At 52.0% G+C, this 57,671-nt stretch carries 36 protein-coding genes (2 of these 36 cut by a window edge); 18 read left to right on the forward strand and 18 right to left on the reverse strand.

Annotated features, from left to right (window positions below; translation table 11 throughout):
* Positions 1-2,473: the 3' portion of an AsmA family protein gene (locus tag A0W33_RS00970; RefSeq protein WP_068836427.1), read on the forward strand. Its footprint begins 1,472 nt before the window's first position; the window shows 2,473 of its 3,945 coding nt (coding positions 1,473-3,945); its start codon lies beyond the left edge, outside the window; it ends in the stop codon at positions 2,471-2,473.
* Between the two features lie 102 nt (positions 2,474-2,575).
* On the opposite strand, the gene A0W33_RS00975 is transcribed toward A0W33_RS00970, so the two are convergent.
* The gene (locus A0W33_RS00975; RefSeq protein ID WP_068836428.1) at positions 2,576-2,830 is read right to left on the reverse strand and encodes a SemiSWEET family sugar transporter; all 255 of its coding nucleotides are present in this window, start codon (positions 2,828-2,830) and stop codon (positions 2,576-2,578) included.
* Positions 2,831-3,053: 223 nt separating this feature from the next.
* Between A0W33_RS00975 and A0W33_RS00980 the strand changes: the two genes are divergently transcribed.
* Complete coding sequence (locus tag A0W33_RS00980) at positions 3,054-3,968, forward strand: pirin family protein (protein ID WP_068836429.1); 915 nt, start codon at positions 3,054-3,056, stop codon at positions 3,966-3,968.
* Between the two features lie 46 nt (positions 3,969-4,014).
* Here A0W33_RS00980 and A0W33_RS00985 read toward each other — a convergent pair whose 3' ends face one another.
* Positions 4,015-5,265 carry an MFS transporter gene (locus A0W33_RS00985; protein WP_068836430.1) on the reverse strand — a complete coding sequence of 417 codons (1,251 nt, stop codon included), beginning with the start codon at positions 5,263-5,265 and terminating at the stop codon, positions 4,015-4,017.
* A gap of 297 nt (positions 5,266-5,562) precedes the next feature.
* Between A0W33_RS00985 and nhaA the strand changes: the two genes are divergently transcribed.
* From nhaA to A0W33_RS01000, 3 genes are all read left to right on the forward strand, one after another.
* Complete coding sequence (nhaA, locus tag A0W33_RS00990) at positions 5,563-6,915, forward strand: Na+/H+ antiporter NhaA (RefSeq protein WP_068836431.1); 1,353 nt, start codon at positions 5,563-5,565, stop codon at positions 6,913-6,915.
* 299 nt (positions 6,916-7,214) lie between these two features.
* Positions 7,215-8,318, forward strand: coding sequence for an MBL fold metallo-hydrolase (locus A0W33_RS00995; RefSeq protein WP_071890008.1), 1,104 nt, complete (start codon positions 7,215-7,217; stop codon positions 8,316-8,318).
* Between the two features lie 10 nt (positions 8,319-8,328).
* On the forward strand, positions 8,329-8,898 hold the full coding sequence (locus A0W33_RS01000; protein WP_068836433.1) for a TetR/AcrR family transcriptional regulator: 570 nt from the start codon (positions 8,329-8,331) through the stop codon (positions 8,896-8,898).
* 76 nt (positions 8,899-8,974) lie between these two features.
* On the opposite strand, the gene A0W33_RS01005 is transcribed toward A0W33_RS01000, so the two are convergent.
* The gene (locus A0W33_RS01005; RefSeq protein ID WP_068836434.1) at positions 8,975-11,644 is read right to left on the reverse strand and encodes a cation-translocating P-type ATPase; all 2,670 of its coding nucleotides are present in this window, start codon (positions 11,642-11,644) and stop codon (positions 8,975-8,977) included.
* A gap of 370 nt (positions 11,645-12,014) precedes the next feature.
* Here A0W33_RS01005 and A0W33_RS01010 point away from each other — a divergent pair, with 370 nt between their 5' ends.
* Complete coding sequence (locus tag A0W33_RS01010) at positions 12,015-12,785, forward strand: glucose 1-dehydrogenase (RefSeq protein WP_068836435.1); 771 nt, start codon at positions 12,015-12,017, stop codon at positions 12,783-12,785.
* An 81-nt stretch (positions 12,786-12,866) separates the two neighbouring features.
* Here the strand turns inward: A0W33_RS01010 and A0W33_RS01015 are convergent, their stop codons facing one another.
* The 5 genes from A0W33_RS01015 to A0W33_RS01035 form a co-directional block, all read right to left on the reverse strand.
* Positions 12,867-13,703: a hypothetical protein gene (locus A0W33_RS01015; RefSeq protein WP_068836436.1), complete on the reverse strand. Its 837-nt coding sequence runs from the start codon at positions 13,701-13,703 to the stop codon at positions 12,867-12,869.
* Positions 13,704-13,998: 295 nt separating this feature from the next.
* A complete protein-coding gene (locus tag A0W33_RS01020; RefSeq protein WP_068836437.1) occupies positions 13,999-14,670 on the reverse strand; it encodes a LytR/AlgR family response regulator transcription factor in 672 nt (223 codons plus the stop codon).
* A 48-nt stretch (positions 14,671-14,718) separates the two neighbouring features.
* On the reverse strand, positions 14,719-16,227 hold the full coding sequence (locus tag A0W33_RS01025; protein ID WP_229802010.1) for a sensor histidine kinase: 1,509 nt from the start codon (positions 16,225-16,227) through the stop codon (positions 14,719-14,721).
* A 190-nt stretch (positions 16,228-16,417) separates the two neighbouring features.
* A complete protein-coding gene (locus A0W33_RS01030; protein WP_074937161.1) occupies positions 16,418-17,002 on the reverse strand; it encodes a hypothetical protein in 585 nt (194 codons plus the stop codon).
* A gap of 162 nt (positions 17,003-17,164) precedes the next feature.
* A complete protein-coding gene (locus tag A0W33_RS01035) occupies positions 17,165-17,800 on the reverse strand; it encodes a dioxygenase family protein (protein WP_068836440.1) in 636 nt (211 codons plus the stop codon).
* Between the two features lie 1,149 nt (positions 17,801-18,949).
* Between A0W33_RS01035 and A0W33_RS01040 the strand changes: the two genes are divergently transcribed.
* The gene (locus A0W33_RS01040; RefSeq protein ID WP_082815091.1) at positions 18,950-20,269 is read left to right on the forward strand and encodes an erythromycin esterase family protein; all 1,320 of its coding nucleotides are present in this window, start codon (positions 18,950-18,952) and stop codon (positions 20,267-20,269) included.
* A gap of 116 nt (positions 20,270-20,385) precedes the next feature.
* Here the strand turns inward: A0W33_RS01040 and A0W33_RS01045 are convergent, their stop codons facing one another.
* The 3 genes from A0W33_RS01045 to A0W33_RS01055 form a co-directional block, all read right to left on the reverse strand.
* On the reverse strand, positions 20,386-21,507 hold the full coding sequence (locus A0W33_RS01045; RefSeq protein WP_068836441.1) for a trans-sulfuration enzyme family protein: 1,122 nt from the start codon (positions 21,505-21,507) through the stop codon (positions 20,386-20,388).
* A 113-nt stretch (positions 21,508-21,620) separates the two neighbouring features.
* Positions 21,621-22,085, reverse strand: coding sequence for a RidA family protein (locus A0W33_RS01050; RefSeq protein ID WP_068836442.1), 465 nt, complete (start codon positions 22,083-22,085; stop codon positions 21,621-21,623).
* A 47-nt stretch (positions 22,086-22,132) separates the two neighbouring features.
* Complete coding sequence (locus A0W33_RS01055) at positions 22,133-22,921, reverse strand: SDR family NAD(P)-dependent oxidoreductase (RefSeq protein ID WP_068836443.1); 789 nt, start codon at positions 22,919-22,921, stop codon at positions 22,133-22,135.
* Between the two features lie 567 nt (positions 22,922-23,488).
* Here A0W33_RS01055 and A0W33_RS01060 point away from each other — a divergent pair.
* Both A0W33_RS01060 and A0W33_RS01065 read left to right on the forward strand, forming a co-directional pair.
* On the forward strand, positions 23,489-24,298 hold the full coding sequence (locus tag A0W33_RS01060; protein WP_216637169.1) for an alpha/beta fold hydrolase: 810 nt from the start codon (positions 23,489-23,491) through the stop codon (positions 24,296-24,298).
* Between the two features lie 138 nt (positions 24,299-24,436).
* Entirely contained in the window at positions 24,437-25,147 is a 711-nt protein-coding gene (locus tag A0W33_RS01065) for a DsbA family oxidoreductase (protein ID WP_068836445.1), read from the forward strand.
* A gap of 112 nt (positions 25,148-25,259) precedes the next feature.
* Here A0W33_RS01065 and A0W33_RS01070 read toward each other — a convergent pair whose 3' ends face one another.
* The 3 genes from A0W33_RS01070 to A0W33_RS01080 form a co-directional block, all read right to left on the reverse strand.
* Entirely contained in the window at positions 25,260-27,746 is a 2,487-nt protein-coding gene (locus tag A0W33_RS01070) for a TonB-dependent receptor domain-containing protein (protein ID WP_068836446.1), read from the reverse strand.
* Positions 27,747-28,048: 302 nt separating this feature from the next.
* Positions 28,049-30,478 (reverse strand): M56 family metallopeptidase, encoded by a 2,430-nt coding sequence (locus A0W33_RS01075; RefSeq protein ID WP_068836447.1) that lies wholly within the window; start codon positions 30,476-30,478, stop codon positions 28,049-28,051.
* 20 nt (positions 30,479-30,498) lie between these two features.
* Positions 30,499-30,864: a BlaI/MecI/CopY family transcriptional regulator gene (locus tag A0W33_RS01080; protein ID WP_068836448.1), complete on the reverse strand. Its 366-nt coding sequence runs from the start codon at positions 30,862-30,864 to the stop codon at positions 30,499-30,501.
* Positions 30,865-31,457: 593 nt separating this feature from the next.
* Here A0W33_RS01080 and A0W33_RS01085 point away from each other — a divergent pair.
* On the forward strand, positions 31,458-31,838 hold the full coding sequence (locus A0W33_RS01085) for an STAS domain-containing protein (RefSeq protein WP_068836449.1): 381 nt from the start codon (positions 31,458-31,460) through the stop codon (positions 31,836-31,838).
* 100 nt (positions 31,839-31,938) lie between these two features.
* On the opposite strand, the gene A0W33_RS21035 is transcribed toward A0W33_RS01085, so the two are convergent.
* Complete coding sequence (locus tag A0W33_RS21035; RefSeq protein WP_172798072.1) at positions 31,939-32,115, reverse strand: hypothetical protein; 177 nt, start codon at positions 32,113-32,115, stop codon at positions 31,939-31,941.
* Between the two features lie 195 nt (positions 32,116-32,310).
* Positions 32,311-32,637, reverse strand: a complete 327-nt coding sequence (locus A0W33_RS01090; protein WP_068836450.1) for a hypothetical protein — start codon at positions 32,635-32,637, stop codon at positions 32,311-32,313.
* A 349-nt stretch (positions 32,638-32,986) separates the two neighbouring features.
* On the opposite strand from A0W33_RS01090, the gene A0W33_RS01095 reads away from it, so the two are divergent.
* On the forward strand, positions 32,987-33,274 hold the full coding sequence (locus A0W33_RS01095) for a hypothetical protein (protein WP_068836451.1): 288 nt from the start codon (positions 32,987-32,989) through the stop codon (positions 33,272-33,274).
* A gap of 757 nt (positions 33,275-34,031) precedes the next feature.
* On the opposite strand, the gene A0W33_RS01105 is transcribed toward A0W33_RS01095, so the two are convergent.
* Positions 34,032-35,072, reverse strand: coding sequence for a chemotaxis protein CheB (locus A0W33_RS01105; RefSeq protein ID WP_068836453.1), 1,041 nt, complete (start codon positions 35,070-35,072; stop codon positions 34,032-34,034).
* A gap of 232 nt (positions 35,073-35,304) precedes the next feature.
* On the opposite strand from A0W33_RS01105, the gene A0W33_RS01110 reads away from it, so the two are divergent.
* Positions 35,305-39,279, forward strand: coding sequence for a CheR family methyltransferase (locus tag A0W33_RS01110; RefSeq protein ID WP_068836454.1), 3,975 nt, complete (start codon positions 35,305-35,307; stop codon positions 39,277-39,279).
* Positions 39,280-39,904: 625 nt separating this feature from the next.
* Entirely contained in the window at positions 39,905-40,192 is a 288-nt protein-coding gene (locus tag A0W33_RS01115; RefSeq protein ID WP_068836455.1) for a hypothetical protein, read from the forward strand.
* Between the two features lie 85 nt (positions 40,193-40,277).
* Here the strand turns inward: A0W33_RS01115 and A0W33_RS01120 are convergent, their stop codons facing one another.
* Positions 40,278-40,955 carry a response regulator gene (locus tag A0W33_RS01120; RefSeq protein ID WP_068836456.1) on the reverse strand — a complete coding sequence of 226 codons (678 nt, stop codon included), beginning with the start codon at positions 40,953-40,955 and terminating at the stop codon, positions 40,278-40,280.
* A 542-nt stretch (positions 40,956-41,497) separates the two neighbouring features.
* Here A0W33_RS01120 and A0W33_RS01125 point away from each other — a divergent pair.
* The 5 genes from A0W33_RS01125 to A0W33_RS01145 all read left to right on the forward strand — a co-directional run.
* Complete coding sequence (locus A0W33_RS01125) at positions 41,498-42,412, forward strand: isoaspartyl peptidase/L-asparaginase family protein (RefSeq protein WP_068836457.1); 915 nt, start codon at positions 41,498-41,500, stop codon at positions 42,410-42,412.
* A gap of 46 nt (positions 42,413-42,458) precedes the next feature.
* Positions 42,459-43,796, forward strand: a complete 1,338-nt coding sequence (locus A0W33_RS01130) for a DUF2254 domain-containing protein (protein ID WP_068836458.1) — start codon at positions 42,459-42,461, stop codon at positions 43,794-43,796.
* A 314-nt stretch (positions 43,797-44,110) separates the two neighbouring features.
* Positions 44,111-45,919, forward strand: a complete 1,809-nt coding sequence (locus A0W33_RS01135; protein WP_229802008.1) for an AMP-dependent synthetase/ligase — start codon at positions 44,111-44,113, stop codon at positions 45,917-45,919.
* A gap of 605 nt (positions 45,920-46,524) precedes the next feature.
* Positions 46,525-57,258 carry a gliding motility-associated C-terminal domain-containing protein gene (locus A0W33_RS20810; RefSeq protein ID WP_068836460.1) on the forward strand — a complete coding sequence of 3,578 codons (10,734 nt, stop codon included), beginning with the start codon at positions 46,525-46,527 and terminating at the stop codon, positions 57,256-57,258.
* Between the two features lie 27 nt (positions 57,259-57,285).
* A protein-coding gene (locus A0W33_RS01145) for a PorP/SprF family type IX secretion system membrane protein (RefSeq protein WP_068836461.1) crosses the window boundary here: on the forward strand, positions 57,286-57,671 show its 5' end (the start). 565 nt of this gene lie beyond the right edge of the window; only the first 386 of its 951 coding nucleotides appear in the window; the start codon lies at positions 57,286-57,288; the stop codon falls past the right edge of the window.

Raw genomic sequence — 57,671 nt, forward strand, 5'->3', positions numbered from 1 at the left:
CAACATTTCCATTATTTCCCCGGCAATAAGTATGACCTACTACCCCAAAGTCCCCATTCCTGATTGGAAAGTGATTGCAAGAAAAGCGTATGAACCGTTAACTGCTTTTGTTTCGGATTTGAAGGTGGGGCAGCTAAACGTGCAACACGCATCCTTTACCCGGCAAATAAGCAAAGAAGAAGTACGGCTTAGTCAGAAATTGGAAGATGGCTCCCTCTCCCTCACCGGCATTCATATCGATTCAGCATTCATCTATCAGCAGGAACCCTTAGTTCCATTGCAGTCATTTACCTTTTCTGGTCGCGGCTACAAACACGTGATGCCCGCGCAGGCGCAATCGTTGGCCATCGGCAGGTTCCGGTATTCCACCAGCCATGGGGAGCTTACAGCCAGATCCATTAGCCTGACTTCTGACTCTGATCAAAACGAGCAAATGCAGCAATCGGATGAGGCCAGTAGAACCCTTTTCGACCTCTCTGCGCCACTTCTGAAAGTTACGGGGCTGCAGGTAATCGAAGCGCTGAACAAGGGCAGGTTAGCCCTGAAGGAAATCTCCTTGCGGCACCCTAACCTTAGCATCATCACAGACAGGGATATCTCACCTGCTCCCGCACCAGGAATAGAGCAGGCGGCGGCAGCACTATTAAAATTTATAAGCCCTGTAACAGTGCAGGCTGTTCGGTTGGAGGACGGCACCTTCACTTACCGGGAGAACCGCGAAAAGATCATCCGAACACAAAGGCTGGAACAAGTCTCCACTCTTATCACGGGCTTAAAGCTGAGTCCTGAGAGCCTGTCGAAGTTAGACGAGGCCCTGCCCCTGGATGAAATGCGCGTGACGGCGAGCAACTATACGTACCAGTCGCCGGATAGTGTGTACACCATTTCGCTAGACAGCCTGAGCTACTCCAGCATGCGGCAGGAGCTGTTTGCCCGCTACTTTTCCCTAACTTCAGACAAAGAAGCCCACGTAGAATTAAAAGCCACAAATCCTGCTGCCGCCAGCGGACACCTCTTTGATGTGTCGACTACAAAATTCGTTGTTACGGGATTGGATCTGGTCCGCTCTTACGAAACAGGCCGTTTTGCCATGGCCGGAATTTTACTTCATGCGCCGGAGGTGGCCATACTTCGGGACCAGGAAGTTGTGAACCGTCAAGCTGCTTCGGCAGCACCGAATCAGGCTGGGAGCACCCGAAAAAAAGACCAGCCGCAGGGCCAGGCTTTAAAGCAGGTAAAGGATGTAGTGCACAACTTTAGCGTGGACAGGCTACGCCTTACGGATGGAAAATTTAAACTAAGCGTGTTGAAGGACACTGTAACGAAAAGCCAGACGCTGGAGCAGGTATCGGTGGTACTGGAGGAGTTACGGCTTGTTTCGCTGCAGGCCCCCGATCCGCTCGAAATGTTTGATGTGGACAATGTTGGCTTTCTGGTGCAGGATTATACGTACCTGACGCCCGACAGCCTGTATGAGTTTCACATCGGAGAAGCGCGAACGAGCCTTAGAGATCAGACGCTGGTGGTAGACAGCCTGCGGCTGAAGCCCCTCTTCGAATTTGAGGAGTACACCGATAAGCTGGAGTATGCCACCGACCGGGTTGCCCTTACCATACCAAGTATAAAAATGCAGGGCTTCAGGCTGGATGCCTTGTTTAATGAGCAGGAGATAATTGCCTCCAACATCAAGCTGACGAAACCGGAACTTAACCTTTACAGGAACAGAAAGGTGCCGGAAAACCCGGAGCGGCAGCCGCCTACCCTCCAGCAAATGCTGCGCAACGTACCGTACCCGGTGCAGATTGACTCGGTGCACATTGTGGGTGGGAAGATCGTATATTCGGAGGTAGCCGCAAACGGGGTAGCTCCCGGCGTGCTCACCCTGGATCATACCATGCTACAGATCGCCAACATCACGAACGACTCACTGCTGCTCCGGGAGAACAGCATCATCTGGGCCAGTGGCACTACCATGTTTATGGGCGAGAGCACCCTCAAAGCAAACTTTGCCTTTCATATGAACCACCCCGAGGACCTTTATACTTATAAGGGAACGCTGGAGCCAATGAAGTTCGCCGCCTTCAACCCACTGCTGACGCAGCTCATGTTTTTCCGTATGAAAAGCGGCTCTATCAACCAGGCTGATTTTACTGTGCGGGCAACCGAACATATGGCAGAGGGACAAGTAGACCTTTTGTACGATGATCTGTACATTCAACTGATCGATAAAGAGGACCCTGGAAATCCGGGCCTGCTGCTAAACACGGGAAGCTTTCTTCTCAACAACCTGGTCATCAAGGACAACAACCCCTCCCGACTGGGAAACTTTCGCAAGGGGGAAATAAAGGTGGAGCGGGACCTTACCAAATCTGTTTTCAACCACATGAGCGGCGCCTTGATGAGCGGGGTAGCCTCCAGCATGATGCCCGGCTGGATAGAGAAAGTACTAAGTGCCCTGGTGGGGCTGCCCTAAAGACTCTATCGTATAATAAAGGCCTGAAACCAGTTAACTTATACTTGCACGGGCAAAAGCGCATTTCAACGCACCTCTTAGCAGTCGCACCTGCGAGCGATGTTACTTGTAACGTAATTTGTAGAAAAGTATAACACTGGCCAGCGCAGAGGTGACCGCATTGGCAAGTATAACCGGCAGGTTGTCGGTCATCATGCCATAAGCAAGCCACAGCAGGGTTCCTGATGTGAAGATGGTGTACATGGCTACCGAAATGGCCGAAGTATCCCTCGTCTTGATGATCTTGAAAGCCTGTGGGAGAAAAGAAAAAGTGGTACAACAAGCTGCAACCATCCCTATCGCCTCAATCCAATCCATAGTTAGTCGTATTGATTCTTTTTGACTGCTAACACTGCATCAGGTAATAGAGCAGGTAAAGCGTTGGCAATTTAATTAAAACTTCCCGTGTTTAAATGCTCCTGTATACCCTATAGTCCTTCCGTATTCAAGTTGGTTCGCTTGATCGGCAGAAATCAATTCAACGCAAGTATAAAATCAATTCTGCCAACTTTGTCGTTTAGAAAGTAAAAACAAATCTGCCATGCTGGATATCGTCATAGAAGCCCGTAAGGCTGCACTTGCCCCGGGGATGGATGTTAAAAGAATTCTTCCGTTCCGCCTGCGCAGAATGGTGGGCCCGTTCATTTTCATGGATCACGCAGGCCCTGTTTCGGTGCAGCCGCCGCTCTCGCAATCGATGGACGTGCTGCCGCACCCGCACATCGGGTTGTCTACAGTCAGCTACCTGTTTGGCGGGCAGGTAACGCACCGTGATAGCCTGGGAGTGCAGCAGGTGATCCGTCCGGGCGAGGTAAACTGGATGACTGCAGGCAGCGGCATCGCTCACTCCGAGCGTTTCGAGGATCCGGCCGCCTTAGCCGGTGGTTCCCTGGAGATGATACAAACGTGGGTGGCCCTCCCGGAAAAAGACGAAGAGGCAGCTCCCTCGTTTGACAATTACAAGCCGGAGCAGCTGCCCATTTTCACGGATACCGGCGTGTGGATGCGGCTGATTGCGGGCGATGCCTTTGGCCTGAAAAACAACGTCAGAACGCACTCCCCGCTGTTCTACCTGCACGTGGTGCTGGAGAAAGGGGCGCGTTTCGGGCTTCCCACCGGACACACCGAGCGAGGCATTTATGTGGCCAAGGGAAGTATAGAAGTTCTCGGGAATACGTACACGGCGGGTCAGATGCTCGTATTCACAAAGGGAGTTGACCCTGTGCTCTCTGCCAGGGAAGCTTCTACGCTCATGCTGCTGGGAGGCGAGCCGCTGGGCGAGCGCTTTATCTGGTGGAACTTTGTTTCCTCCAAAAAAGAGCGGATCGAGCAGGCCAAGGCAGACTGGAAAGAAGGCCGCATCCTGTTACCTCCCTCCGACAACCAGGAGTTTGTGCCCCTTCCGGAGAACCGCTCCCGCCCTGCCGGAAGCCCTCCGCCACAGGCGCTGTCCTGAAAAATCTACTGTATCTAAACTACGCCCGGTAGCTGGCAATGCGCTATCAAGCATTCCTGGACTGGTGCTGTGCAACATCGGTAACCGGGTGCTGGCACATACGGACTGCAGAAAAAACACATGCGCCTATCGTTACCAATCCCGAACCGAGTAGCACCACCTCTGCCCCAAAGTTATCGCTGAAATAACCTGCTGCCAGAGCTCCGGCCACATAGCCGAAGTCACGCCAGAAGCGGAAGATGCCCAGGCTCTGCGAGCGCTGCACAGGATGCGTATTGTCGGCCACCAGCGTCAGGAAAGTTGGGTAAACCAGAGCCGTTCCAATGCCAACCGTAGCCAGGGAGAGTAGCATCAGGGTGAACAAGCTTGTAAAAAAGAGGGCCGCAATGCCCACTCCCTGCAACAGCATGCCTAGGCACAGCAACAGTTTCCGGGAGTAGCTGTCTCCCATCTTACCTGTAAAAAGCTGCCCAATGCCCCACACCGCCGGATATATGCCAGCCAATAACCCTATCTCCACCATCGAATATCCCTTTGCAGCCAGCACCAGCGGCAGCAGGCCCCACAGCGCACCGTCATTTATTTTCGTCACAAAGCCATTCAAGGTAACCGGGCCCAGGTTAATATGCCGCCAGGTGGTGTCCTTCCAGACACTTGCCAGAAAAGGCACCTTGCTGATGGCTGCCTCCGCCTGCACATGCGCCTTGGTGTCGCGCACCACAAATTTTGCAAGCAGGATGCCTGCCAACGAGAAGATGAGGCCCGGCACGAAAGCAAAAGTGATTTCGCCTGTGGTGGAGGCAATGTAACCGGCCAGAAAGGAAGCCAACCCAACGGCAAGGTAACCGGCAAACTCATTGATGCCCATCGCCATGCCCCGGTTCTTTTCGCCCACCAGATCAATCGTCATCACGATGCTGGATGTCCAGGCAAGGCCCTGGTTGACACCTAGTAGAAGGTTCGCCCCGATTACCCACCACCAATTCTGTGCGTAGATCAGCAGCCAGGGCACCGGCAAAGCGAATAGCCAGCCGGCCAGCAACAGCTGCTTGCGCGTGAAACGCACCGACAGCTGCCCCATCACTAAATTAGCCAATGACTTCGCCAGCCCAAAAGCTACAATAAAGGAAAGTATGGCGGAGTGCGTATTGAGGCCGAATGTTGTTTCTGCGAACTTAGGCAGCACTGCGCGCTCCAGCCCCACCATAGAGCCAATAAAACCGGTCATCAACATCAAAAGCCAAAACTGAGCTGCATTCTCCCTCAAACCCGTCTTTGCACGCGGTGTATGCCTCATAAAATCAAATAAGTCTGGTGTGGTCTATAATGGATTCAGCTGCAAAATTACCATAATATTTCTGCCGCTACAGGGTTTTGAGGTGAAGAGATTTGTTTTGCCTGTAAAAGGCGCAAGTGTAGCGATATAATAGCGGAGCGCTTCATTTGTAAAGGTACCACATTCAAATCCGCTCACGGGCAGGCGGCAGCAGCCCTTCCTGCTCCTGCAGCACCTGAGGCCTAAAAATAACCTTTATCAAACTATCCCGTCTTCTCCTATTAGCAATAAAACGTTCCACCCATCATCTAAGAAACTATGCCTCTAAAGTCAGTGCTCCTTCGCCGTATCATGTACCCTATGCAGCAGTTTATCAAGGCTGAGTCCTTTAGCGGTATATTGCTGATTCTGGTGACGGTGGTAGCGCTTGCATGGGCGAACTCCCCCTGGGCAGCGTCTTACGAAGAAACCTGGAATACGCCCCTCACACTTGCTTTTGGTGATTTCGGGTTAACCAAGGCCGCCATACTTTGGATTAACGACGGGCTGATGGCGATCTTCTTTTTTGTGGTTGGCCTGGAGATAAAGCGCGAGATGCTCATGGGTGAACTGGCTTCCCTTAAAAAAGCGGCCTTTCCGGTGGTGGCTGCCGTGGGGGGCATGCTGGTACCGGCGCTCATCTATGCTTTCCTGAACAGCAACACCCCAGGAATTGATGGCTGGGGAATACCGATGGCAACAGACATTGCCTTTGCCCTTGGCATCCTGACCCTGCTCGGAAACAGGGTGCCTCTGTCCCTGAAGCTTTTCCTGGTGGCCTTTGCCATTGTGGATGATATTGGCGCGGTGCTCGTAATCGCTATTTTCTATACGGCAGAGCTGAACGTAACACTGCTGCTGAGCGCGCTGGGGGTGTTTGGGGTTCTAATGGTGATGGGTACAGTACTTAAATCACACCGTATGTGGCTATACATACTGCTGGGCATAGTGATGTGGGTGCTTTTCCTAAAGTCCGGGGTGCATGCCACTGTGGCGGGCATTCTCCTGGCTATCACCATTCCGGCGCGTTCTAAAATATCGGAGAAGGAGTTTGTGCTGTCCACCAATCAGATTATGGAGGAAATGCAGTCTGTTTACGCCCCACTACCCGGGGAAGACCAGAACCTGGAAAATTTGGAAGAGTCGCAATACCAGTCGGCGGTTTATTCGATCGAGGAGAACTGCGAGGAAGCCCTTCCTCCCCTGCACCGGCTGGAGCACACGCTGCACCCATGGGTGGCCTATGCCATCATGCCCATTTTTGCGCTGGCTAACGCTGGCATTTTCATCGATTCCAGTTTAACCAGCGGCTTCTCCAATCCTGTTACGTGGGGCATCGTGCTGGGGCTTGTGCTTGGCAAGCCAGTTGGCATCATGCTCTTTACCTGGTTGGCATCCGCCACGGGACTGGTGTCTAAGCCTGACTCTTTTACCTGGGTGCAGGTAGCCGGAGCCGGGCTTCTGGGCGGCATTGGGTTTACCATGTCTATCTTCATCGCCAACCTGGCCTTTACCGGCTCCCCGCTGCTGGCACAGGCGAAGTTTGCCATTCTATGCGCCTCCCTGGTGGCGGGGGTAGTAGCGTATCTCCTGCTCAGGTCTACCTCTAAGGTGATCGCCACGGAAGTATAGCAACTTCTGCAACACATCACATACTTCCCCATTGCCTTGAAGTTAAGCGTTCGTGCAGCTCTTTTGGTAAGAGCTGCTGTATTCCAATTCTGCTAATCCAGCATACGAACTCTATGCTTACACAAGGTCGCATACTTATACTTACCCGCTAAGTATAAGTATGCGTGAGAAAAGGGGCCGGGACACACGGTAAAAGGAAGGTTGGAAAGATAACTTCCCGGAACTTGCTGCAGTAGAAATTAGTTTATACTTTTACTGACTGATTAGTCATATCAGTTGATTGTTTTGTTTACAGCCCCATGAGATTTCTAAAAAAGTTTATGCTAACTGTTTTTTTAATTGCCACTGTTCTGTCCGTCTCCGGCTTCATGTTCATGCAGCAAGGTACCTTCGGGAGCGCTCCAAACGGAAAACGCCTGGAGCGCATCCAGAACTCTCCGAACTTCAGGAACGGCTCCTTTCAGAATCTAACCGAGACACCCATGCAGGCAGAGGATGCCTCGATGGTAGGTATGCTGTTTTCCTTTTTCAACAAGCCTAAAAACACCTCACCCTCCACTCCTATTCCCTTTGTAACATCAGACCTGAAAGCAGCCGGAACGGAAAGCCCCAGCATTTACTGGTTTGGGCATTCATCTTACCTGATTAAAACCAAGGCCTACAACGTTTTGGTAGATCCGGTTTTCAGTGGCTACGCCTCTCCTGTTTCGTTTATGGTGAAGGCGTTTGAGGGTGCTAACACGTATGCCGCTTCGGATATGCCGCAAATCGACGTGCTGGTTCTGACGCACGATCATTACGATCACCTCGACTATAATACAATATCCGCGCTGAAAGACAGTGTGGCGCATTTTGTTGTTCCGCTTGGTGTAGGGGCGCACCTCGAAGACTGGGGCGTAGCGGAGAGCAAAATAACTGAGCTGGACTGGTGGGAAACAGCCAACTATAAAGAGCTCACGTTTACAGCCACGCCTGCCCGCCACTTCTCCGGCCGTGGACTTGCCCGTGGCAAATCACTTTGGACATCTTATGTGCTACAAATGCCAAAGCATAAAATCTACATTGGCGGCGACTCCGGCTATGAGGAACACTTCAAAGAGATTGGCAGCAAGTTTGGTTCCTTTGACCTGGCGATACTGGAGAACGGGCAGTACAACAAAAATTGGCCGTACATCCACATGATGCCTGAGCAAGTGGTGCAGGCGGCCAAAGATCTGCAGGCAGAAGTGCTTTTCCCGGTGCATTCTGGTAAGTTTGCCCTTGCCCTCCACGCCTGGAATGAGCCGTTGCAGCGTGTGGTGAAAAGCGCTTCTGAAAGCCAGCTAAAGGTAACAACACCGATGATCGGTGAACCAATTGTCATTGGGGAAAGGTATCCGGCAACGCAGTGGTGGACAAACTAAAGCAGGAGCCATGTCTGAAAAAAGAGACCAGATTGTTGCAGCTGCCCTGAAGTTATTCTGCCAGAAAGGCTTCCAGAACACATCCACCGCAGCCATATCGAAAGAAGCAGGGGTGGCTACCGGCACGCTGTTTTTATACTTCAAAAGTAAAGAGGAGCTGATCAACGCGCTTTACAGCGAAACAAAGAACGCTATGGCAGCATACGTGCAGGAGGATCTGCCTGCAGCCGCGGCGGCTTTAGAAACTCAGCTCCTGCACTGCTGGCGGCGCGCGGCGGAGTGGGCGCTGGAACACCCGTTCCACTACCGTTTTTCCGCCATGTTCAGCAACTCACCCTTCATCACAAAACTTACCCGTGATGAGGCCGCCTCCTCCTTTCTGTTTATGCAGGACATCATTGAAAAGGGCATCAAGCAAGGCAATTTAGCTGGAATGGACAAGAACCTTTTCATTTCGCTGTTCAGCGGCCAGTTGCACGCCACCATCACTTTTGTGGAAAATCAGCAAAGCTCCTCTAACCATAAAGAAGTGCTGGAGCAAACGTTTCATTTCTTTATGAAAGGGGTGGCAGCTGCTTAAAAAGTAGCCACACTTATACTTATACTCATAGCCAAACCCGGTCTGCTTTCCAAGTATAGAGCTGCATTCCCTTTTATCAACGCCTGAAGAATTTGCGTTCCAGTTTGATCACCACGAAAATAAGGCTGCCTGCCGCCACCGAGAGAAGCAGGTCCTTTAACGGCAAGGGCTCCAGGTGGAAAAAATCCTCCATAAAGGGCAGGTAGATCACAGCAAGTTGCAGCAGGACAGATGCCACCACTACCACCGCCATTAAAGGGTTAGTGGTAAGGGCAAACGGAGAATGGGCAGAGGAGCGCAGGGCCAGCGCCTGAAAAACCTGGGCAAAGCCAATTGTGGCAAAGATCATCGTCTGCCACGTGAGGTCTTCCTGAGCAGCGGGGTTGTAGTAGTACAAAGCAAGACCCAGGGAAACAGCGGCAATGGTGGTTCCGACCAGAAACAACGGGAAAGCATCCTTCTTTTCCAGGGCTCCTTTTTCTGGGTTTCTTGGTGGGCGCCGCATCGTGTCTTCCTCGGCGGGCTCCGTTCCCAGGCCCAGGCCCAGCAAGCCATCGGTGAGCAGGTTTAGCCACAGCAGTTGCAGCGGCTGCAGCGCAATGGTCAACCCGAAAAAAGGGCCCACCAGCATCACCAGCACTTTACCGATGTTGCCCGCAAGCGAGAACCTTATAAAGCGGAGCAGGTTATCCAATATCACCCTTCCCTCCTCCACGGCAGCCACAATGGTCGCAAAGTTATCATCCAGCAGCACCATGTCTGCGGCTTCCTTGGCTACATCTGTTCCCGTTATGCCCATGGCAATGCCGATGTCAGCCTTGCGCAGCGCAGGTGAGTCGTTCACGCCATCTCCCGTCATGGCCACGATCTCTCCTCTTGTCTGCAGCGCCCCCACAATCTTGAGTTTGTCCTCCGGCGACACCCGGGCATACACCGACGTCACCTCCGACAGCTTCAGAAGCTCGGCTTCGTCGGCTCGTTGCAGCCTGTCTCCGGCTACGGCTTCGGCATCCTGCCCAAAATGCAGTTCCTTTCCGATAGCTGCGGCTGTGAGCGGATGGTCGCCTGTGATCATGACGGGGCGTATACCAGCCAGTTTGCACTTTTCGACCGCTGCTTTCACTTCTTCCCGGGGAGGGTCGATCATGCCTGCCAAACCGATGTAGGTGAGCCCCTGCTCCAGGTCCGCGCCACCATCGGCTGAAGCCAGCTTTCGGAAGGCTAGCCCCAGTACCCGCACACCGTTCTGCGCCAGTTTGGTGTTTGCACGTTGTATTCTATCCCGCCACGCCGCATCAAGCGGTAGCTCTTCCCCATTCACCCACACTTTATTTGCAATGCTTAACAGCATATCCGGAGCCCCCTTGGCGCAAAGTATAAAAGGCGTGTCCTGCAGCGGCTGAAAGTATTCCGGCAAGGTAGCCTGTACCTGATGAATGGTTGACATTCTTTTCCTGTCGCTGTCGAAAGGCAGTTCGTTTACCCGGGGCAATAACTTGTGCAGGTTGTCCTGGTGAATGTCGCGCTGGGATGCTGCCACGAGAAGGGCTGTCTCGGTCGGGTCCCCAAGCACCTGCTCTTCGCCGGCATCAGCCGCTTTTTTCAACGTGCCATCGTTGCACAAAACGGAAACGGCCAGGGCAAAATCCAGGGCAGTGGCGGCTGGTGGTGCTACATCCACGGTGGCAGACGGTGCAAAGGAAATTTCCTCATCGGGCAGGTCTACCACCGTAACGGTCATCTTGTTTTGGGTGAGGGTTCCGGTTTTGTCAGAGCAGATAACGGTAACGGAGCCAAGCGTCTCCACGGCAGGCAGTTTCCGGATCAGGGCATTCCGCTTCAGCATCCGTTGGCCCCCCAGGGCCAGCGTAATCGTCACGACCGCGGGCAAGCCCTCCGGCACCACCGCCACCGCCACACTCACAGCGGTCAGGAACATATCGGCGGCAGTTTCCCCCATCAACACCCCGATGCCAAAGATCACGGCGGCGGCAATCACGCCAAACAGTGCCAGCAGTTTACCCAGCCTATCCAACTTATCCTGCAGCGGCGTTTTTGTGGTTTCGACGGTATCGATCATGTTGGCGATTTTGCCAAGCTCTGTCTCCATTCCTATGGCCACAACGATGCCTACCCCTCTGCCGGCGGTCACCACTGTGCCCATGAAGGCCATGTTCTTCCTGTCACCAACAGGTACTTCTCCCCCTTCGATCGGGGCTGTTTCTTTCTCCACTGGCTCAGATTCCCCCGTCAGGGCTGCCTCCTGTGCTTTCAGGTTGAAGCCCTCCAACACCCGTAGGTCGGCAGGCACTACGTTTCCCGCCTCCAGCTCTACCACATCGCCCGGCACAAGCTGCCTGGCCGGAATCTCTTTTGCCGTGCCGTTGCGTCGCACCCGCACCTTGGGTACCACCATGCGGTTTAAGGCAGCCATGGCACGTTCTGCACGATACTCCTGAAAGAACCCGAGCAGGCCAAAGAGCAGCACAATTGCCAGAATGGCCACCGCTTCGGTTGTCTTGCCCAGGAACAGCGAAATAAGCGCCGCCGCAATCAGGATAAGCACCATCGTTTCAGTGAACTGCTGAAACAGCAGCTTGAGCGGACTCCGCTGCTTTTTTTCAGCCAGGCTGTTTGTCCCGTACTTCTCCTGCCGTGCCTCTGCTTCCTCGTCTGATATTCCTTTGGCGGAGGTGCTTAGCTCTGCTATAACCTCCTCGTTCGAACGTGTGTACCAATTCTCCATCCCAGTTGATGCTTGTGAGAGACAAAATGTTTGTTACTGTAACTTAATGAATATGTTCAGTTTAACTTATACTACGCAAAGGTACAGGCAGGTTCTGCAACAAGGCCCTAGAAAATGCTGCTGGTTAATATCATTTGTTCTTCTGCCTATCCGGGGCGATGGAAACTTCCATCCTGCTCCTTACCGGCTATAGTTAGCTCTAGCGGCTAGCAGTGGTGTTTAGGCTTTTCGGCTCCCGAAAGTTACGAGACGCTATCATTCAGAATAGAAACAGGAATCATTTTGTAAGATGACGGAGGTCATGGAACAGAAGCCGGCTCCTGCTTTTCTTTGCTATAGTCAAAAAATCAATAAATTATACTTGAGAACGATGGAAGAAACAGCACAGCAGCAGTTTGCAGGAAAAGTGGCACTGGTAACCGGCGCCTCCTCGGGCATAGGCAAAGCCACCGCCTTACAGTATGCGCGCGAAGGCGCAAAGGTGGTAGTTTCGGACATAAATGAAGCCGCCGGTGCGGAGGTGGTAGCTGAGATAAAGCAGCTGGGCGGAGATGCCTTTTTCGTTAAAGCAGATGTGTCCCTACCTGAAGACTGTGAGCACCTTGCCGTCCGAACGGTGGCAACGTATGGCAGACTCGACATTGCCTTCAACAATGCCGGTATTGGCGGCGAAGCCAATGCCGTGGGCGACATGAGCATCGGAAACTGGAACAAAGTGATTGCCGTGAACCTAAGCAGCGTGTTCTACTGCATGAAGTACCAGATACAAGAGATGCTGCAGCACGGCGGCGGTGCTATCGTGAACAACTCCTCTATACTTGGCCAGGTGGGTTTTGCCAATTCAGCTGCCTATGTGGCGGCGAAACATGGTGTAGTGGGACTTACCAAAAACGCAGCGTTGGAATACAGTGTTAAAGGCATACGCGTAAATGCCGTTGGTCCCGCTTTCATCAAAACTCCGCTTCTGACAGCGGCAGGAATGACTGAGGAAACCTTCGAGATGCTCGCGCGCCTCCACCCCATCGGCCGATTGGGTGCTTCGGAGGAAGTATCAGAACTGGTGGTGTGGCTTAGTTCAGAGAAGGCGTCTTTTGTGACGGGTGCCTACTATGCCGTGGACGGTGGTTATCTGGCGCAATAAACGTTAGCAAGTCTTTTAAAGTATGCGGTTGCGCCATACGTACAGGCAACGGTACTGCTCAGCAGTAAGGAAAGCCGTAGGTTACTGCGTATCGCCTCCTGTTTGGCTGCTGTAAGTATTTTCCTTCTTCTGTTTTTTTGCATTGCTGTAAACCTGAAATATGACTGTGAGCGCCACCACAACCAGACCAATCCAGGCTGCGGTGCTGATGGCGCCACTGGAGGAAAACGCCAGTTCCTGGTGCTTCAGCACAATTCCGTAGAAAGCCCAAACCGTAACAAGCCCCACAAAGGGGTTGCGTCGGCTTAGCACCACGAAAACAGTCAACAAGGTGGCTACGGCAATCAGAAGCATAGCCCATGAGCCCGGCGCCAGGCCGAAACTATCCCAACCGAAGCCAACCAGGCAAGCGCTAATATTGGCAATGGTGGCGATGCAGATCCAGCCAAAGTAAATGCTAAGCGGAAACTGTGTGAACCATCTGGAGGCGGAAGTGCGGGCAGGGTCGTATATGTTTAACCGTAGCTGAATGGCCAGCAGCGTGAACAGTTGAAGCAACATGAGCACCACCGAAACCAGCAGCCACTCATATACCCAAGCAATGGTCCAGGCGCCGGTAGCCAGGTTGTTCAGCATAAACAGGTACCCGGTCCGGCGCAGGTCCTCGTTTGCTTCATGCGCGGCATCAGCCTTGTAGGCTTTTACCAAGTGGTACACGCAAAAAGCTGCCAGCGCTAAATAGATAAGGCCCCAGATGGAAAAGGTGATACCCGCCGGTGTAAAAAGCGTTGGGTATTTGTCCGACACTTTGCCAATCGTCTGCGAATTGAGCAGCTCCAGCTGCGTTAACTGCGACAGTACCAGGTGCACCAGGAAAAATACCGCATTCAGAACGGCGAGTAACTTTATACTTCTCATAGGCTGCCAGGGCGGATCAAATCTCCGATTTATACTTTCGTTTTCACTATCTACGGGAAAATTAAAGTATAACTGGCGGCTATATGAAAAGTTTGACGTGCGGTAAATTTCACGTATGTGGCACAGACGCTCGCGGGTCTAAAGACACCGCGAGGTCTTTGACCAAACGCATTACAGGCGCAATTGCAAAACTTAGCAACAACGGTAAGACCTCGCAGCGTCCGCAGGTCCTGCGAGCGTCTGGTTTAAATAATCGGCGTACAAGGTCTTTCCAAAATGGTAGGCTTAAAAGAATTCAAAGCTGCAACTGCTGCATATAAGATGCTCCCACCGGCACATCATGCCCCTTTATTCCAACCTGGTGCCGTTCAATTTTATCAATCCTATCTTTTGCCACTACATAGGAGCGGTGCACGCGGGTAAAACGCTCAGCTGGCAGCTGCTCCAGCAATTCCCCCATGGTCATGCGTGTCAGCAGCTTTTTTCCTTCCAGCACAAACGTAACATAGTTGCCGGCCGCCTCCATATACAGGATTTCATCAAACTGCACCTTTACCTGCTCGTACCCAGTTTTCAGGAAAATATAATCTTTGGGAGGCACGGCCCCAGACCTAAGCTGCAGCAGCTCCTGCGCCTTGTTGCAGGCTTTTATAAAACGGGGAAGCGAGAAAGGCTTTAGCAGGTAATCCACGGCGTCCAGCTCAAAACTAGTGACGGCATGCTCGGAATAAGCCGTGGTGAAAATTACCATTGGCTTTTTCTGCAGGCTGGCCACAAACTCAAGCCCGGTAATATCCGGCATCTTTATGTCCAGGAAAAGTAAATCAACAGACTCCTGCTGCAGGTATTCCAGCGTCTTGAAGGCATCAGTGAAACTCGCTTTCAGCTCCAGGAAGGGCACCTTGGTGGCATGGGAACGCACCACCTCCAGGGCCATCGGTTCATCGTCTATCGCTATTGCCTTCATGTATACTTGCTGCTGATATCCACTCAATTTACCACCAGTTGCGCTTAATTACAACTGCAGGGTCAGGTGCACGAAGTACTCTTCCAGCGTTTCGCGTATCACCAACTCGTGCTTGCCGGGATAAAGCAGCGCCAGGCGCTGCTTCACGTTCTCCAGGCCCACACCTGATTTGTTTTTCTCCGGGTCCAGGTCCTGCTTTGGCTGAATGCTGTTGTACACGTCAAAGTAGAGTTTGTTATCCTCACAGTGCAGCGTTACCCGTATCCAGGACTTGTGCTTTAAACTGATGCCGTGCTTGAAGGCGTTCTCCACAAAAGGGATAAGCAACATGGGCGCAATAAATTTGTCCGTCACCACATCCTCCAGCTTTGCCTGAATGCTTATGTCCGGTGAGGTAGAGGTGCGCAGCGACTGCAGTGCAATGTAGTTGTGCATGTACTCGATCTCGCGCGACAGCAGTATCTTGTGCTGGTGGTTCTCGTGCAGCATAAAACGCATCATATCGCCCAGCATCTGTATGCCCTGTGCCGTACGGTCGCTGTTTTCCTGTAGCGCGGTGCCGTAGAGGGTGTTCAGGGTGTTAAACAAAAAGTGCGGGTTGATCTGCGACCGAAGGAAGTCAAAGTTTGCATTGGAGCGCCCCAGTTCCTTCTTCAGCACATACACTTCCTCGTTTCCCTTCAGGTGCCGCTTAAACAGCACCCACGATAGCGGTACGGTCATGAACAGTTGAAAGGCCGTGTTGAACATGCTTATTCCCAAAGCCGTTTCCTCGTCCTGAATCAGGAGCACCACCAAAATCGCGACAGGCACGGTGGCAAGTATAAGCAGCAGCAAAACCTTCAGAACATAAGAGGTATAAGGTCTTTTCTTGCCTAATACCCGCGGAATGAGCACCTGGAAAGAATAGAAGTATACTACAATGGCGCTGGGAATAACTATTCCCCACCCCAAAAGCAACACGCCATCAGCATCCCCCAGAATGAACAGAAACATACTTACCATCCACAGCACGAAGGCAACTACGGCATCCCTGGTAATAATCCTGTACTTGGATTGGATAGCCTCGGAATTGTTCAGCAGGTAGGTGCCGGCATACTTGAAGGCCGTGTAAAAACCGAAGATCAGCAGCAGCCAGAACGCAAAATGGAAGCTGCCCTGAAAGATGATGTCGTAGGTTTCCTGCTCGTTGTTGTACTGGTTAAAGAGGTAGTTCTTGGAGTAGGTGTCGAGTATGCCAAACACTGTGCCTATCACCAAAAAAGTTACCACTATCAGAAATATACTCTGAGCCAGGGCTTCTTTGCGGATGAGCTTGGGAGCCACTTTAAAGTTGAGCAGCAGAAATGCCAGGTACAGCAGCGTGTAGCGCACCAGTTGCGGAAAGAAATAGTCTTCGTAATAGTTAAACGGAATCCTTGCCTCATCAAACAGATACTTGTTTGATGCTCTGTCTGTGGCCAGGAAAAACACGGCGAAGGCATAGATGGTGGTAGCTGCCCAAAGTTCTACTTTGTTTATTTGGAAAGGCTTTGCTACAAAACTTTTTAAGGACATATCATTCATATAACAATGTTAGGTTAAAGCACGGAGGAAAGGTAAAAAAAGTGATGAAAGGCCGGTAATATGTGATAGAATCCGCTGTGCTTGCCAAACGTGCTAACGACCAGGGGCAGCGGAAGGAAAGCAAGGTTAAACTGCTACAGCGTTAGCGGAAGGGCCGCTTTGTTCATAGCTGCGGCCGCCCCTACTCCCCTCCGGGAAGCATGATATACTCGCCCCGGCTGTTTCCCACAGAAATTGCTACCTGCCCAGGTACAGGTGTTGATTTGACTTGGTGCGGGAGTGCAAGTGCAAGCTGCTTCGCGTGCAGTGCATGACCGGCAGGAAGGGGCTGCAGCACCAGAGGCTGCACCAAGTCTGTGGTCTCATACGCTGCCCAGGAAACTCCCGTAAATCCTTTAATAATCAGACCAAAGAGGTAGTCGATTGTTTTATTGTAGTCAAATTGCTCCTCTGTTTTGAATGCTGCCAAACGCTCTCCCCAGGAGGTGCATGCCACCGCCAGAGTGGCGTTAGTATTACGGAGATGAATCAGCGGTTCTGTTTGAGGTGCATTTGATTCTAAGCCTGTCCTAACAGGAGGTTCTGTGGTCTGTAAGCCCAAGGTAGCTATTGCTTTGGAAGCCACACAGGAAGGAGCGGTTTCTGTACATTTACTGGACATGTTGCTCTCTGGTGCATAAAAGACGGCGACCAAAAGCCCGAGTGCCAGCAACAAGCCCCGTCTTATTGTAACGTCGTTTTTCTGGTGGTATGGTATAGCCTTCATAGTGACAAGAGTTTTAGTTGTAGTAATGCTGTTGTTAACTATAAGCAATGTTACGTAGCATTCAGAACAGCTAAAACTTTATGTGACGGAAGGCGGGAAGGATGTGACGAAACGACATTTTAAAGTATGAGTGTCACCAGTATTGCCTGTAAAATGGGATTGCTACTTGTAATCCGGCACATTTTTCCCTAACACAAAATCGCGATTACCCACTAACAAATCGCCTTCTTTGCGCAGGGTTAGCAAACCTGTACTTCCACCTCTGGGTGATGCTGGCTTGATTTCAGTTTGAGTTAGCAAAGGGTCTCCCTTAAAGTGGTAACTTTCCAGCCAATAGTACTTGCCGTTTGGCTCCAGAATGGTAGGGTGTATGTGGGCTGGTGAGGACCTGTCGGGGTAGGTGCCCGGCATCAAGGTGTAAAAAGTATACGTGCCATCGCTGCCGGTTTTAATCCAGCCCCGGATGTAGCCATGCCGTTTTGCCCATCCTGTTTCAGCCCCTGTGGTGGGGTATACTCCGCTCTGGTCGGTGTGGTAAATGTACAGAACAACGTCTTTTGCTGGCGTTTTACCGTCTGGCATATAGATAGTTCCTGTCACCTTGAGCTTTGCTCCGGGCGTGTTAAAGCCCGGCAGCGTATCAACTGCGCTTAGCTTTTTATCGCCAAATTCAAAAACGGCCTCACAGCCCTCACAAGAACCGCCAACTAACCTTGCTTCGGCCTCCTTCGTGCTCTGCGCCTGTGTACAGGAGCTTATACAAATCAGAGAAATCAGAACATAAAGCATTCTTTCCATAGCCGTTTATACTGAGGGTACCACTCGCTATCCGACATTCATATCATCCGTGCAACAGCCAATATATATCAGCACGATCATTCAGCGGAACGTGCACCACCATACTACTTTGCTCTACAGGCTCAGTACTTACTTAGCAGTACTTACTGATGTAAACGTAAAAAAAGCAGCGCAGAGGCGATGACGCGCATGAAAAATTCGCGTCATCGCTTCCGCGCTGCTTTAATTTGCTACGATAGTGTAAAAATAACTGGGTCGCCCCTGATATCGCTTAATTAAGCTGTACGACCAAAGACAAATACGAGCAGGAAGCCTTCTCTCGAAGCACTAAAATCCGGTGGTAGGAGCTTATTTCAAGTCAGTGGCAACCGCAGTTACCTTGTGCTCCCGTATCCATTCAATTCACCTGCGGTAGGGGTTGGTGCCAGCACTTGCCGGCGCCGTTAGATCCCGGCAGGCCATACATGCCTGCCGGGATAGTCAGGGAAGCTTTCTTTAAGGCCTGCACACCATTGGGATAGGTTTTGAGATGTTCTTGAAGAGTAATTTCATAGTTTTATTTTGTGGTTCTTTCTTGCTCTATCCAGATAGTGGTGTGACAGGCGCCTTAAGTATGGGAAAGGTGCGCAGCTTCGGGCTTGGCTTCAACAAAATGTGATGAACAGGGCAAAAGATGTGACGAGTACGGCCTGTGCTGGCTGCTCAAACAAATCCTCCGGTTCCAGGAAACCAGGCATGAAAAAAGGCTGGAAGATGTAATAACAGCAGCAAAAATGGGTATAGCACCTTACCACAGCGTGCCTTTGCCGGATCACAATGGCTTCACAATGCTTTCACATATAACCCTCTGGCGGTAAAACGCCTGGTGCCGCTGCGCCTGCACAGCCTTTAATCCTGCTGGTGGTGAAGTTAATCCCGTATGTAATCAGGCAAGTTATACTTTGCCGCCTGCTATTTTACTATCTCTTCCTTTTTTTAATCCTAAGTATCCCATCCCGGATTAAGCTATAAATACTTATTTACCAAGTATATAATCTTATTTATTCAACCCTCTATAGTCCTATAAGTATAAAATTATTTTACCGCTTTTGCTAGCGCGTAATTAGATGTCTTTAACAGACGGATATTGTAGAGAAAGAGAGACTGCTTATGAAAAAGATACACCTATTCCCGTTATTGTTCACACTCGTATTTTTCTCCTGCTCAGTAGGCGAAAGTGACAAAGATGTAGAGGATGTAGCAGCCATCCCCGCTGAAGCGATGCATGCTTTGGAATCAGATGCGGACCTGGATGTACTGCTGCATGAGATAGGAGATGCCCGACTTGTTTTGCTTGGAGAAGCGTCGCATGGAACATCGGAGTTTTACACCTGGCGAGCACGGATAAGCAGAAGACTGGTGGAAGAGAAAGGCTTCAAAATCATAGCCGTGGAGGGAGACTGGATGGATACTTACCCGCTCAACAATTACATCAGAGGAAACAGCAACTATACTTCGGCTGAGGCAGCTTTGAAGGAGTTTGACCGTTGGCCAACCTGGATGTGGGCGAACAAGGAAATCGCTGAGCTGGCGGAATGGCTGCGCGCTTATAACCAGGGCAAAGCAGCCAACGCGCAGGTTGGCTTTTACGGGTTGGATGTGTACGGGATGTGGGAATCGCTGGAGGCAGTGCAGGCGTACCTGCAACAAACGGATCCTGCCGCTGCCGAAAGTGCCCGGCAAGTGCTAAACTGTTTTTCCCCTTACAGCCAGGACGAGATAGCCTACGCCCGCGCCACCCTTACCTCATCCGACAACTGCGCAGACGAACTGGCTAAACTGCTGGAAGACGTGCAGCAACGTGTGGCTGCTGAAGGAGCTAAGCAGGAGGCAGCCTTTAACGCCCTGCAAAACACCATGGTAGTCGTGAATGCCGAAAACTACTACCGTACCGCCGTCCGTAGCGACGCGGCCTCCTGGAACATCCGGGACAGGCACATGACAGGTACCATCGAAAGGCTTTTGGCGCACCATGATCCGGACGCGAAAATTATTGTGTGGGAACATAACACGCACGTAGGCGATGCACGCGCGACCACCATGGTGGAAGAAGGAACAGTGAATGTGGGGCAACTCGTGCGGGAGCAGTATGGGCCTGAGAACGTATGTATTGTTGGCTTCGGTACATATACCGGAACCGTGCTTGCTGCACCGAGTTGGGGAAGCCCGGTGCAGGTAATGAAGGTGCCCCAGGCAAAGCGGAATTCCTGGGAGTGGATACTGCACAACCAGGAACCACCAAACAAGCTGATTTTCCTGGATGCGCTCGGGCAGAACTCTTTTTTCCAGCGGCGCATCGGCCACCGTGCCATTGGGGTAGTGTATAACCCGAATGCAGAAAGCGGAAATTATGTGCCTTCGGTATTACCCGATCGCTACAATGCCTTTGTTTTCATAGACAGAACAAAGGCGCTCCAACCGCTACCATAAAATTAATTTAGTGTTTTTTATACTTCGAAAGCCCCCTGAACCTGTATTCGGGGGGCTTTCTTTGTGGGCATGGGTGCAGAGCTTTTACAGTTCTTAAGGAGTCTCTGATTTAAGGGTTATTCAAGTGCAGCTGTCAGATCCCGCGCCAGGTCGTCCACATGTTCTATTCCAACAGATAGGCGCAGCATGCCATTGGTTATTCCCTGCTCCAGCCGTTCCTGTTCGGTCAGGCTGGCATGGGACGAGGTGGCGGGCTGGCAGATGGTACTGTCCACCCCACCCAGGCTTAAAGCAGGCACAATCAGTTCCAGCTTGTCCAGAAACTGCTCGGTCTGCATCGGGTTCTTTAGTTCGAACGAAAGCATCCCCCCGAATCCACCTTTCATTTGCCTGGCAGCAACAGCATGGTTGGGGTGCTGCCGGAGGCCAGGATAGTACACTTTTTGCACCTGTTCGTGTACCTGTAACACCTCGGCCAATTTCATGGCGCTGGCGTTCTGCTTCTCCACCCTAAGTGCGAGTGTCTTTAGACTGCGCTCAATCAGGTAACAGTCCAGGCCATTCAGGCTGCCCCCATAGTTGAGGGCGCTTTGGTAAATAACGTCTTTTAGTTTATGTGAGGTGATGACAGCTCCAAAACACAGATCGTGGTGCCCACCCAGGTACTTCGTGCCGCTGTGCACCACCATGTCGATGCCCAGCGGGATTGGGTTTTGATTGATAGGGGTAGCAAACGTGTTATCCACCACAGTCAGCAGCCCCTTCCTTCGGGCTATAGCGCCGATTGCCTCCAGATCAACGATGGCAAGCAGCGGATTCGAAGGCGTTTCCGTGTAGATGAGCTTTGTGTTCTCCTTCACCATCTGCTCAATGTTACCCATAGCAGCATGGGGCACAAAATCGAAAGCAATGTTATACTTGGGGAATTCCTCTACCACCAGCTTCATGGTGCCGCCGTAGATGTCCTGCGAGAACAGGACATGATCCCCGGCTTTGAGAAAGGAGAAGAGCGCCGTGGCAATGGCCGCCGTTCCAGAGCTAAAGATCATGCCCGCCTCCCCCTGCTCCAGTTTGCAAAGCTTGTCCACTATGGCAAGCTGGTTTTCAGTGTTGTAGTTTCGGGGGTATAGAATTTCGTCATAGCCCCGGTACCGGTTTGCGGTGGAGGTATAAACTGGTGTATTGACTCCCTGGTGCTGTTGCCGGTTGTGGACGCAGTTGGTTTCTTTGCTGTACATAAGGTTCAGGTAAATACTGTTGAGAATTTTGATAGCGGGCGGGCGGCACAAGCACAGGTGGCAATGAGGGCTTTGATTGACTACTGCGTTCTGTTGGTGTGCATGTTTGCTGCCTATACTTCCACCTCCAGGGTCACCTCTATTTCTACGGCAATGCCACCCGGCAAAGAGCCCATTCCGACAGCTGAGCGCACATGCTTCCCTTTCTCCTCAAAAACCGCAAGTATAAGATCTGAAAACCCGTTGATCACTTTGGGATGATCCGCAAATTCAGGTGCCGCATTCACCATTCCCAGCACCCGTACAAACCGCTTTACACGGCTTAAATCACCCAGTGCCCGCTTGATGGTTGCCAGCACACAAATCCCGGCGTTGCGGGCTGCTTCGTAGCCCTGCTCTACAGTAAGGCCCTCTCCCACTTTGCCCACGTCAATGGGGGTTGGTTTCCCGCAGAAGCTGTGCCCGGACAGGTACAGCAGGTTTCCCACCTGCACATGCGTGATGTAGCTGCCAATAGGATCAACAGGGGCAGGAAGTTCTATTCCGAGGTTCTTTAACCGTTCTTCAGGATGCAGCATAGCGCTTTATATGTTGCTATTTATACTTCAGTTATTAAAGAAACACGCTACATCGAACGGTGCTTCAGTGTCCGCTCCCGCAGTGCTGCAAAGTTGGCTACAGCAAACTCGTCTATTTTCTGTGGCTCCAGGAAGTTAGTTTTGATCTGCTCTTCCCGCTGCTTTCCACCTAGAATAACATTTATCTCCTTGTTCAGCAAGCCCTCCACTGCAGCCCGGGCTACATCATCAGCCGAATCCATGTCGCCTACAACGGCTGTTTTCATCATGTCTGTGTCCGTTGCCGATGGGTAAACGGTCATCACGTGCAGCGGGTACTGGTGTAATTCCCGGCGCATGGCATCAGAAAACTGTCCTACGGCCGCCTTAGTCGCGGCATACACACTGTAAAACGGCATGGCAATGTAGCCGTACCCCGAAGAAACATTCATGATGGCGCCTGCTTCGCTCTTTTGAAGCAGCGGAAGTGCCTTTTTGGTAAGCAGGATCAGGCCTGTAACGTTAATGTTTATCTGATTTATAACATCTTCGTCGCTTACCTCATGTAACAGGCCGGCACTTACCACACCGGCATTGTTGATCAGGATATCCAACTCCCCCCAGGTTTCCGTCACTTCAGAAACCACCCTATCCAGGTCCTCCACTGAGGCAACGTTTCCTTGTATGGGCAGGAAATTAACGTTATCAAATTCAGACTGCAGTGCCTCCAATGGCTCTCTTCTTCGTCCTACCACGGCAATGTCCTGCACGCCCCGTGCTGCCAGTTCTTTGATGAGAGCCTTACCTATACCAGCGCTGCCACCCGTAATCAATACTTTTTTGTTTTTAAGATCCATGCGTTCTTTCTTTAGCTTGTAAAGAAAGAAACGGCAAGCTGAGGCTATGAGTTATACTAACAGGCGCAACAACCGGGTAATTGGCTGCCACTAGGTATTTACCCACTCCGCCCGGTATTAGATGCGATTGCCTGCAGCCCACCTGTAGCAAGTGCGGCTTTATGGTATTTGCGCGGTGCAAGTACGGATTATTGCCCATAGTGTTAGTTACCGCAAGCTATTCCCCGTATCTATGTTTATGCAATTTAGCAGAAGGAAGGCATTACTTTCTTTTTGCTTGAAGAATGCAAGACAAAGGAGGGTCACCTGGTTGGGTGCTGAGGATGGCCCTCCTTCTGTCTGCTCTTCAAAGTGCCTGCAACCCCAGCGGTTAATTCTCCAACAGCTATTTCTCCAAATCATTTCCTCACCAGAGATCTCAGACCACAGCCTTGTTGCCGAAAAGTAAGGAGCAAGTGCGGAAGTATGAGTGGTTTTTCTAAAAATTTCTCAGGCTATTCTTACAGCCAGGTATAAATGGCGTACAGGTATAGCATGGAAATACTGGTAACAAACCGAGGCACAACTTTGTACACGCTTCTTTTCCCAAACCCCGGGAAGGAAACGGTCATCCTGTTGCATGGCGGGCCGGCCGCTCCAGAAGACCTGGGGCCGGTGATCGATTTCCTGGCCCCGCATTATCAGGTGATCTACTTCCACCAGCGTGGTACACGCAAGTCCCCCTGCCCCGCTGACAGCTATTCCATGAAGGAGTATGTAGCAGACATAGACAGCATTGCCGCCCATTTCAGCCTGCAGCAGTTTCATCTGTTCGGACACTCCTGGGGCGGCCTCTATGCGCAAATATACGCGGCACAAAGCCCAAACAGGCTGTTGAGCGCCTTCTTGTGCAGCCCCGCCTCCGGCACAGGCAAGCAATGGGCTGAAACAGTGTTGGAGATAGCAGACTTCAACAGGAAGAAAAGCAGCCTGCCGGAAATCCTGTCACTGGGGAAAGATGCCGCACTCGGCCTGCTGGGCAATGATGAAGCCTATAAAGAATTTCAAACTCAGTTTGCGCGCAACTGCAACAAGGGCTACGAGGTCAGCAACACAGTTCCGGTATACGTGGAGTTACTGAGTGCCACTGCGATCAACAGTACCGTAAAGGAAATTCTGCGCTACCCCATACTTCCCAGGCAGCCACATCCGGGATACAAAATCACGATCACATACGGCGACGATGATATCTACGGGGACAGCCCACGGTATGTCCGGGAAAGGTATCCCACGGCCACAGTTGCCATCATTCCGCGCAGCAGTCATTTCCAGTGGCTCCACAACCCGGAGGCGTTTTTCCATGTGCTGGCCGCGCATTTTGATCTCCAGGTTGCCTGAAAAACAGCGGGCATACAGCCCAACCCTTATCTGATGGTGCCTAAGCTGTGGCAGAAAATCTGTATTTGTATCGACAAATTAAACTAAATTTCGATACATTTGTTTATACAAGTATCACACAAACAACGAACGACAGACATGAGCAAGCAGAAAATAAAAATAGACATTGTATCTGATATCAACTGCCCCTGGTGCTACGTGGGCGAGCAGCGCCTGAAAAAGGCTATTGCCGCTACTGAGGGTACGTATGAGTTTGACATCAACTTTAAGCCGTTCGAGCTGAATGCCAGCATTCCGCAGGAAGGCGTAGACAGAGTGGAGTATTTCAAAAACAGCTATGGCCCTGGCATCGTTTCACAGCTCGATACCATGAACCAGCGCATGACCGACGCAGGCACAGAAGAAGGCATACAGTTCAACTTTGACAAGCTGCCACGGGTAAATAACACCTTTAACGGCCACAGACTTATTTGGCTGGCTGATCAGCATGGTGTGCAGAAAGCCGTAGCCAATGCCCTTTTCTACAGCCACTTTACCGAAGGCAAAAACATGAATGATACGGCAGTGCTGAAGGAGGTAGGTATAGCCAATGGCATTCCGGCAGAAAAGCTGGAAGGATTTTTTGAGGGCGAGGAAGGAACAAAGGAAGTGCGCGCGCTGGAGCAGTGGGCTCAGGCATCCGGCATCACGGGTGTACCCGCTTTCATCATCAACGACAAGTACCTGGTGAGCGGCGCCCAACCGGCAGCCACCTTCCTGAACGTATTTTCGGAGGTTGCGCCCAAGGCACCCGCTTTTGAAGAAATTAAGACGGAGGGAGACAGCTGCGGCATCGACGGCAACTGCTAAACCCTATACATATTACCTATACCACAAGAAAAGGCCGGACAAATGTCCGGCCTTTTCTTGTGGGTTATTTCTCACTTAAACTTTTTTTCCTACAACTCCTTCGGCAGTTGTGTTAGTTGCCCGTGCGGTTCAATTCATCCAGGCTGTTGTTGCGGCGGTTCGCCTTGAACTCGGCACCCCGGCTGAAGTTGTAGCGTAGCGTGACGCCAACATTGCGGCCACGGAAGTACTGGTCAAAGTCATTGATGTTCTCCCCAATGTCAGTTGTGAAGACAAGCCTGTAGGTTTTAAAAATGTCGTTCACGTTCAGGCTCACATCCAGCTTATCATCCAGAAAAGATTTCTTTACGGCAGCGTGTACCCACCACATCGGCGCAATACGGTATAATCCTGAAGCAGCCGGGCCCCGGTACACGCCGTTCACCTCCAGCTTAAATTTCTTTGGAAGTAGAATGTTGTGGTTTGTCTGCACCATGTAGAATATCTGGTCGTTCACCTCCAGCTCATTACCTATCAGCATGGTGTATTCGTTGTAGGCGGTAACAAGCGTGTTGTTGGTGTCCCAGTTCTTCATGATCTGGAAGGGCAGGATGGCGGTCAGGCTGATGTTCTGCGCGTCGTCCACATTGCCGGTGGTATAGATGGTGGTGGCGTTCTCCACATCCAATATGGGCAGCTCAGAAATCACATCCTGCAGCAGTTGATAGTTAAACACCAGGCTGTAATCTTTCTTAAATACCTGTGTTATGCCGAAGGCGTGCGTGTACTGCGGCCGAAGCCCCGGATTGCCCTGCACGTACGTATAAGGGTCGCGGTACGAGATGAAGGGATTCAGGCTGCCGTAGTTGGGGCGCTGAATGCGGCGGCTGTAGCTGTAGTTTACCTGGTAGTTTTCATTCAGCTTCTGTTGTACAAATATGCTGGGGAAGAAATCAAGGTACTTCCGTTTTCGTATGTCCCCCGTGGTGAAGGATTCCCCAACAGACCTTGTCTGCTCTGCCCGCAGGCCCGCCTGCACCGTATAATTATCTCCGAATTTGCCGTTCCAGTTAAGGTAGGCGGCGTAGATATCCTCGTCATACACAAAGTGGTTCGTGCGGTTCAGGTCCAGCACCGGCACCTCGCTGTTGTTAAAGTAAAAGCGCGAATCGTTATCGGAAACCACCCGGCTGGCTTTGGCGCCCAGTTCAAGTTTATGCCCTTCCATGAGCGGGCGAGCAAAGTCTACCTTCGCGGCGTAAATGTCGAAGCCGTTCGGTGTGTCGGTATAAAGGAAATCCTGCCGCACAGGCTGGTCGGTTGCCAAAGAATCATAAAAGTTATAGAAATTCCCGTAGCCCCTGTTGGTGATTTTCACAAAGTCTATGTCTGCCGATAAGGTGGTTCCCACAGTATCGAGCTTGCCCTGGTAGTGCAGGTTCGTGGTGAAGTTGGAGAACCGGTTCACATTGTAGTTGTTCGCGTCGATGTAAAGCAAAGGCTGGTTTGGAGCAGGCCCAATGTACGTATCGGTCAGAAAATCAGAATGCAGTTTGTTGGTTCCGTAGTTGGCCATAAACCCGATGCTGTGCACCTTGTTGATGGTGTAGTCTGTACCCACCCGCACCACGGGCGGGCCCTCTACCTCATAGTTGCCGGTAGCTACCTGATCAAAATAAGTGGTTTGCGCCTCATTGAAAAACACACGTGTAAACGTTGCTTCGCGCCCCCCTACCCGGCGCGCCATGTCCAGGTTTATGTAGGAATTCCACTGGCTGGTTTTGTAGTTGATATTCCCTCCGGTGGAGTAGCCGTGCTGCTTGCCGTTATAGTTATAGCTGCCGTACACGCTGCCGTTCATTCCCTGCTGCGTGTTCTTTTTCAGGTTGATGTTCAGGATGCCCGATGATCCTTCGGCGTCATACTTGGCAGATGGGTTGGTGATGATCTCAATATTCTTGATGTTCTCGGCGGCCATACCCTCCAGCAGTGTGCGCAGGTCGCGCGAAGAGAGGTAGGTCAGTTTCCCGTCCAGCATCACCGTTACCCCTGATTTACCATTGAGCTGTATGTTTCCATCCTGATCGATGTAGACGCCCGGAGATTTTGCCAGTACATCATAGGCAGTGTTACCCGCGGCCATGGCAGTGCCCTCAATGTTCACCACCATACGGTCAGCCTCCATGGTAATGGTGGGGCGCATGGTCTCCACGTTCACCTCCTGCAGCTGTGTGGTAGCCGGACTTAGCCGGATAGTGCCCAGGGCGCTGCTGCGGTTAGTTTCTGTAATGGAAACAGGACCGATGCTCTTTGTTTGGTAACCGATAAAACTGACAGCCAGCACATATGTTCCGGTGCTCACGTTGGTAAAGGAGAAGGCGCCCTGGGCATCTGTCAGGGTACCATCCACTGCTTGTGTCTCTCCTTGCCTTAGCAGGGCAACCGTGGCATAATCAATGGGTTTACCTGACACAGAATCAGTGAGTACGCCCGTAATCTTACCGCTGTGCTGAGGCGTGGATGTTGCCGAGGCTGGGGTTCCTTCCTGCGCCAGGGCAGTGATTGAAACGCTGCTGAACAGGCATAGCTGTCCCAGCAAAAGAAGTAATCCTTTTTTCATAGTATTAGATCAAGAAGTTATATTACCGAATGGTGAGAATTATTGGCAGTGCCTTAAAGACAACCAAATAACAAGAACGTTGCACCGGCTGCTGCAAAAATTTTATACTTCGCCCCCCTCCCATTGCAAAGACGAAGCAGACAGCAAGGCATTACAGCGTGCCACTGAAAAAGGGCAATTATTTTTCAAGGGATGAAAAGGGAGAGAAGTGCCTGCAGTTCATTTCTCCTCGGTTTCTTAATAAGCGATGCAGCGCTTACAACACCTCTGAGTTTTAGCAGCCTAATGGAAGGTGCTTCTGACTATTTATTTTTCAGCGACTCCATCGCCATGCCATGGATTTTGAGGGAAACATACTTGTCGATGCTGTTCAGGTTGTAGCCCTCTTCCCTGGCTTTTTTAATGAATGCGCCATCAACACGGTGAATTCTGGCCGCAACAGCATCATCTATACTGATGTCTTTGAAGCCTGCCTTTTGAAGCTCTTCCACGAAAGCTGCATTCACCCCGTGAATTTTGGCAGACACTATATCCCTGAAGCCGATATTTTCAAACCCTAATGCCCTTATCTCTTTGATTGAAGCCGCATTCAGGCCGTGAATCTTCGCCTCTACCACCTGGTTCAGTGTCAGTTTATCCAATCCGGCCGAGCGCAGGTCTTTCACGTAGGCAGCATCCACATTGTGGATCTTGAGCTGTATTACCTCGTCCAGGCTTAGCTTGCCATAGCCCAGCCCCTGCAGCTCATTTACAAGAGAGGGGTTGACACCGTGTATTTTTGCCTCTATCAATTTATCGAGGGGCAGGTTGTTGAAGCCTGCTTTCTTCAGGCTTTCCACGAAGGCACCGTTTACACCGTGTATTTTGGCTTCCATCATTTTCTTCAGGCTTACTCCCGTAAAGTTCATGGCCTGCAGTTCCTGCACATACGCCTCGCTTATGCCGTGAATTCTGGCTTCCACCACTTCCTGTATCGATGGTTTCTTGTTGCTATACTTCTGGAACAGGGCGATGTAATTCTTAAAATCCGGCTGCTTCACACCATGTATCGCCAGTTCCAGCAAGCGGTTGCCGTCTACATTGCCATACTGCTGCTTCAGGAATTCCACATAATCCTTGTTAACGTCTCCAAAAAACAGGTGAAAAAGAAGGTTTTGATCTCTGCTGGAGATGTTGTTGCTTGTCAGGTAATTTTTAAAGCCGGCGTTTTCCGTGAAGGTATACTTCCCCTGCCCTACTTCCGCGTCCAGGTTGCCGGTTAGCTGCAGCGTGCCCGCCTCTTTCGTCAGCACATAGGTATTGTCGCCTTTTTTCTGAAATTGTGCGCTGTCGAAGCATCTGGACATGTTCCAGGAAGAGGTGTTTTTCTCGCCTTTAAAGCTGATGCAGTACTCCCCGTTTTCCCTGCTGCTGTACCAGAACCCCTCTGACATATCTGTTTGGCGGCCGGTGATGTTGATGGACATGCCGCGCTTGCCAGGTGCAGCCGAAATCACGCGCGGCGATGGCATGGGCTCCCGCACAGCTCCTATTGGCCCACGTTGCGGCCCAACCGGAGCACGTTCCTTTATTTTCTCCTTCTCAACTACTACAGGACTTTCTTCTACAGGACTTTCTTCAGTTACTGCCGCTGTTTTGGAAAGCCGGGATTCCTGTACTTTTTCCTTCACCTCCTCGTTAATGGCGCCCATTATTCGTTCCTGCACGGCACGCGGCATGATGTCGCCCATATCGCCGGCGGGTATGTTGCTGCTCACGGCTGGTTCGTTCATTACCAGGAGCGTTCCAAAGAAAAGGGGTGCCAGGAAAGCGTATTTCCAGTAAGCATGTATGGTCGATCTTTTCGCGTTCATCATCATAATTCTTTGTTTTAGTAGCGATTGGTTGTAGTTGGTGGTAATGCTGAGCGGCTTGTTCGGAACGGCTATCTGCAGCAGGTTCAATTGGTATTGTTCCTTGCGCACCTGCTCCTTCTCCAGCAGCTGGGCGTCTGTCTGGTACTCGTTGTTTTTTTCAATTTCGCGCTTCCAAAGCCACGCCAAGGGGTTAAACCAAAGTATAATTACCGCTATTTCGGCCAATAGCAGGTCGAAGCTGTGCCCCAGCCTAGCATGCACTTTCTCATGCGCGATAATCTGCTCGTAGGTATCGTAGTCGTACTCATCGGGATGTATGAAGATATATTTAAAGAAAGAGCAGGGTGCCTGTCTGCCTGCCGTGTTCACAATCACGCAATCGCCATCCTGTATCTTATCGGTGGCGGTAATAATCTTATACACGATACTGCCCACCTGGAACAGCAGGCTCAGAGTGAAAACGGCTACGCCAAACAAGTACAGCACCACTACCCAGAATACCCAGCTGATTCCCCCGCTATTTGCTGCTACCGCTTCGTTAGTTGCCGCCGCCTCTTGTGCTCCCGCCGCATCGGTGTTCACCTGTGGCGGCATGCTTACAACAGGCGCACCAGCCTCCGTTTGCGTGCCAGTTACATTTCGCACCTCAGTTATACTTGCCTCGGCGATAACATCATTTTCAAAAACCGATGCCAGGTACCCCTGCTGGCTCACCAGCGGTGGCAGGTTTATAAAAGGGAGGGCAAAGGCCAGCGCAAGGCAGCAAAGCAAGTATAACCGGTTGGCCGTAAAGAAGCTCTCCTGCTGCAGCAGCAGCTTGTAGAACAAAAAGGCAATGCCCATGGCGAAGGAGGCTTTTAGCAGTAACTCTATCATGGCGATGTGGCGTTAAGGTTTTAGCTGTTTTTCTGTGATTTTATAATGCGAACAAGCTCATCCAGCTCCTCGTCCGACAGGTTTTCTTCCTTGGCAAAGTGCGTGATCATCCTGGAAAAGGAGTTGCCGAAGTACTTGCGCTTGATGGTGGCCACATCCTCCTGCCGGTATGCTGCCAGTTCCACCTGGGGCGTGTACTGGTAAGTGTTCCCCAGCTTCGCGGCGCTAAGAAATCCCTTCTCGGTTAGTATTTTAACCATCGTGGCCACGGTGTTGTAGTGTGGTTTTGGCTCTGGCATTTCATCTATAATATCTTTGATGAACGCCTTTTCAAGCTTCCAAACGATCTGCATGATCTGCTCTTCTCTTTTTCCTAGTTTCTGCATGGTGGTAATTATTTGATCAAATATACTAACCAGTTCGGAGTATTCCTAATGTATTAGTAGTAAAACTAATCCATTAGTATAAAGGTTACGTTAATTTACCTTAATTACCTGTAAATGAGCACGAGGAAAGGGTGAAGGATGCTGAAATTTAAGAGCACCACAACGCAGATAATGCCCTTGGGTGAGCAGAGTCTATCCAAGCGGTGTGGATTTTATATTCTTATCTATTAGTACACGCTATTAAAGCCGGTGTTGAGGGGTAACTAACTACGCCCGCACGGTTAGATGTCCGCATCACCAGGCGCCTATGTAATAGTATAAAATAAGGGTTAAGGCATTCGTAAAAAGAACAACTGCCTTTACTTACTTTTAATACGCTCATTTGCACAGGCCCAGGTTCCCGAAAAAAGCCGCAGTCATTCTTCAGTATAATCCACTCAAAATCAGTAGTTCCCACAGGCCAAACTGAATTAACTACTAAATCTTTACCTAAAGGCAATGCCGCTCAAACTTCTTCTTAAATAAATAGTACAAAACAATGGTAGCGTCCGCAAGCGTTGCAGGCAAAACTATCACCTAAAAGTACAACTACTATGAATATCAAGATAAAGAAACTCGGAGAATTGAACCTGCTCCTCGTGGAAGGACGTGTAGAAGACACTGGCCTGAAGGAGATTGCGGATTCGCTGCAAGAACTTCCCTCATCAGAAGAAAAATTTATTTTGCTTGATTGTGCCGATATCAGAAAATTAGTCTTCAGCAGTATTGGATTCAGTGGCTTTATCAACCACCTGCTGCACCTTAGGTCTATGCGCGCCACGGTTACATTGGTAGGGTGCGACACCATGGTACAGCGCTTGCTGAAAGTTTTGAAAGTAGAAAACCTGTTCCTTTATGCCTCAACGATGGACGAAGCGTACCTAAGCCTGCAAAAAGGGGTTAAGTCGTCACTTGCCAGCAATCCGTTAGCCTAACAAGAACCTATACTATACACAGGAAGTATAAACAGAAGGCCCGCTTTATCTCTTTGATAAAGCGGGCCTTCTGTTTTCGCTGGCTTACCTGCAGCCTCAGTTACTTCTTTTCGGTTTGCATCAAGCCATACAGGACAGGCCCGAAAAAGCTAAGGTTCTCCAGAATGCAGGCCATACTATAAAACTTCTTCACATCTATTTCCGGTTCTTCGGCCATGGCACCTAGTAAAGCGTCTAGGCCTTCTTTATACTTCGTACTGAATTCCTCTTCTGTCATCTCTCTTTGTCCGCTAAGGTCATCTAAAAGTATAACTTTTTTTCAGCAAAAAATTTCCATTTCAGTTGATTTTACTTCGGCCAGCCGGAAGAACGTATGGTTGTGTGCTTTATACTTGGATTTGCTCAAATCCGTAGAATTCCGACGCTGTTTATCGCTAGCTTAAAATAGGGTTGTGCAGCAGAATCAGGCGCTTTACACGCCGCCGTGCACCACCATAATATAGTTTGCACTGCAGCTGCTCTTCTCCTCAAGCACCTCTACGGCTGTCAGAAGGCTTTCTGTGGCCTTTCCCTTTGCCTGCTCGCGCTTGCTAAAATGGTAATTCTGAAACTCCCGATTGGCTGCCTCGCCATAGCTTTGCGTAAATTCCCGTATCTCCATTTCCCGCACATGCGAGGTTTCGTTCAGGTACACGACCTTGAACCCCTTGCCGCAAAGTTTTTCAGAGGCAGAGCGCGCCGACTCAAAGGTTTCGAACCCGGTTAATTTGTAGCCTGTTTTTAGATCAACAAATTCCATTTCCAGTTTTTTAGTTAAAATTCCCAAGGCACTTTCCGCTCCTCATATTACACGCTAATCCGAAACTGTGCTGGTGCTAGTAAGTATACAAAACTTACCCCTTGATAGTCCCCGGAAAAGAGTGAATTCAGTAGTAGCCGGAGAAGTTACGGGTTAACACGTAGCTGCTGCACCATAAGGGCCTTTGCATCAGGGATGCATGGTTAACAGAGGAATAAGTTAATAATAATCAGGACATAAAGCTATAAATACGGACAGAAAAAATCAGTATTTCCCAAGGAATTCTTCTACGTAAGTTTAGGTTAGATCAGCACGCACAACAACGAAGTGTATTGAGGAACAAACTTATATGGTAACTAAACTTACACAAACACTGCAAGACTTTGAGGACCTGGTTACGAGTGGCGGAATAAAGTCATTTCAGGTTTCTTTCCAGACTAAAGGTCTCTGGATAAAAGCAGATCAGGGAGCCGAAGAACAGACTGTTACCTTGCCGGAAGAGTTGCTCAACTCTCTGCTCAATTTCTTTTATGGTGTGGAATGCATAAACTATAGATCGCACGATTACACCAACCTCAAGGGCTTTATCAACGCCAAGGTGATGCTGGAGCGGTTACTGCACAGGAATATTGAGTAGCTGAGTGAAGAGGAAGTTCTAGGTTGGCAAACGCATTTCCTTCCTATGAAGCGCTAAACTTAAGCTTTAGCTTAAAACGCCGGCAGTAACTGCCGGCGTTTTAAGTATAGAAAAGCAACAAGAATAAGGCGAGGGAGGGCCATCCTCAGCACCCAAAAAAGGCATGACCACTCCCGGCCTCAAGACAAACAATAACCAAACTTCTTAATGAACTTCTAAATGAAAGAATGTTAGTTATAACTGTTTTTACGCCGTCAACTCCGGAACGGCTAGGAAGCATCCTCTAAATACTGCCTTATCACATCCAATTACAGCTTTTACGCATCCGAATAAGTATAAAACACCCACTTCTTCCTGCTGCACCACCAGGCGCTACCCTGGTTCACGTGGGTAGCTGGTTATAAATCAGAATTGCAGCTTTTTAGAAATCCCTTATCAACTGGAAGGAAATGTATCCGCTCTCAGGATACAACCAAGTGGTGCACATAAAATTAACGGCCTCTGATGTGCCGGGACGGATTTATTGCGGCGCCAGGGTTGGCTGCCTGAGTTGCTGCAGCTATCAGGAAGTTTAAATGGATATGGCGTTTCTACAAGGTAACGCAACCCTTGCCTTCAGCCAGTGCGGAATTGGTAAAGCCGGAGCTGCAAGTGTTGCACAGATTGCTTCTACACTTAGGGGCATAGACACACTTCAGGGCATGGACAGCCCCGCTATTATTAAAGGTTTATACTTTTTCAGATTAAAGCAGGAGCGTTAGCCTACGTCCCCTAGGTTCTCCGCATCGGAAAGGCTCGATTTGTTGAGCAACTCCCGGAGCCGTTCGATGTGCACCTTCATTTCATCCGCCCGCTCTTCCTGTATTGAGGCCCAGCGCTGGTTGCCTTTGTTGCTCTCGCCCCGGGACATTTGCATCAGGATGTTACGCCGCTCCTCCAGGGTGCGCAGGGCTACCCAAATTGTTTCCTCCAACGATTCGGACATGCCCCTAATCAGGGCGTCTTTGGTGTAGGCATGGCCGGAGTGGCACCGGTACCGTTCGATCGTGCCCTCCTGTGATAGCTCCCACAAGCCACCGCCGCACTCGGGGCAGCTATAGGGTGTGCGGTCGCCCGCCTTTTCTAGATCTTCTATACTTGTCATTTCGCTGTTGTTCATCACGCGTTCTGCAATCTGTGCCTCCTGCCAAATATCCGTCGGTACCGCTACCGAGTTGTGGTTGGGTCGGTGCGCTAGTTCTGTGAGTACTTCGGCCATCTTTGCCAACGGCACCACGTGGTCAATCTCCACCTGGCGGATAGCGTTTTGTGGCAGGGCCGGAAACTCCGCATCTGCCGGGTCCTGAACCACCGTTACACCACCACTGCGTTTAACTCCCTCCAACCCTACAACACCATCACTCAGAAAGCCGGTTAGTATCACGCCCGTCACGTTTGCGCCGTGATAAGCGGCGGCAGACCGGAAAAGCGGGTCGATGGACGGCCGGAACAGGTTCTCACGGGGACCGCGTACAACCAGCATCTCGTCTTTACGCAGGAGCAGGTGCCGGTCGGGCGGGGCCAGGTATAAGGTGCCGGGTTCGATGCGGGCATTGTTCTCGGCCACCTTGCACGTGAGGCCGGTGTATTTTCGTAGACGCTCCACCAGGAACAGTGCGGAGGAATCATTGCTGAGATGCTGTACCACAAAAATAGCGGCAGGCAAATCATCGGGCAGACCCGCCAGCAGCGTTGTAACCGCCTGCATCCCTCCTGCTGAGGTACCAATCACAATAACTTTAGGGCTGTTTACTTTCATAGGTAAAATTTAATGCCGTGCAGGCGGGTGTCTTTCACACATGCGTCTTTGTTTACGCGCTATGGAGCTAAGTGTTGATTTTATCTGTTCCACCAGCAGGAGCATCCCGTATTTCCCCACGGCGGCTGGCACTGCAAGTGTTATATGCTGTAAGGATCATTTTATACCTGTAATTTTTGGTAATTTAGCCTTTCGGGGTAAGGCGGAGACTAGCTTCCATAGAAAAAATAGTATGACAAAGTCAGCGGAAAATAAGACAGCGCAGGATACAAGCGGTAGTGACGGGCATAAATCAGCACAAAACGAGTTCGTGATCGGGATTGGGGCCTCTGCCGGTGGCTTGCACGCCCTGGAGATGCTGTTTAGCAGCGTGCCGCAGGACAGCGTAGCCTACGTAATCGTACAGCACATTTCCTCTGAACACCGCAATTTGCTTACGGAGCTGGTGGCACAATACTCTTCCCTGCAGGTGCTGGAGGCGGAACACAACACTGAGGTAGAGCAAAACAAAGTATATGTTATCCCGAACAACAAAGAGATTATTATCCGTGATAACCGCCTGTTGCTCCTGGACAAAACAGTGGCAGGCCGCTCCAGAACGGTGGATACTTTCTTCACGTCGCTGGCCGCCGACAAAGGGCAGAAGGCGATTGGCGTTATACTTTCCGGCACAGGCACCGATGGCTCTGAAGGCGCGCGTGCCATAAAAAAAGCCGGTGGTCTGGTGCTGGTGCAAGACCCTGCCACTGCCCGCTTCGACGGCATGCCCCGCAACGCCATTAAAACCGGCTGCGCAGACCATGTACTGGCACCGGAGCTGATGCCAAACGAGATTTTCAACTTTGTGAAGGTGACACCAATCACCAGCGGGGTAACAGGACTGGTGAACAGCCAGTCGCAGGCAGCCTTCTCCGAAATACTGGATATGGTGCATGAGCGGACCGGCATTGACTTCAGCAATTACAAGCAGCCCACCATTATCCGGCGCATCAGCCGCCGCATGGCCATCCTCAACATCAAAACGCTGGAAGACTACCTTGATTTTCTCAGCCTGCGTGCCGGCGAGGTAGAGACACTGGGCCGTGAGTTCCTGATTGGGGTAACCAAGTTTTTCCGCGACGAGGAAGCCTACCAGGTGCTGGCCGAGGAGGTGATTCCGAGTCTGATCCACAAAAAGAAGCCTAAAGAACAGTTGCGCATCTGGATAGCCGGCTGCTCCACCGGCGAAGAGGCCTACTCCATCGCCATACTGGTGCGCGAGTACATGGACAAGGTGAAGAGGGAGCTGGAAGTAAAGATATTCGCCTCCGACATAGACCGGGAGGCGCTGGATTTTGCTGGCAAAGGCATTTACCCCGAGAGCAGTGTGGCCGACGTGTCAGAAGCGCGGCTGCAAGAGTTTTTTGTTCGGGAAGAAGGAAAGTTCCGGGTGGTGCAGCGGGTGCGCCGCATGGTTATTTTCGCCCCGCACAATGTCACCACCGATCCTCCTTTCAGCAAGATAGATTTAGTGAGTTGCCGCAACATGCTCATTTACCTGAACCAGAGCCTTCAGATGAAAGTGATTTCCAAGTTCCACTATTCCCTGGTGGTAGGCGGATATATTTTCCTGGGCTCCAGCGAGAGCATCGGCGAACAGCGCAGCATGGAGGAGGTAAACAAGAAGTGGAAGATCTACCGCAACACAGCCCCTGCCCACTCGCTGGGTATGATGGATACCTTCTCGAACAACAGGCTTAGCAAGCGCCCGGAGCCCCCTACCCTTCCTGGCTCCTCCCGCGACCTGTCGGCCCGCCAGGTATTGCTGCAGAACTTCAACGAGCTACTCAACGAAACCGTTCTGGAAGAGTACAGCTACGCAGCCGTGTACATCGACGAGAATTACGACGTGCTGCACGGTGCGGGCAAGTATAAAAATTACCTCGACCTGCCTGAGCAATCGTTTACGTTTAACCTGCTCAAGCTGGTGCCACAGGACCTGGCTGTAACGCTGGGCACCATGCTGCGCAAAGCCATTCTGGATCAGGAAAAGCTATCGGCGCACAACGTGCCGGTGCGCGATGGCAGCAACCTGCGGCACATTGATATTTTGGTGAGGCCCCTGCTGGTTGAAAAGAAGCAGCACCACCGGCACCTGCTGGTGCTGTTCTCGGAAGAGCAGCCGCGCCTGCCCATCAGCTCGGACCAGGTGGTGGTGTTTAACCATGACACCTACGAGAGCAGGGTGCAGGAACTGGAGATAGAGCTGCAGTACACCAAAGACGACCTGCAGGCCGTGGTGGAGGAACTGGAGACGGCTAACGAGGAACTGCAAAGCACCAATGAGGAGCTGCTTTCCTCCAACGAGGAACTGCAAAGCACCAATGAGGAGCTGCAGTCGCTGAACGAGGAGTTGCACACCATCAACGCCGAGCACCAGTACAAGATAAAGGCGCTGGTGGAGCTCGACGACGACCTGAACAACTACTTCAGAAGCACCGATATCGGGCAGATTTTTGTGGACCGCCAACTGATCATCCGCAAGTATACCCCGGCGGCCACCAAGCTGATCAACCTGATCGAGTCAGACATCGGCCGCTCCATTTACCACATCTCCAACAACCTGCGCTACGAAGACCTGATAGAGGACGTGCGGCACGTCATCGCCAGCAATCAGAATATTGAGCGGCAGGTGCAGGACAAAGCCGGCGTTTGGTACCAGATGCGTGTGCTGCCCTACATCACACAGGAGCGGAGGATTGATGGGGCCATCATCATCTTTATCCAGATAAACGAGCTCAAGAACCTACACCTGCTGCACGCCGGCATTCTGAACAGCTCGCCTAACGCCATTATGGCCCTGAAAGCGGTACGCCAGGATCTTATAATAACTGACTTTACGCTCAACACGGTTAATTACAAGGCACAGGAACTTTTGGATCGTCCGGAGGCCAACCTGATCGGCAAAACCCTTTGGAAAGAGTACCCGACGCTGCTGGAGCAAGGTACGTTTGAGCAACTGGTGCAGGTGGTGGAAACAGGTAAGCTGATGGACCAGGAACGGGTGTTGCTGTACAAAGGGGAACAGATCTGGCTGCACGTAGTGGCTGTTAAGTTTGATGACGGCCTGGTGCTTACGCTGCACAACATTACAGAGCGCAAGCAGTACGAACAGGCCCTGAAGCAACAGCAGGAAGAAATACGGGAAAGTGTGGAGCGTTTCCGCACTATGCTGGAGGCAGTGCCCCACATTACCTGGACCAGTAAGCCCAGCGGGGAAAACAGCTCCTTCAACGAATCCTGGTACGAGTACACCGGCTTAAGTAAAGAAGAATCAGCTGGATGGAACTGGAAAAGGGCTTTTCACCCTACCGATCTGGAGCAGTTGATGCCAGACTACATGGCCTCGCTGGAATCCGGCAAAGTGCACAGCACCCAGGCCCGCATACTGCGCCAGTCTGACAACCGGTACCGCTGGCACCTGATTAAGGTGGTTCCCCTGCGCAACGAGAGCGGCGAGATCATGCAGTGGATCGGCACCGCCACCGATATCCAGGATCAGAAAGACGCCGAGGAAGCTAACATTGTGCTACAGGTATCGCAGCAGCGCGAGATTTTAAATGCAGTGATGCAGACACAGGAAGAGGAGCGCAGCCGCATCTCAGAGGCGCTGCACAACGGCCTGGGCCAGGTGCTTTACGCCGCCAAACTTAACCTCGACAACCTTTCCCCGGAAAGCGAACCGAAGAAGAAAATAAAGGACAATGTAGACCAACTGCTGAGGCAGGGTATTAATATTACGCGCGATATCTCCTCAGAGCTCACTCCTTCGGTGCTGAACGAATTTGGCTTGAAGGTTGCCGTGGAGGAGATTATTTCCCGTTTCAGCAGCCCGCAGCTTAAAATTAAGTACGCGATGCAGGGGTTCGATGAAAAACTTGATTACACCGTAACCCTATCGCTGTACAGGATTATACAGGAACTGCTGAACAACGTGATAAAGCATTCAGGCGCCACCGAGGCGTCCGTACAACTTATCCAAAAAGACGATTTGGTCCGGCTTAGTGTGAAAGACAATGGCAAGGGCATGGTCGACGGCGCGTACGATACCATGAATGGCATCGGCCTAAGCAGCATCCGAAACCGCTTAAAGTTATTGGGCGGCAAGATGGAGATTAAATCTTCGGAAGGCGAAGGCGCTGAATTCAAGGTTTGCTTTACGTTATAAGGCCGCCACGCGCGCTCACCTAAAAAGAATGTATGGCTAAACACACAGAAGCAAGTATTTAAGTATAAGTTGCTGCAATTTATCAGCAGCCAGATTGAGAGCATCAGCAGAACAGCGCTGCCTTCGGGTAGTATGTTTTGCTGATGCTTTTTTTGCGGGTCCTGAAGCGGAAGCGGCGCCCCCTCACCCTATTGGCGACTAGCGAAAAAGACACCAGTAGAAGTACTTTCGCATTTACCGTTATTCTTACCCGCTCCTGCCATTCCTAAGCTCATCCCCTACTTACACTTTGTACCTTGTTAAGCTGAATCCTGAAGTCTGGCACAGGCAGTCATTTTGCCCTTGAAGCAAAACAGTACAACCAGAAACAGGCTTTAGCTTAAGCTGCGCCAACACCTACCAAAACAAAAGAGGGTGACAGTTCGCTTATGCGGCTATATAATTTCTAATAAACTTTAAACCAATAAATTAATGTTTACAAGCACGCTTTTATACTTACGAATTAATTCAGTGTTTACACCTATTTACAGGACTTAAAATATGCCTACTTTTATACTTGCGCATCCTATGGCTAAGCCCTTGTGAGCGGGATGCAAGTACATTAACACGTTTTACGTAAACCGCTATGAACACGACTGCGAATGACACGTTGGAGCGCTATGAAGAGATGGTTTTGAGCGGTAAAATCAAAACATTCCAGGTTCATATCAGCGACACAGGCATTAAGGTTAAACCTTCCGGATCAGCGCCTGAATGTGAGATTCTGTTAACCCAAGAGTTGCAAAACTCCATCCGCACCTATTTCTACGAAGTGAATTCTTTTTCCTACGGCTCCTTTGACTATACTACGCTAAAAAGCCTGATCAATGCGCGGGTGTGCCTGGAGCGCATGACAAAAAACGCAGGCTCCTGACCCACTGCACCCCTTCCCTAAAAAAGCATCGCCCGGCAGCGCATAAAATAGAGCTGCCGGGCGATGCTTTTTTAGGGTTAAGTTCCTACTCAGCGTGATCCAAAGGAATTATCTTCTTTTCGAAGGCATACTTGATGAGGTTGGCTGTGTTTTTTGCCTGCGTTTTCTCCAGGATATTCTGGCGGTGCGTTTCGATGGTGCGTTTGCTTGTAAAAAGCTTATCGGCGATGTTCGCGTTGGTATAGCCCTCGGCAATCAGCGCCAGCACCTCCACTTCACGCTTCGACAAGCCGATCTGGTCAGCTTGCCGCTCCCCTGCTTTCTCCTTCGGGTTTAATGCCTTGTTCAGCATTTCCACGGAAAGGTCGGCGCTGATGTACGTGTTGCCGCCTGCCACCAGTTTTATGGCTGCGTGCAGCTCATCTTTTCCGGTCGTCTTCAGCAGGTAGCCGGAAGCGCCACTGTCCAGCATTTTCTGCACAAACGGCACATTGTTCAGCATCGACAACGCAATCACCTTTGTCTCCGGAAAATGGAGGCTTATCTGCTGAGTCGCCTCAAAGCCATCCATCATCGGCATGTTTATATCCATCAACACCACATCGGCAGGCGTATGAATCAGCATGTCGAGCAGTTCTATGCCGTTGCTCGCCTCCCCTATCACCTCAATCTCCTCGCTCTGCTCTAACAGCAACCTGAGGCCCTGCCTTAAAATAATGTGATCTTCGGTAATGATTACCTTTATCAATTTATGTTCCTCCATACTTTCAATTTTTAAGGCCCCAGGTTTCTACACCTGCCAGCGTACGTTTTACCGGATCCCGCCGGGCCTGCATCTAAACACCATCAACCTATCTATACGAGGTATAATTCCTTATCTGTTCAAAATAAGTTTTATACAGCTACAGCAACACCGGAACGAAATGCGTCCGCTGCCCGCAACCTACCTGGAGGAATACCCTAAATAAGCTAAAAAAGATGAAAGCACTCCTCTTGCCAGTAATTAAAATCCATCATGGCGCAACGATCAAAAGCGGATAAAGGACGATACTCCGTTTTAGCAAGCTTATACGTTAGAGAATGATGCCGCTAAAACAGACTGCCCCGCCTATACTTGTTGTCCTGAAACCAGCCTCCATTCCGCTGGATTAAAGTTCTGCTCTTTGTAGAACGTTTTCCGCCGCAAAAAAGCCGCGATGCAAACAGTGCCCACAGCGGCAAATAATTTTGCACAGGGCTTTACATTAATTCTGCCGGGCCGTACAAGGCACAGCACCCCTCAATTTTACATTAACAACCAGAGAGATGAAGAATTTCGTTATCGCCATACATGGGGGTGCTGTGACAATGGACCGCGCCAGCGTAACCAAGGAGAAGGAAAAACAATACCGCGAAGGATTAAAAGAGGCTTTGCAAGCCGGAAACGAGGTGCTGCGCAAAGGGGGCAGTGCTGTGGATGCCGTCACCGCAGCTGTTGTGGCCATGGAAAACAATACTGCATTCAATGCCGGCAGGGGCGGCAACCTGAATGTGCACGGAGAACATATGTTCGATGCAGCCATCATGGAAGGCAAAGCCTTAGAAATAGGTGCCGTTGCAGCGGTGCAGCACATAAAAAACCCGGTGAAGCTGGCTAAAGCCGTGATGGAACACTGCAAGCACAACTTCCTGACAGGAGAAGGAGCCAAGGAGTTCGCGATCATACGGAAACTTGAACTGGAGAAGCCCTCTTACTTTACCACCGAGGAGAACCTGAAGGAGTGGCAGCAGCACATTCTGGAAAACTACACCACCGGGCACGACACCGTAGGCGCTGTTGCCCTGGACCAGGACGGTAACCTGGCGGCGGCCACATCCACCGGTGGTCTTAAAAATCAACTCAAGGGAAGGATTTCCGATTCGCCAATCGTTGGCGGTGGCACCTACGCCAATAACGAAGTATGCGCCGTTAGCTGCACCGGCGAAGGGGAACTGATCATGCGCGGTGTGCTGGCCCACGAAGTATACGCCTTGACAAAGTATGCCGGCGAGGAGCTGCAGCATGCGTCTGAAAAAACGGTGAAAATGTATAAAAAGCTACTCAAGGGAGACATGGGACTTGTAGCCCTGAACCCCAAGGGAGAAGTGGGTTTTGGCTTTAACACCAACATCATGCGCCGCGGCTACAGCATAAACGGCGAAACGCTTGCCATTGCCATTTGGGACGATGAAAGCCTGTAACTCCACCTACAGCACCCGGAGCGAAAGCAGCATTCAAGTATAAGGCATGGCTAAATTAACTTCGTCTACTTATAAGGAGCAGGCTACCCTTACCAGCAGCATCGCTTTTGTGCCGTCCGTTATTGCCACTGGCTTTTTTCTGCTGGCACTGGTCATGCTGTACTTCGAGACCCTGCCGCTAAGCACCACGCTGGAAGAGCGGTTGCCTTTCGAGATGGTGCGGGACGAAGATAGCGCGCGCCTGATTCTGAACACGCTGGCTGCAGGCATTATCTCCCTTACCGTTTTCAGCTTCTCGATGGTGATGATCGTGCTGAGCCAGGCTTCCAGCAACCTGTCGCCCCGTGTGATCCCCGGCCTTACCACGGCCCGGTCGCACCAGGTGGTGTTGGGCTTTTACATCGGCACGATCATCTACATCCTGCTCCTGCTGTTAAGTTACAAAACGGAGGGCGACGACGACTCCCGCTCCCCAGCCATTGCCATACTTCTGGGTCTGGCCTTTGGCATTGTGTGCCTGGCGCTTTTCGTATACTTCATTCATTCCATCTCCCGTGCTATCCAGGTCGACAATATCATGAACAGTCTGTTTCGGCAGGCTATGGAGGCGCTGGACCTGGAGCGGGACGTGATGGGCAAGGCACACCTCCCTGCCGCTGCACCTTTAGATGATTATTCCTACACACTCCGAAACAACAGCAACGGATACCTGAAGCAGGTGGACCTGACAGAGCTGCAGCACCTGGCGCAACAGCACCAACTGCAGTTGAAAGTGCTCGTGGAAGTGGGAACCTTCGTGGTAGAGGGTACACCGATGATGCAACTGACAAAGGACCCCGCTTCCAGCAAAGAGCTGTGCGAAGCGCTTCAAAAATGCTTTTTGATCAGCCGGGATGAACTGGTGATGAAGGACTTTGAGGAAGGCGTAAAGCAACTGTCCGAGATAGCCGTGAAAGCCCTTAGCCCTGGCATAAACGATCCCGGAACGGCCCTTAAGTCCATAGATTACCTGTGCATCCTGTTCATTCAGCGCATGGCCTTCGATGAGCGCAATTGCCTGCTCGATGAGGACCGGCAATTACGGGTGATCGACAAAACCATTAACCTCGATGAACTGATGCACCGCTACCTGAGCCCCATCCGCACGTACGGCAAAGCAGACCTGCAAATCGGCATCAGGATATTGCGGTGCCTCCACAACATGCTGTACCAACAACCTGCCAACGACAAAGCACGCGTGATAGGCAAGCACGCTTATGCCATGGTCAGCGATATAGACCACAGCATCACAAACAAAGTGGATCGGGAACGGCTGAATGACGTCATTGCTGAGTTGAACAGACTGCTCCCCGAAAACCAGGCGCTGGAGCTGCTGAAAGTATAGCACCCACCGCATCCTGTCGTATATTTGCCTACTTTTGCGGCTCGTGCAGTTTCCCCGGGGAAAACAAACACTAGCGGTATCCCAACTATTCTGGGTTAGTATGAAAGAAGTCTGCCGGGCAGGATATAGCTGCTCCATGTGCTGCTAACAAGGCATAAACAGTTTCCGGGACACAGGGAAAAGTACAGACGAAACAGTAGAACCGGATCGGCAAGCAAACGGGCCCAACCTAAGCGCCCGCGACGGCACCCTGCAGGAACAAAAACGTAGACCCAAAAGAGGAAAAAGATTACGAATGACAGATGGCCCCAACTATGCGTGACATGAATACCCCTTCCATAGAACCTACCCGTTTATTTGATTGCCTCCGCTACCAGCTGGAAAACTTCCCACGGGAAGACATGCTTGCGGCCAAAGAACAGGGACAGTGGCGAAAGTATAGCACGCAGGAGGTGTTCCATACTGTAAATAAGCTTAGCGCCGGATTGCTCACAGCAGGCATCTCCGCTGGCGACGGCACAACGGAGGGCAGAGACAAAATAGCGATTTTAAGCCTGAACCGCCCCGAGTGGATGCTGGTAGACCTGGCCATACAGCAGACGGGTGCGGTGTCGGTGCCCGTATACCCGACCATCAACAACAATGAGCTGGCTTTTATACTTCAGGATGCCGCCGTGAAAATGGTTTTTGTAGGCGATGCAGTACTATACCAAAAAATCAGCGGCATACGGGAAGAACTTTCCGGCCTGCAGCACATCTATACGTTTGACCAGGTAGCGGGAGCTAGCCACTGGCAGGAACTGCTGGCTCCGATAACGCCGGAAACAGAGCAACAGGTAAGCGCACAGCGGGCGCGGGTGCAACCGGAAGATCTGGCCACCATACTTTATACGTCCGGCACCACAGGCACTCCCAAAGGCGTGATGCTGTCACACCACAACATCATCAGCAACATGTTCAGCAGTTCGCTGGTGATTCAGGAAATCGGGGTGGAGGGAAAACGGGCGATCAGCTTTCTGCCCCTGAACCACGCCTTTGAGCGCATGGCCACCTATTGCTACTTTTACTGTGGCGTTTCGGTGTACTATGCCGAAGGGATGGACAAGATCGGCGAGAACCTGCGCGAAGTGCAGCCCACCGTTTTCACCACCGTCCCGCGCCTGCTCGAAAAAGTGTATGAGAGTATCCTGGCCAAAGGTTCTGAGCTCAGGGGCATCAAGCGGAAGCTGTTTTTCTGGGCACTCCGACTGGCCGAGCAGTACGAGATCAATACAACGGCTAACTCCTCCTACCGGCTGCAGCTCGCGCTTGCCAACAAGCTTATCTTCAGCAAATGGCGCGAGGCACTGGGCGGGCAGGTAAAGTCCATTATCACGGGTGCGGCTGCCTGCCAGGTTAAGTTGCTGAAGGTGTTTTCGGCTGCCCAAATCGTGATACAGGAAGGCTACGGCTTAACGGAAGCTTCTCCTATCATCAGCGGCAACAGGTACAGCGAAGCAAACCGGATGTTCGGAACCGTTGGGCCGCTGCTGCAGGGCGTGGAAGTGCGCATAGCGGAAGACGGCGAAATTCTCTGCAAAGGCCCCAACGTGATGCTGGGTTACTACAAGCGCCCGGACCTCACCGCCGAGGTGATGGATGGGGAGTGGCTTAAAACCGGCGACATCGGCTCAATGATTGACGGAAAGTTCCTGAAGATTACCGACCGCAAGAAAGAACTCTTCAAGACCAGCGGCGGCAAGTATGTGGCCCCGCAGCCGATCGAGAACAAAATGGTGGAGAGCCCCTGGATTGAGCAGATCATGGTGGTTGGGGAGTCAGAGAAATATGTGGGCGCGCTGATCGTGCCGGCATTTCAGGCCGTGAGGGAGTGGTTTGCCGCCAAAGCACTCCCCTATCCGGGCAACCTGGCCGCTACCCAGCACAAGCAGGTACAGGCACTCCTGGAGGAGGCAGTGGCAGAGTTCAACAAGTACTTCAATCATGTAGAGCAGGTAAAGCGCTTCGAACTCCTTCCCCACGAGTGGACCATCGAAAGCGGTGAACTCACACCTACGCTGAAACTAAAGCGTAAGGTGATCCTGGAGAAGTACGCTTCCACCATCAGGCAAATCTATTCCTAAAGAAATCGCACCAATCAGGTAGGTTCAGCTGGCTGAGTGGCCTATCTGTATACACCCAGGTATAAGCCGGCTGTTTATCAAACGGCCGGCTTTTTTGATGCTGTAGTGCTTTTATACATAACATAAACCAACCTTTTATACTATTCTAATACAGAATAAGACACAAAATTACAGAACTGTCTGGATTGGTTAAATTTCAGCACAATTATAAAACAGGCAGTTATTGTACAGCTAACATAACACAGGTTTGCTTTATTCTAAAAATTTCCCTCAAAACAGACTTTGAATGCCCTTAGTAGCCGCCTCCTTTCAACTTGCTTTAATTATACTTATTCAGGCTTTTCGATAAAATTATACAGCAATATTATTGTTTTTATTATTTTTTTTCCCTCCACACAATAATATTCAAAAGACTACCTATATTTAGATTTTAAATTGGAAAACTACCGAATGATTTGTATTTCAACGTGAAACACAACCGATGGAAGTTTTCTTATTCAATAAATAGCTCAATAACAAAAATAAAGTTTCAATATCACTTTTCGTGTATGACAACAACTTATACTCGCTCAACCCCCCTACTTTTTTCAATTCTGCTCTGTTGTTTGCTTCAGCTGGCAAACGTGCCGTTCCTCCTGGCGCAAAACAACAGTACAACGCCTAACTTCAACGTAGACCTGACGGGCAAGCCAAACGGGATATGGGAGTCTGGGGATGTAAACCGAAGGGGCTCCCTTTGCTCGGCCGACAGCAACGACAACTGCGTGCAGTTCACCATTACGCTGGATAAAAACGCGGCCGGGCTGGAATTTGAGATTGTAGATGGCCCTGTGCCTTCTGGCTCGATGGGCTACCAGATAAGCTGTGGAAAACAAATGCCTGTTGGGCAGCCAATCTGTTTGGAAGGCACCGGTCCGCACATTCTTACACTCTGTATGCCAGGAAATGCGAAGGGACGGTTCGTGATAAAGTCCATCGCCGCCTTCGAGCCACAGCCTGACTTCTCGGTTACAACCGGATGCCGCGCGGTGTTGAGGGCACCCATCGCCTTTGAAGAAGCATCCATTACCTGGACTGATTTGACGGGCGGTGGAAAGTATCTTAGTTACCTGTCTTTCCCGAACGGAAAGGCCAACCCGGTTATCACCCCAACCGGCACGGTGCCAGAGTATGTGGATTACCAGGTTTGCGGCAGATCCGTAGCCTCTCCCTGCTCCACCCTGCCCTATTGCGACGTGGTGCGGGTATACTTTTACCCGCCCCCAACCATTACCCTCGGGCCCAGCCCAGCCATCATCTGCCCTGGCGGCAGCGGTGTGCAGTTGTCCGGCACAGTAAGCGGCGGCGGCACCAACCTGCAGTATATCTGGACAGATGCCAGCGGAAGAGTTGTAGGCAACCAGTTAAATTACACTGCGCAAACGGTGGGTACCTATACCCTGGAAGTACGAAACGCAAATTATCCTGATTGTGAGAAATTCTCCAGCTCCATTACGGTTGTAAATAACCTTTCTGTAAATGCCGGTCCGGACCAGCTTGTCTGCTCCTCAGCCACGGTGAGTTTGGCTGGCGCAGTAACGGCAGCCACGGGCGGCACCTGGAGCGGGGGCACCGGCTCTTTCTCTGACCGAAACGATTTAAAAGCCACCTACACGCCCTCCACAGCAGATATTAACGCCGGTTCCGTGCGTTTAACCTTAACTACCACAGGCAACGGCTCCTGTACAGCGATTAAGGATGAGGTGCTGATCACGTTTTACAAAATGGAAGTGAACGTTACCGGCACACCTGTTATTTGTAACGGCACACTCGGTAGCATCACCGCCAACGTGACCGGTGCACAGGGCAGCGTGTTCTACCTATGGAACACAGGCCAGACGACTGCTACGATCAGCGGCAAAACCGCAGGAACCTACACAGTCCACGTCAGCGACCAGAAAGGCTGCACGATATCCAAAAGCTTCACGATATCAGCGGTATCAGGCCCCACAGGCTTCACGGCTACCCCGCTTTCCTCTTCCTGCGGCAACAGCAACGGCGAGGTAAGCATTACGGGTGTAACCGGCGGCACGGCTCCTTATTCGTACAGCAAAGACGCTACTAACTTTCAAACCGCCTCTACTTTCACGGACCTGGCTGCAGGAAATTACACCATCACGGTGAAAGACAAGAACGGCTGTACCTTCGCCAAAAGCGTGAACGTGACAAACGTTGCCGGACCTACGGCTGTGTCGGCTACAACACAGGCGGCCAGCTGCAACAACAACGACGGCACCATAACAGCAGGCACTGTTACGGGTGGCACTTCGCCCTATACCTATTCCATAGACGGGGTAAACTTCACAACCTCCAACACCTTCACTGGCCTTGCCTCTGGCACATACACCGTAACAGCACAGGACGCAAGAGGCTGCAAAGTGACTACCTCGGTTACGATCGGCAAAAACCTCCTTAGCGGTTTCACAGTATCCACTACCACCTCCACCTGCGGCAGCAGCAATGGAGGCATTTCTGTTAGCGACGTTACAGGCGGCTTTGCACCCTATACTTATAGTGTAGGCGGAGTATTCCAAAGTGGCGCCTCTTTCGCATCGCTGGCGGCTGGCACCTACACCGTTACCGTGAAAGACGCCAGGGGCTGCGTTAGCAGCAAGAGCGTTACGATTGGCAATGTTGCCGGTCCCTCTAATTTTACTGTTTCGGCCACCCCTTCCAGCTGCGGCAACCCGAACGGCAGTATTACGGCAGGAGCCGTTACCGGCGGAACAGCATCCTATACTTATAGTATAGATGGCCAAAGCTTCCAGAGCTCAGGCAACTTCACTAACCTGCTGGCTGGCAACTACACCATCACGGTGAAGGATGCGAACGGCTGTACCTACGCCAAGCAGCTGACTGTGACAAATATCGCTGGTCCTGCTTTCACCGCGACGGCAAAATCCTCTACCTGCGGCGGTCCGAACGGCAGCATTACGGTGAGCAACGTAACGGGCGGAACAGCGCCTTATTCCTATAGCAAGGATGGCGGCACCACCTACCAGACCGGCACCACCTTCTCGGCACTGGCAGCAGGCAACTACACCATCACTATAAAGGACGGCAACGGCTGCCTTAACACCAGAGCCGTGGAAGTAACCAACGTGGCCGGACCGACAGGTGTGGCGCTTGCCCCTACTTCCTCCACCTGCGGCGCCAGCAACGGCAGTATCGCAGTGGGCACGGTAACCGGCGGCACTGCCCCTTATACCTACGCCCTCAACGCCTCCACTACGTTCCAGGCCGGCACCTCCTTCAGCGGGCTTGCGGCGGGAGACTACACTGTCAAAGTAAAGGACGCCAACGGCTGTATCACCTCCAGAACCGTGGCGGTGGGCAACGTGGCAGGACCTACGGACCTGGCTGCCTCCAACAAGGCTGCCACCTGCGGCGCCAGCAACGGGGAGCTCACAGTGACGGGAGTAACCGGCGGCACGGCTCCGTACAAGTATAGCAAGGATGGGATTTCTTTCCAGGATGCGGCCACCTTCGAAGGCCTTGCCATCGGCAGCCACACCATCACCGTAAAGGACGCCAACGGCTGTACGTTTGCCGAGGCTTATACAATTACCAACATTGCGGGCCCTACAGCGGTAGCGGCTACCTCCACCACAGCCTCCTGCGCCGATAATGACGGCAGCATTACGGCTGGAACGGTAACGGGCGGCACGGCTCCCTACACTTACGCCATTACCGGCAGGAGCTTTCAGGCTTCGGCTATTTTCACGGCAGTGGCCTCAGGCACCTACACACTTACAGCGAGAGACAATAACGGCTGTACGGTAACAAGACAGATTACTGTCACCAAAACGGCCCCTACTGCCTTTACCGCTTCCACTACCTCCTCTACCTGCGGCGCCAGCAACGGACAGCTTTCGGTAACGGCTGTAACTGGCGGCACCGCTCCGTATACCTATTCCATCAACGGCACCAGTTTCCAGAGTGCTGCAGCTTTCAACGCCCTGCTGGCGGGTACCTACACTGTCACTGTGAAGGATGCCAAAGGATGTACTTTCTCCAAAGCGGTACAGGTAGGCAATATCACCGGACCATCTGACCTGGTGGCAACAGCGAAGTCGACGACCTGCGGCAACAGCAACGGTGGCATTACGGTTAGCACTGTAACCGGTGGAACGGCTCCGTATACGTACGCCCTCAACAACGGAAACTTCCAAAGCACCAATACCTTCACCGCACTGGCAGCAGGCACTTACACAGTAACTGTAAAGGATGCCAAGGATTGTGTGTTCTCCGAGGAAATAGCGGTAGTAGACATCGCAGGACCAGCCTTCACGGCAACGGCACAGGCAACTACCTGCGGCAACAGCAACGGCAGCATTGTGATCAGCGGTGTTGCGGGCGGAACAGCCCCTTATACCTACAGCAAAGACGGCAGCACGTTCCAGTCCTCTACCACGTTCGGTGGATTGGCAGCGGGTACTTATGCAATTTCTGTTAAAGATGCCAACGGTTGCGTAGCTACAAAGTCGGTGGTGCTCGAGGACAAGGCTGGTCCGACGGACTTAGCATTGCGCAACACCTCCTCTACCTGCGGCAGCAACAACGGCAAGCTGGAGGTAACGGGTGTAACCGGCGGAACGGCCCCTTATTCGTACTCTGTCAACGGCACTAACTTTCAAAGCGCTCCTGCATTTGAGAACATGCTGGCCGGGGAATACACCGTAACGGCAAAAGATGCCAACGGCTGTATCACCACTAAAAAGATCAACATTGAAAACGTAGCCGGCCCAACCAACCTTACTGCCAGCGTTACAGCCACTACCTGCGGCGCCAGCAACGGTACTGTTACCCTGACAGGCGTAACAGGCGGAACAGCACCATATACTTACAGTAAAAACGGTGTAAACTTCCAGAGCGATGACACGTTCAGCGCCTTGACAGCCGGCCAGCACACCATCACGGTAAAAGATGCCAACGGCTGTACCTTCGCCAAAAGCTTCACCATTACCAACATCGCCGGCCCGACAGCGGCAACTGCTTCATCCCTCCCAGCCTCCTGCTCCGACAACGATGGCAGCATCACGGCTGGAACGGTAACCGGTGGAACGGCTCCTTATACGTACTCCATCAATGGCACCAGCTTTAAGACGGAGAAAGTGTTCGCTGGCCTTGCATCTGGAAACTACACGCTAACGGTAAAAGACGCAAACGGCTGTACGATTACGAACGCTGTGACAGTTGGCAAAAATGTACCAACCAGCTTTACGCACTCCACCGTTTCCTCTACCTGTGGTGCTAGCAACGGGCAGTTTACCATCACGGGTGTAACGGGCGGCGCAGCCCCATACGCGTACAGCCTGGACGGCAACAGCTTCCGCTCTTCTGACACCTTCACGGCACTGGCGGCAGGCACGTACCAGGTAAGCGTGCGTGATGCAAAAGGATGTATCTATACCGGCAGTGTGCAGGTAAGTAACATTGCCGGACCAGCCTTCACAGCCACTGCGCAGAAAACCACTTGCGGCAACAGCAACGGAAGCATCCGCATCAGCAATGTTTCAGGTGGCACGGCTCCTTACACCTACAGCAAAGACGGCAATAATTTCCAGACCGGAACCACTTTCAGCGGGTTAGTGGCAGGCGATTACACCATCACCACCAAAGACGCCAACGGCTGTATCAGCTCTACTGTAGTGAAATTGGAGGACATTGCCGGACCATCTGCCTTCCAACTGACGGCAACGACAACTACCTGCGGCAACAGCAACGGAAGTATAGCGGTAGGCACCGTAACTGGTGGCACGGCTCCTTATATATATGCCTTAAATGGATCTACAACCTTCCAGAGCGGAACAAACTTCTCTGCCCTTGCTGCTGGCAAGCACACCATCACGGTGAAAGATGCCAACGGCTGTACCCTGGTACAGGAGATTACGCTTGAGAACGTACCTGGCCCGGCCGGGCTTACCCTGGCTGGCACGTCTACAACCTGCGGCGCGAGCAACGGCAAAGTGGAGGTAAGCGGAGTAGAGGGCGGAACAGCTCCTTATATGTTCAGCCTGAACGGCTCGCCATTCCAGTCAGCTACTACGTTCGCAAACCTGGCTGTGGACAAGTATGCGGTGACAGTACGCGATGCGAACGGCTGTACGTTTGTGAAGGAGATTACCCTTTCTAACATTGCAGGCCCAACGGCGGTAGCGGCAACATCACTGCCTGCTACCTGTGCTGATAATGACGGCAGCATCACGGCTGGCGCTGTAACAGGCGGAACGGCTCCTTATACCTACTCCATCGACGGAACCAACTTTAAATCGGCTACGCTGTTTGGAGCGCTTGCGTCAGGTAACTATACGTTGACAGCAAAAGACGCCAACGGCTGTACGGTGACAAGATCTGTGGCAGTAGGAAAGAACGTACCGACCAGCTTCACCAGCACCACCGTCTCGTCTGCCTGCGGCAGCAACGACGGCGCACTCACGATTACGGATGTTACCGGCGGCACGGCTCCCTACAAGTATAGCCTGGACGGTATTGCTTTCCAGGAATCTGCAACCTTCAGAACATTAAACGCCGGCTCCTATACTGTTACAGTAAAGGATGCGAACGGCTGTACGTTCGCGGACCAGGTGCAGGTAAACAACCAGGGAGGCCCTTCCGACCTGGTGGCAGCTGCTACCTCCACTACCTGCGGCAACAGCAACGGCGGCATCAGCATTACTTCTGTGAGCGGCGGCAAAGCGCCATACACCTACAGCCTTGACGGCACTAACTATCAGACAGCGGCCTCTTTTGCTACGCTGCTGGCGGGTGATTACCAGATAAGCGTAAAGGATGCGAACGGCTGTATCTATACTGAGGAAGTTGTAGTAACCGACCTTGCTGCGCCAACCTTCACGGCAGCGCCAAAGACCTCTACCTGCGGTAACCCGAACGGAAGCATCACCATCGGCGACTTTGTAGGCGGCACGGCTCCATTCCAGTTCAGCCGCGACGGCGTGAATTTCCAATCAAGCACAACCTTCAGCGGACTTGCAGCAGGTGCTTACACCATCACTGCCAGGGACAAGAACGGCTGTCTGCGCACCGTAGAAGTAGTGCTGGAGAACATTGCCGGACCGACTGATTTCACATTGGCCTCGGCCGCTTCTACCTGCGGCAACAGCAACGGCAGCATTACGGCTAGTGCCGTGAAAGGCGGAACGGCTCCTTTTACTTATTCTATCAACGGCACCAACTTCCAAACCTCTCCTGCCTTCGAGGCAGTGCTGGCGGGTGAGTATACGGTGACGGTGAAGGATGCCAACGGCTGTATCATCACCAAAAATATCCGCGTTGACAACATTGCCGGACCGACAAACCTTGCAGCCAGCCTGACCAGCTCCACTTGCGGCGCCAGCAACGGTTCGTTAACGGTGACAGGCGTGACGGGCGGAACAGCTCCTTATACCTATAGCAAGGATGGCAAGACCTTCCAGCAAGGTGCTGCCTTCAGCGCCCTTTTAGCCGGGCAATATGCCATCACGGTGAAGGACGCTAACGGCTGTACCTTCGCGAGAACCTTCACCCTAACGGATATTGCCGGACCAACAGCGATAGCAGCAACTACCAGGGCAGCCACCTGCGCCGACAACGATGGCAGCATCAGCATCGGCGGCATCACCGGCGGCACGGCTCCTTACAAGTATAGCATCGATGGCACGACCTTTAAAACAGAGACAGCCTTCAGCGCGCTTGCATCCGGCAACTACACCATCACCGTAAAGGACGCCAATGGCTGTACCTTCAGCAGGGAGATTGTAGTTGAGAAAAACGTAACCACCAGCTTCACCCACACCACCGTTTCCTCTACCTGCGGCGATCGCAATGGGCAGTTTACGGTAAGCGGTGTGCAGGGCGGAACGGCTCCTTATACCTACAGCATCGGTGGCGGCTCCTACCAGGCTTCTGCCACGTTCACGGCACTGGCTGCCGGAACGTATGTGGTAAGCGTGAAGGATGTAAACGGTTGCGTATTCACCGGCGAAGTGCAACTGAACGACGTTGCCGGACCGGCTTTCGTGGCGACAGCACAGGCTTCTACCTGCGGCAACAGCAACGGCCAGGTACGGGTAAGCGAGGTAACGGGCGGAACAGCGCCCTACTCCTACAGCATCGACGGCACAACCTTCCAGGCCTCCGCTACCTTCGTGAACCTGGCAGCAGGATCCTATAACATCACGACGAAAGACGCCAACGGCTGCAGCACGGTAAAAGCGGTTGAAGTAGGCAACATAGCGGGTCCAAGCAACCTGGCGCTGCAAATAGCCTCCTCTACCTGCGGCAACAGCACCGGAAGCATCAGCATAGGAGCCGTTACAGACGGAACGGCCCCTTACACGTACAGCATCAACGGTACCACGTTCCAGGCGCAGACCTTGTTTGGATCGCTGGCAGCGGGTGAGTATACGGTAACGGTGAAGGATGCCAACGGCTGTACATTCGCTGTGAAGGCGGCAGTTGAGAACATCAACGGCCCTACCAACTTCACCGCCACCCCTGTTGCCTCACGCTGCGGTGCCTCTAACGGAGAACTGACCGTGGGAGAAGTAACCGGCGGCACAGCCCCTTACAAGTATAGCACCGACGGCAAAAGCTTCCAGACCAGCGCTATTTTCTCAGCGCTTGCGGCAGGAGACCACACCATTACGGTGAAAGACGTTAACGGCTGTACGTTTGCCAAAACCTTTACCATCACTAACATTGCCGGACCAACGGCAATAGCGGCTACCACACTGCCTGCCACCTGTGCCGACAACAACGGCACGATTACGGCTGGTGAGGTAAGCGGCGGAACGGCTCCTTACACTTACTCCATCAACGGAAGCAGCTTCCAGGTGGGCAAAGTGTTCACGGCGGTAGCCTCAGGCACTTACACGCTCACGGTGAAGGATGCCAACGGCTGTACAGTTACCACCACTGCGGTTGTGACGAAGAACACCCCAACAGCTTTCACCAGCACTACTGTATCCTCTACCTGCGGCGCTAACAACGGCGGCATAACGGTAACAGGCGTGACGGGCGGAACAGCGCCTTATACTTATAGTGCGAACGGCACCACCTTCCAGCAGGCTGCCACTTTCACGGCACTGCTCGCCGGCTCTCACACCATCACGGTGAAAGACGCCAACGGCTGTACGTTTGCCGCACAAGTGCAGGTAAACGATGTTGCCGGACCAGCTGATTTGGTTGCCTCTGTTGAGGTTTCTACCTGCGGCGAAAGCAACGGAAGTATCACCATTGCCTCTGTGCAGGGTGGCGCAACGCCTTATACTTACTCCCTGGATGGCATCACCTACCAGACGGCTGCAACCTTCACGGCACTGGCAGCAGCCACCTACGAGGTAAGTGTAAAGGACGCAAAGGGCTGTGTGTACAAAGAGCAGGTGCAGGTGGAGAACGCCTCCGGTCCTACCTTCACAGCAACGGCAAAGGCCTCAACTTGCGGTAACAGCAATGGCACCATTTCAATTAAGGATGTTACTGGCGCTGCCGCTCCTTATACCTACAGTATCAACGGTGCAAACTATCAGACCGCAGCTACTTTCAACAACCTGGCTGCAGGCACTTACAATGTCTCTGCTAAAGATGCGAACGGCTGTCTGAATACCGTAACCGTGGTTATTGAGAGTAGCACAGGGCCTGCCGGCTTTAAGCTGGCTTCTGCCACCGCTACCTGTGGCGAGGCCAATGGCACTATTACCTTTGGAACGGTAGATGGTGGCACAGCGCCATTCAGCTACGCCATTAACGGTACAGACTTCCAGAGCAGCCCTGCTTTCGAGGCAGTGGCGGCCGGCACCTACACCGCAATGGTGAAAGATGCCAACGGCTGTATCGTGACGAAAGAAGTGGTGATCGGCAACGTCGCCGGCATCACCGATTTCAGAACGGCAAACACGACTTCTGCCTGCAGCGCCAACACCGGCACGATTACGGTGGAGGCAGTGAACGGCGGAACAGCTCCTTACCTCTACTCGCTGGATGGGCAAAACTTCCAGACGGTGGCTACCTTCAGAGCACTGGCGCCACAGGCGTACACAGTGTATGTGAAAGACGCCAACGGCTGCAGCACCTCTGCCAGTGTAACCATCGGCACGAACGCACCTACGGCAGCCGCACTTACAAGCTCGCCGGCTAACTGCGGCGCCAGCACCGGCTCCATAACGGTGGGAACGGTAACGGGCGGAACGGCACCATACTCCTACGCTATCAACGGCTACACCTACCAGGCATCAGCCTCCTTCACGGAGCTTGCACCGGGTGCTTACCAGGTTTCGGTGAAAGATGCAGCAGGATGTGTGTTCACCCAGGAAGCCACTGTAACCAGCGTTGGCTCGCTGGGCAGCCCACAAGTACAGGTTACACCGGTAGGCTGCGGCCAGAACGGTGGCCAGGTAGTTGTATCGGGCGTGACGGGCGGCACAGGCGCTTATACGTACTCGCTGGACGGCGTTACCTTCTCTGCCTCGGCTACCTTCAGCAATGTGGTGGCGGGCCAGTACACCCTCACGGTGAAAGATGCCGGCAACTGCAGCATCACAGTTCCGGTGGAGGTAGCACAGGTTAGCAGCCAGCTTGCGCGGGTGAAGGACGAAAGCTGTTTCGGTGCTGCTGACGGTGAGATAGCCATCACAGCCACCGGTACGACAGACGAAACGGAGTACAGCATCGACAACGGAAAAACCTTCCATAAAAACGCTGTGTTCCCGAACCTGCCACAGGGCACCTACCAGGTGATCACGCGCTTCACGCCTACATGCTCCATCAGCCTGGGCAAGGTGGACGTGAAGGGACCTACAGAGATTGTGGCCGTGGTAACACCAGTCGCGGTTTCTATTGGGCAGGAGAGCTCCGGATCAGCCACTATTTCCAGCGTAACGGGCGGCACAGCACCATACAAGTATAAGCTGGACAATGGCAGCTTTACCACCAGCACCGAGCTTTTCAACCTGGGAAGCGGCGAGCACACCCTGCTGGTGCAGGATGCGAACGGCTGTACCACGGTGCTAACCTTCTCCATCGACTCCATCACAGAGCTGGAGATACCCAACGGCTTCACGCCGAACGGCGACGGGCTAAACGACAAGTGGGTGATCAAGAACCTGGCCCTGCTCTACCCGCGCTGCCGCGTGACGGTGTACAACCGCTGGGGCAGCCCGGTATTCTCCTCCAGGGGCTATACCAAAGAGTGGGACGGTATGCACAACGGCAAGAAGCTTCCGGATGGCACTTACTATACTATTATTGAATTGGGCGATGGCCAGGCTCCGATGAAAAGGTCTGTTACCATCATGCGCTAACCCCAGTCACGCTATTAATTATCAGTTATGAAAAGATTTAGTATTCTTCTATTGTTCGTGCTGCTGGCCTCGGCTGCGGTTGCCCAGCAGAAGGCCCTGTACAGCCAGTACATGACCAATTATTACCTGCTCAACCCGGCTGTGGCGGGCTATGGCAAAAACCTGAACATCAAAGCCGGCTACCGCAACCAGTGGGTCGGTTTTGATGATGCCCCGGCCACCTTTTACGTCAGCGGGGAAGCTGCGCTCTTCCAGAACGGGCGGCGCACGCCCCGGAACAAGCCCTACCATGGTGCCGGTGGCTACATTTACAAAGACATCACCGGCCCCACCAGCCGCACGGGTGTGTTGCTTTCCTACGCCTACCATGTGCCGCTGAACAGGACCATGTACCTTTCTTCAGGTGTATTTGC

The organism is Pontibacter akesuensis, assembly GCF_001611675.1.
Taxonomy (GTDB): domain Bacteria; phylum Bacteroidota; class Bacteroidia; order Cytophagales; family Hymenobacteraceae; genus Pontibacter; species Pontibacter akesuensis.

Excerpts from the sequence above, each read along its gene's own strand:
- A0W33_RS00975 (WP_068836428.1), bottom strand. The coding sequence starts at position 2,830 with ATGGATTGGATTGAGGCGATAGGGATGGTTGCAGCTTGTTGTACCACT.
- A0W33_RS00980 (WP_068836429.1), top strand. The coding sequence starts at position 3,054 with ATGCTGGATATCGTCATAGAAGCCCGTAAGGCTGCACTTGCCCCGGGG.
- A0W33_RS00985 (WP_068836430.1), bottom strand. The coding sequence starts at position 5,265 with ATGAGGCATACACCGCGTGCAAAGACGGGTTTGAGGGAGAATGCAGCT.
- nhaA (WP_068836431.1), top strand. The coding sequence starts at position 5,563 with ATGCCTCTAAAGTCAGTGCTCCTTCGCCGTATCATGTACCCTATGCAG.
- A0W33_RS00995 (WP_071890008.1), top strand. The coding sequence starts at position 7,215 with ATGAGATTTCTAAAAAAGTTTATGCTAACTGTTTTTTTAATTGCCACT.
- A0W33_RS01000 (WP_068836433.1), top strand. The coding sequence starts at position 8,329 with ATGTCTGAAAAAAGAGACCAGATTGTTGCAGCTGCCCTGAAGTTATTC.
- A0W33_RS01005 (WP_068836434.1), bottom strand. The coding sequence starts at position 11,644 with ATGGAGAATTGGTACACACGTTCGAACGAGGAGGTTATAGCAGAGCTA.
- A0W33_RS01010 (WP_068836435.1), top strand. The coding sequence starts at position 12,015 with ATGGAAGAAACAGCACAGCAGCAGTTTGCAGGAAAAGTGGCACTGGTA.
- A0W33_RS01015 (WP_068836436.1), bottom strand. The coding sequence starts at position 13,703 with ATGAGAAGTATAAAGTTACTCGCCGTTCTGAATGCGGTATTTTTCCTG.
- A0W33_RS01020 (WP_068836437.1), bottom strand. The coding sequence starts at position 14,670 with ATGAAGGCAATAGCGATAGACGATGAACCGATGGCCCTGGAGGTGGTG.
- A0W33_RS01025 (WP_229802010.1), bottom strand. The coding sequence starts at position 16,227 with ATGTCCTTAAAAAGTTTTGTAGCAAAGCCTTTCCAAATAAACAAAGTA.
- A0W33_RS01030 (WP_074937161.1), bottom strand. The coding sequence starts at position 17,002 with ATGAAGGCTATACCATACCACCAGAAAAACGACGTTACAATAAGACGG.
- A0W33_RS01035 (WP_068836440.1), bottom strand. The coding sequence starts at position 17,800 with ATGGAAAGAATGCTTTATGTTCTGATTTCTCTGATTTGTATAAGCTCC.
- A0W33_RS01040 (WP_082815091.1), top strand. The coding sequence starts at position 18,950 with ATGAAAAAGATACACCTATTCCCGTTATTGTTCACACTCGTATTTTTC.
- A0W33_RS01045 (WP_068836441.1), bottom strand. The coding sequence starts at position 21,507 with ATGTACAGCAAAGAAACCAACTGCGTCCACAACCGGCAACAGCACCAG.
- A0W33_RS01050 (WP_068836442.1), bottom strand. The coding sequence starts at position 22,085 with ATGCTGCATCCTGAAGAACGGTTAAAGAACCTCGGAATAGAACTTCCT.
- A0W33_RS01055 (WP_068836443.1), bottom strand. The coding sequence starts at position 22,921 with ATGGATCTTAAAAACAAAAAAGTATTGATTACGGGTGGCAGCGCTGGT.
- A0W33_RS01065 (WP_068836445.1), top strand. The coding sequence starts at position 24,437 with ATGAGCAAGCAGAAAATAAAAATAGACATTGTATCTGATATCAACTGC.
- A0W33_RS01070 (WP_068836446.1), bottom strand. The coding sequence starts at position 27,746 with ATGAAAAAAGGATTACTTCTTTTGCTGGGACAGCTATGCCTGTTCAGC.
- A0W33_RS01075 (WP_068836447.1), bottom strand. The coding sequence starts at position 30,478 with ATGATAGAGTTACTGCTAAAAGCCTCCTTCGCCATGGGCATTGCCTTT.
- A0W33_RS01080 (WP_068836448.1), bottom strand. The coding sequence starts at position 30,864 with ATGCAGAAACTAGGAAAAAGAGAAGAGCAGATCATGCAGATCGTTTGG.
- A0W33_RS01085 (WP_068836449.1), top strand. The coding sequence starts at position 31,458 with ATGAATATCAAGATAAAGAAACTCGGAGAATTGAACCTGCTCCTCGTG.
- A0W33_RS21035 (WP_172798072.1), bottom strand. The coding sequence starts at position 32,115 with ATGACAGAAGAGGAATTCAGTACGAAGTATAAAGAAGGCCTAGACGCT.
- A0W33_RS01090 (WP_068836450.1), bottom strand. The coding sequence starts at position 32,637 with ATGGAATTTGTTGATCTAAAAACAGGCTACAAATTAACCGGGTTCGAA.
- A0W33_RS01095 (WP_068836451.1), top strand. The coding sequence starts at position 32,987 with ATGGTAACTAAACTTACACAAACACTGCAAGACTTTGAGGACCTGGTT.
- A0W33_RS01105 (WP_068836453.1), bottom strand. The coding sequence starts at position 35,072 with ATGAAAGTAAACAGCCCTAAAGTTATTGTGATTGGTACCTCAGCAGGA.
- A0W33_RS01110 (WP_068836454.1), top strand. The coding sequence starts at position 35,305 with ATGACAAAGTCAGCGGAAAATAAGACAGCGCAGGATACAAGCGGTAGT.
- A0W33_RS01115 (WP_068836455.1), top strand. The coding sequence starts at position 39,905 with ATGAACACGACTGCGAATGACACGTTGGAGCGCTATGAAGAGATGGTT.
- A0W33_RS01120 (WP_068836456.1), bottom strand. The coding sequence starts at position 40,955 with ATGGAGGAACATAAATTGATAAAGGTAATCATTACCGAAGATCACATT.
- A0W33_RS01125 (WP_068836457.1), top strand. The coding sequence starts at position 41,498 with ATGAAGAATTTCGTTATCGCCATACATGGGGGTGCTGTGACAATGGAC.
- A0W33_RS01130 (WP_068836458.1), top strand. The coding sequence starts at position 42,459 with ATGGCTAAATTAACTTCGTCTACTTATAAGGAGCAGGCTACCCTTACC.
- A0W33_RS01135 (WP_229802008.1), top strand. The coding sequence starts at position 44,111 with ATGCGTGACATGAATACCCCTTCCATAGAACCTACCCGTTTATTTGAT.